Origin of the sequence: Nocardia lijiangensis NBRC 108240 (assembly GCF_001613045.1) — a bacterium.
Taxonomy (GTDB): Bacteria; Actinomycetota; Actinomycetes; order Mycobacteriales; family Mycobacteriaceae; genus Nocardia; species Nocardia lijiangensis.
The window spans coordinates 1-40,886 of the sequence record NZ_BDBP01000011.1 but is presented as its reverse complement, the minus strand read 5'-3'; the positions used below and the strand labels follow the sequence as shown (position 1 = coordinate 40,886).

Annotated in this window: 34 protein-coding genes and 2 pseudogenes; 17 read left to right on the top strand and 19 right to left on the bottom strand. The window is 67.4% G+C overall.

What is annotated here, in order from left to right:
* A pseudogene (locus tag NL1_RS04240) lies at positions 1-720 on the bottom strand (Fe-S oxidoreductase); the annotation flags it as partial.
* A gap of 319 nt (positions 721-1,039) precedes the next feature.
* On the opposite strand from NL1_RS04240, the gene NL1_RS04235 reads away from it, so the two are divergent.
* Positions 1,040-2,626, top strand: a complete 1,587-nt coding sequence (locus tag NL1_RS04235; RefSeq protein WP_067834496.1) for a serine/threonine-protein kinase — start codon at positions 1,040-1,042, stop codon at positions 2,624-2,626.
* On the opposite strand, the gene NL1_RS04230 is transcribed toward NL1_RS04235, so the two are convergent.
* From NL1_RS04230 to NL1_RS04220, 3 genes are all read right to left on the bottom strand, one after another.
* On the bottom strand, positions 2,623-2,973 hold the full coding sequence (locus NL1_RS04230; protein WP_067834494.1) for an NUDIX hydrolase: 351 nt from the start codon (positions 2,971-2,973) through the stop codon (positions 2,623-2,625). The two genes, NL1_RS04235 and NL1_RS04230, sit on opposite strands and share 4 nt — an antisense overlap.
* A 145-nt stretch (positions 2,974-3,118) precedes the next feature.
* Positions 3,119-4,954 (bottom strand): acyl-CoA dehydrogenase, encoded by a 1,836-nt coding sequence (locus NL1_RS04225; RefSeq protein WP_067834492.1) that lies wholly within the window; start codon positions 4,952-4,954, stop codon positions 3,119-3,121.
* A 267-nt stretch (positions 4,955-5,221) separates the two neighbouring features.
* Positions 5,222-5,887 (bottom strand): fasciclin domain-containing protein, encoded by a 666-nt coding sequence (locus tag NL1_RS04220; RefSeq protein ID WP_067834508.1) that lies wholly within the window; start codon positions 5,885-5,887, stop codon positions 5,222-5,224.
* Between the two features lie 185 nt (positions 5,888-6,072).
* On the opposite strand from NL1_RS04220, the gene NL1_RS04215 reads away from it, so the two are divergent.
* Both NL1_RS04215 and NL1_RS04210 read left to right on the top strand, forming a co-directional pair.
* Entirely contained in the window at positions 6,073-6,945 is an 873-nt protein-coding gene (locus tag NL1_RS04215; protein WP_067834491.1) for a MerR family transcriptional regulator, read from the top strand.
* A 187-nt stretch (positions 6,946-7,132) separates the two neighbouring features.
* Positions 7,133-8,083, top strand: coding sequence for a phytoene/squalene synthase family protein (locus NL1_RS04210; RefSeq protein ID WP_067834489.1), 951 nt, complete (start codon positions 7,133-7,135; stop codon positions 8,081-8,083).
* Here NL1_RS04210 and NL1_RS04205 read toward each other — a convergent pair.
* Positions 8,061-8,921, bottom strand: a complete 861-nt coding sequence (locus tag NL1_RS04205) for a universal stress protein (protein ID WP_067834487.1) — start codon at positions 8,919-8,921, stop codon at positions 8,061-8,063. The genes NL1_RS04210 and NL1_RS04205 overlap by 23 nt on opposite strands.
* A gap of 216 nt (positions 8,922-9,137) precedes the next feature.
* Between NL1_RS04205 and NL1_RS04200 the strand changes: the two genes are divergently transcribed.
* Positions 9,138-9,866, top strand: coding sequence for an SDR family oxidoreductase (locus NL1_RS04200; RefSeq protein ID WP_245673083.1), 729 nt, complete (start codon positions 9,138-9,140; stop codon positions 9,864-9,866).
* A gap of 63 nt (positions 9,867-9,929) precedes the next feature.
* A complete protein-coding gene (locus NL1_RS04195) occupies positions 9,930-10,388 on the top strand; it encodes an aminotransferase-like domain-containing protein (RefSeq protein WP_162272683.1) in 459 nt (152 codons plus the stop codon).
* A 78-nt stretch (positions 10,389-10,466) separates the two neighbouring features.
* Here the strand turns inward: NL1_RS04195 and NL1_RS04190 are convergent, their stop codons facing one another.
* Complete coding sequence (locus NL1_RS04190) at positions 10,467-11,132, bottom strand: ArsR/SmtB family transcription factor (protein ID WP_067834483.1); 666 nt, start codon at positions 11,130-11,132, stop codon at positions 10,467-10,469.
* 179 nt (positions 11,133-11,311) lie between these two features.
* Between NL1_RS04190 and NL1_RS04185 the strand changes: the two genes are divergently transcribed.
* Positions 11,312-12,601, top strand: a complete 1,290-nt coding sequence (locus tag NL1_RS04185) for an MFS transporter (RefSeq protein WP_067834481.1) — start codon at positions 11,312-11,314, stop codon at positions 12,599-12,601.
* Between the two features lie 99 nt (positions 12,602-12,700).
* Here NL1_RS04185 and NL1_RS04180 read toward each other — a convergent pair whose 3' ends face one another.
* Together NL1_RS04180 and NL1_RS04175 are read right to left on the bottom strand one after the other, a co-directional pair.
* Entirely contained in the window at positions 12,701-13,861 is a 1,161-nt protein-coding gene (locus NL1_RS04180; protein ID WP_067834479.1) for a hypothetical protein, read from the bottom strand.
* Positions 13,861-14,796 (bottom strand): metal-dependent hydrolase, encoded by a 936-nt coding sequence (locus NL1_RS04175; protein WP_067834477.1) that lies wholly within the window; start codon positions 14,794-14,796, stop codon positions 13,861-13,863. The genes NL1_RS04180 and NL1_RS04175 overlap by 1 nt, the downstream gene beginning before the upstream one ends.
* A gap of 248 nt (positions 14,797-15,044) precedes the next feature.
* Between NL1_RS04175 and NL1_RS04170 the strand changes: the two genes are divergently transcribed.
* Entirely contained in the window at positions 15,045-15,665 is a 621-nt protein-coding gene (locus NL1_RS04170) for a TetR/AcrR family transcriptional regulator (RefSeq protein ID WP_067834475.1), read from the top strand.
* An 83-nt stretch (positions 15,666-15,748) separates the two neighbouring features.
* On the opposite strand, the gene NL1_RS39245 is transcribed toward NL1_RS04170, so the two are convergent.
* Both NL1_RS39245 and NL1_RS40125 read right to left on the bottom strand, forming a co-directional pair.
* Complete coding sequence (locus NL1_RS39245; protein ID WP_245673084.1) at positions 15,749-16,282, bottom strand: alpha/beta hydrolase family protein; 534 nt, start codon at positions 16,280-16,282, stop codon at positions 15,749-15,751.
* Between the two features lie 115 nt (positions 16,283-16,397).
* Positions 16,398-16,619, bottom strand: a pseudogene (locus tag NL1_RS40125) (alpha/beta hydrolase); the annotation flags it as partial.
* A gap of 341 nt (positions 16,620-16,960) precedes the next feature.
* Here NL1_RS40125 and NL1_RS04160 point away from each other — a divergent pair.
* The 4 genes from NL1_RS04160 (at position 16,961) to NL1_RS04145 (ending at position 24,175) form a co-directional block, all read left to right on the top strand.
* A complete protein-coding gene (locus NL1_RS04160; RefSeq protein WP_067834472.1) occupies positions 16,961-17,437 on the top strand; it encodes a DUF1772 domain-containing protein in 477 nt (158 codons plus the stop codon).
* Positions 17,438-17,589: 152 nt separating this feature from the next.
* Positions 17,590-17,988 carry a PPOX class F420-dependent oxidoreductase gene (locus tag NL1_RS04155; protein ID WP_067834470.1) on the top strand — a complete coding sequence of 133 codons (399 nt, stop codon included), beginning with the start codon at positions 17,590-17,592 and terminating at the stop codon, positions 17,986-17,988.
* Between the two features lie 140 nt (positions 17,989-18,128).
* Positions 18,129-18,539, top strand: coding sequence for a DUF3291 domain-containing protein (locus NL1_RS04150; RefSeq protein WP_067834503.1), 411 nt, complete (start codon positions 18,129-18,131; stop codon positions 18,537-18,539).
* 125 nt (positions 18,540-18,664) lie between these two features.
* The gene (locus NL1_RS04145) at positions 18,665-24,175 is read left to right on the top strand and encodes an ATP-binding protein (protein WP_067834468.1); all 5,511 of its coding nucleotides are present in this window, start codon (positions 18,665-18,667) and stop codon (positions 24,173-24,175) included.
* 436 nt (positions 24,176-24,611) lie between these two features.
* Here NL1_RS04145 and NL1_RS04140 read toward each other — a convergent pair whose 3' ends face one another.
* Both NL1_RS04140 and NL1_RS40000 read right to left on the bottom strand, forming a co-directional pair.
* Positions 24,612-25,484 (bottom strand): universal stress protein, encoded by an 873-nt coding sequence (locus tag NL1_RS04140; protein ID WP_067834466.1) that lies wholly within the window; start codon positions 25,482-25,484, stop codon positions 24,612-24,614.
* A gap of 498 nt (positions 25,485-25,982) precedes the next feature.
* On the bottom strand, positions 25,983-26,303 hold the full coding sequence (locus NL1_RS40000; RefSeq protein WP_307621865.1) for a hypothetical protein: 321 nt from the start codon (positions 26,301-26,303) through the stop codon (positions 25,983-25,985).
* A 590-nt stretch (positions 26,304-26,893) separates the two neighbouring features.
* Here NL1_RS40000 and NL1_RS04130 point away from each other — a divergent pair.
* Positions 26,894-27,370 carry a PNPOx family protein gene (locus tag NL1_RS04130; RefSeq protein ID WP_067834464.1) on the top strand — a complete coding sequence of 159 codons (477 nt, stop codon included), beginning with the start codon at positions 26,894-26,896 and terminating at the stop codon, positions 27,368-27,370.
* 61 nt (positions 27,371-27,431) lie between these two features.
* Here the strand turns inward: NL1_RS04130 and NL1_RS04125 are convergent, their stop codons facing one another.
* Positions 27,432-28,178: an IclR family transcriptional regulator gene (locus NL1_RS04125; RefSeq protein WP_067834463.1), complete on the bottom strand. Its 747-nt coding sequence runs from the start codon at positions 28,176-28,178 to the stop codon at positions 27,432-27,434.
* Complete coding sequence (locus NL1_RS04120; protein WP_067834461.1) at positions 28,175-29,641, bottom strand: APC family permease; 1,467 nt, start codon at positions 29,639-29,641, stop codon at positions 28,175-28,177. The genes NL1_RS04125 and NL1_RS04120 overlap by 4 nt, the downstream gene beginning before the upstream one ends.
* A gap of 257 nt (positions 29,642-29,898) precedes the next feature.
* On the opposite strand from NL1_RS04120, the gene eat reads away from it, so the two are divergent.
* From eat to eutC, 3 genes are read left to right on the top strand one after another with little or no spacing between them, the layout of a single operon-like run.
* Positions 29,899-31,338, top strand: coding sequence for an ethanolamine permease (eat, locus tag NL1_RS04115; RefSeq protein WP_067834501.1), 1,440 nt, complete (start codon positions 29,899-29,901; stop codon positions 31,336-31,338).
* Positions 31,335-32,741, top strand: a complete 1,407-nt coding sequence (locus NL1_RS04110; RefSeq protein WP_067834459.1) for an ethanolamine ammonia-lyase subunit EutB — start codon at positions 31,335-31,337, stop codon at positions 32,739-32,741. The genes eat and NL1_RS04110 overlap by 4 nt, the downstream gene beginning before the upstream one ends.
* A gap of 14 nt (positions 32,742-32,755) precedes the next feature.
* The gene (eutC, locus tag NL1_RS04105) at positions 32,756-33,532 is read left to right on the top strand and encodes an ethanolamine ammonia-lyase subunit EutC (RefSeq protein ID WP_067834457.1); all 777 of its coding nucleotides are present in this window, start codon (positions 32,756-32,758) and stop codon (positions 33,530-33,532) included.
* A 127-nt stretch (positions 33,533-33,659) separates the two neighbouring features.
* Here the strand turns inward: eutC and NL1_RS04100 are convergent, their stop codons facing one another.
* Complete coding sequence (locus NL1_RS04100) at positions 33,660-35,144, bottom strand: alpha/beta hydrolase (protein WP_156094648.1); 1,485 nt, start codon at positions 35,142-35,144, stop codon at positions 33,660-33,662.
* Between the two features lie 393 nt (positions 35,145-35,537).
* On the bottom strand, positions 35,538-36,377 hold the full coding sequence (locus NL1_RS04095) for a dienelactone hydrolase family protein (protein ID WP_067834500.1): 840 nt from the start codon (positions 36,375-36,377) through the stop codon (positions 35,538-35,540).
* A gap of 74 nt (positions 36,378-36,451) precedes the next feature.
* On the opposite strand from NL1_RS04095, the gene NL1_RS04090 reads away from it, so the two are divergent.
* The gene (locus NL1_RS04090; RefSeq protein ID WP_067834452.1) at positions 36,452-37,438 is read left to right on the top strand and encodes a GlxA family transcriptional regulator; all 987 of its coding nucleotides are present in this window, start codon (positions 36,452-36,454) and stop codon (positions 37,436-37,438) included.
* Between the two features lie 421 nt (positions 37,439-37,859).
* On the opposite strand, the gene NL1_RS04085 is transcribed toward NL1_RS04090, so the two are convergent.
* Positions 37,860-38,372, bottom strand: coding sequence for a hypothetical protein (locus tag NL1_RS04085; protein WP_067834450.1), 513 nt, complete (start codon positions 38,370-38,372; stop codon positions 37,860-37,862).
* Positions 38,373-38,492: 120 nt separating this feature from the next.
* Here NL1_RS04085 and NL1_RS04080 point away from each other — a divergent pair, with 120 nt between their 5' ends.
* The gene (locus tag NL1_RS04080) at positions 38,493-38,843 is read left to right on the top strand and encodes a hypothetical protein (RefSeq protein WP_067834448.1); all 351 of its coding nucleotides are present in this window, start codon (positions 38,493-38,495) and stop codon (positions 38,841-38,843) included.
* A 49-nt stretch (positions 38,844-38,892) separates the two neighbouring features.
* On the opposite strand, the gene NL1_RS04075 is transcribed toward NL1_RS04080, so the two are convergent.
* Together NL1_RS04075 and NL1_RS04070 are read right to left on the bottom strand one after the other, a co-directional pair.
* Positions 38,893-40,086, bottom strand: coding sequence for a Dyp-type peroxidase (locus NL1_RS04075; RefSeq protein ID WP_245673082.1), 1,194 nt, complete (start codon positions 40,084-40,086; stop codon positions 38,893-38,895).
* Positions 40,079-40,648, bottom strand: coding sequence for a copper chaperone PCu(A)C (locus tag NL1_RS04070; RefSeq protein WP_067834446.1), 570 nt, complete (start codon positions 40,646-40,648; stop codon positions 40,079-40,081). Before NL1_RS04070 ends, NL1_RS04075 begins: the two co-directional genes overlap by 8 nt.
* Positions 40,649-40,886 lie beyond the last annotated feature (238 nt).

Genomic DNA, 40,886 nt, shown 5'->3' with positions numbered 1-40,886 from the left:
GAAGAAGGCCGAAATCCGGTGCCACGCCACGCCCCACGTGAGCTTGCGGCCGATGAGATACAGGAACGCCGCGCCCGCGAGCATCTTGACGAACGCGAAGACCGAGATCATCAGCGGGCTGGCCGGCAGCAATCGAGCGACCTGCATGGTGAACGGGTCGGTCGATACGTGCCCACCACCGTAGGTGGCGATCTTGCCGGCCTTGACCAGGACATCACCGAGACCGTGGGTGAGCACGATCATCTCGATGAGATACGCGGCAAGAAAATTGGACCCTCCGAACCGGGACAGACGCTCGGGACGCCGCGGGTGATTCAGCTGCCGGATGACAATCAGCACCACGATTCCGATGATGGTGGCGAGGCTGAGGACCTCCTCCAGCAAGTGGTAGGCGAAGGTATCGCCGACAACCGGCCAGCCGAACTCGGGATCGAAGGTCTGACCGTAGGACTCGAAGTAGAAGACCATGCCGAGCAGGAACCCGGCCATCACCAGCCAATGCGCCCAACCGACGGTCCGGAACTTGTTCATCCGTGTGTGCGCGACGACCTCGACGCCGACGGTCTTCACCCGCGGCAGGACAGGGCGTAGCCGTGACCGGTCGGGCTGGCCTGTGCGGAAGACGCGAATCATCCGGGATACCCCGGCAAAGAGCACTCCCCAGCAGAGCAAGGTGATGGTGGTGCCGATGATCCCGAGTGCGATCGTCGCAGTGCTCATGGTGCAGTCCCCCGTCCCGAGAAGTCACTGACCAGCAACAACAGGCATGTTACTGGTGGGTAACTTATGTATATGATGTCAAAGTATCATCGAATCGACAGGGGCGAAAGTCCCGCTCCGGGTCACCTTCTCGGGGAGAGCATTGGTCAGTTTTGTTGTGGCGGTTGATGCTTGGCGGACTTGCTGGAGGATTGCGGCTGGTTCACGGCGATCGATTGCCTCCGCGGTCGGTTCGGCCCCGCCCTTGGTCGGGGTGGGAACCCATCGCCTAGGCGCTCTGCCGCGGTCGTGCGTCGGTGTGTTCCGATATGGTCGGGGTATGTCCGGGCAGCGCGGCGGCAGCTCGTTCGGGAACTACCACCTCGAACGGTTGCTGGGGCGTGGCGGTATGGGCGAGGTGTGGTTGGCGCGCGACCGCGGCGGCGGCGCCGTGGCACTGAAAGTGTTGTCGACGACGTATTCGGCGGATCCGGCCTTTCAGCGTCGCTTCGAGCGAGAGGCACGGCTGGGAGTCGAGTTGCGCAACCCGCACATCGTGCCCATTCACAACTTCGGTGCGGTCGAGGGGCACCTGTTCCTGGAGATGGCCTATATCGAGGGCGTCGATCTGGCCACGCGGTTGCGGTCGGGCGCGCTGGCACCGGATCGGGCCGTCGAGGTCATCGCCCAGGCCGCCGAGGCACTGGATGCTGCGCACGCTGCCGGGCTCGTTCATCGGGATGTGAAGCCGGCCAACATCCTCGAGCACACCAGCGGTTTCGTGTACCTGATCGACTTCGGTATCGCCCGGGGCGCCGACGGCACCGCGATCACCGCCACCGGCCAGGTCGTTGGCACGTTGCAGTACATGGCGCCGGAACGGTTCGACGGTACGCTCGACGCCCGCTCCGATATTTATTCGCTGGCCTGCGTGCTCTACGAAACCCTCACCGGACGCCTGCCCTACGGTAACGGCGATCCGGCCCAGCAGATGCGCGCGCACATGATCTCCGCACCACCGCATGCCTCGCATGCCGCCGCTGGTGTTCCCGCCGCACTCGACGCCGTGATCGCCCGCGGTATGGCCAAGGATCCGCGCGACCGCTACGCCAGTGCGGGGGAATTCGCCGCCGCGGCGCGCGAGGCCCTCGGCCTGCCTGCGCCGGCGCGACCACCCTCACCGGTTCTGCACCAGGCCGCGTCGAATTCGCGCCCCGCGACTCGCGTCATGACAGCCGCAGGCCCGACAGCCATCGAGGAAGTGGCGACGACCGAGAAACGCGGGTCCCCGCCATTCCCGCCCGCATCACATCCCTATCGACGGCGAAGCCCTTCGATGAACAGGTGGATAGCCTTGGCCGCCGGGGCAGCCGCCGTCGTCGCGGTGGCACTGTGGCTGCTGGCAGGCGGCATCGACATCGGGTCCGGCCCGGGTCCGAATACGACGACCCCCGAAGCCGCCGCTCCGGCGACGACCGCTCCGCTTCCCTCTCCGGCCGAGGCACCGCCCCCCGACCCGGCAGGCACCGTGCGCGACGGGAATTTCGCGTTCACCGTGACCGACACGGTTTCCGGCGTGCCCATCACCGGCTCGGCGACCGCGGGCGGTCCGTACACCATCGTGACGCTGACGGTCACCAATGTGTCCGATTACCAGCAGGCTTTCACCGTCGCCGATCAGCGCCTGGTCACCGCCGGTGGCCGCTCGGTCGCACCCGAGGTCGCCGCCACCGCCGGACTCAACCCTTCCGGCGCCGAACCGATCGCGCTCGATCCCGGCCGCACCGGCACGGTCAAGCTGGCCTTCGACCTTCCGGGCAAAGACAAAAAGAACGACAAGAAGAACGACAAGAACCAGGACGTTCCGAGCCACCTGGAGCTGCACGGCGGTCCGACGACCTCCGGCGTGATCGTGCCCATCCGCTAGCCGAGGCCGTACCACGCCGAGCGCGCGCCTGTGGCGATGATGTCCTTGACTGCGCTCGGGCGCAGGTCTGCGGCTCGGAGCTGTTCTGTTGGGAGCCAATCGAACTCCAGATGCAGCTCCTGGCTGCGCGGCTCGCCGTCCATGTCGCTCGTACAGTCGCGCTCTTCGACAATGACGTCCCAATCACGTTGTTGCGGGCATTCGCCGAGTCGTGCGCCGCGGTCGGTTGGCACCGACTTCACGGCATCGGTGAAAACCGATGACACTTCCGCCGCGATGTATCGAACCGAATTCGAAACGGCCGCCCGATTGCCGCCGATCGTGCCCACACCGGCGCTGCAGTTCACCTTCGATCCCCAAGGTTGGCTGATCGCGGTGTTCGATTACGTTTCCGGTCGCCACCCCGGCTCGATGTGCGGACGTGAGTTGCGGCGGGCCGGTCGACGTAGGGGAGCCCGATGAGATCGGCCGGGCCCGCCGGGCGTGCGACGCCTAGAAGGCGGCTTCGTCGAGTTCCATGATCGAGGTGTCGATCTCGGACATGACAGCCCAATCGGCGCTCAGTCGCGGCAGCACGGTCTTGGCGAAGAACGAGGCGACCGCGATCTTGCCTTCGTAGAAGGCGCGGTCGGCGCCGCCATCGCTGGAATCCAGTACCGTGACGGCGATCTCGGCGGCGACCAGCAGACGCCATCCGACCAGCAGGTCGCCGACGGCGAGGAGGAAACGCACCGACTCCAGGCCGATCTTGTACAGCTCGGTGGGGTTCTCCTGCGCGTCGAGCAGGTGCTGGGTGAGCCGGCCCGCCATGTCCTGCACGTCCTCCAAGGCGGTGGCGAGCAGGATCTTCTCGGCCTTCAAGCGGTCGTTGCCTACGGTGGATTCGGCTGCTTCCCTGACCTTTCCGGCGACGTGGGCCAGTGCCACGCCGCGGTCGCGGGCGATCTTGCGGAAGAAGAAGTCCTGCGCCTGGATGGCGGTGGTGCCCTCGTACAGCGAGTCGATCTTGGCGTCGCGGATGTACTGCTCGACCGGGTAGTCCTGCAGGAAGCCCGAACCACCGAAGGTCTGCAGCGACTCGGTCAGGTACTGGTAGGCCCGCTCGGAACCGACACCCTTGACGATCGGCAGCAGCAGATCGTTGACCCGCGCGGCGAGTTCGGCGTCTGCACCGGAGACATGTTGGGCGACAACGGGATCCTGGTGTGCGGCGGTGTACAGGTAGATCGAGCGCAGGCCCTCGGCGTAGGCCTTCTGCATCATCAGTGAGCGCCGCACGTCGGGATGGTGGGTGATAGTCACCCGCGGGGCGGATTTGGTCGCGATCGTGGTGAGGTCGCTGCCCTGTACGCGCTGCTTGGCGTATTCCAGCGCATTGAGGTATCCGGTCGACAGGGTCGCGATGGCCTTGGTGCCGACCATCATCCGGGCTTGTTCGATGACGTCGAACATCTGCGCGATGCCGTTGTGCACCTCGCCGACCAGCCAGCCCTTCGCCGGGATGCCGTGACCGCCGAAGGTCAACTCGCAAGTGGCAGAAGCTTTCAGGCCCATCTTGTGCTCGACGTTGGTGACGAACACGCCGTTGCGTTCACCGGGTTCGCCTGTCCGGAAGTCGAAGAGGTACTTCGGCACGATGAACAGGCTCAGCCCCTTGGTGCCGGGATCGGCGCCTTCGGGCCGTGCCAGCACCTGGTGGAGGATGTTCTCGAATAGGTCGTCGGAGTCGGCGGAGGTGATGAAGCGCTTGACACCCTCGATGTGCCAGGATCCGTCCTCCTGCTTGACCGCCTTGGTGCGGCCCGCGCCCACATCGGAACCGGCGTCGGGTTCTGTCAGCACCATGGTGGCGCCCCATTGTCGTTGTACCGCCAGCGCGGCCCAATGGCGTTGCTCTTCGGTGCCGATGCCATTGATGATGTCGGCCATGCCAGGTCCGCCCGCGTACATGAACGCGGCCGGCTGCGCTCCGAGGACGAATTCGCTGATAGCCCAATCCAGCATCCGCGGTGCGGGAACGCCGCCGACCACCTCGGCTTTGCCGACGCGCCACCACTCGCCGTCGTACCATGCGCGCACCGACCGCTTGAACGCGTCGGGCAGTCGCACCGAATGCGTCGCCGGATCGAAGACCGGTGGATTGCGGTCGGTCTCGGCGAAAGAATCGGCGACCGGTCCCTCGGCCAGCCGCGCGGCTTCGGTCAGCATCGTCCGCGCGGTCTCGCCGTCCAGGTCGCCGAATGCTCCGGTTCGCAAGATCTCCTCGAGGCCGAGTACCTCGAACAGGTTGAACTCCAGGTCCCTGACATTGCTCTTGTAGTGCCCCATCGGCCCTGCCCTTCCGGCGATTCTCGGTCTGGTTGCCGAGATGTGTCGGGCGCATGTGATCACGCCCAGCCGAAATTCTGGCAGGCGGGAAGCCAGGAAGGCAGTCGTAAGTTACTGGCCATTATGGAGTATCTTTTGCATCCGATGCACGAACTAAAGGAGTACCTCCCGATATCGGGGAGGGAAAGTTAATGCTAAATTACAACCTGGGGTGGCGCTGTCGACGGTAATGGGTTCCGGCGCAGCCCGATCGCGTTCGGTGCGCGTTCAGCTCATCGGGGGCATCAGAACCGCGTCGATCAGATACACCGTCGCGTTCGTGGTCTGGACCCCGCCGCAGATCACTTCGGCGTCGGAGACCTGGATGTCGTCGCCGGATCGGGTCACGGTGACTTCGGAGCCCTGCACGGTCTTGTGGGTTCCGGCGATTTGGTCGGGGGAAAGCCGGCCAGGTACTGCGTGGTAGGTCAGCACGGTGGTCAGCGCCTGGGCGTCGGTCTTCAATGATTCGATCGCGGCCGGATCCACCGCGGCGAATGCCTCGTCGACGGGCGCGAAGATCGTGAACTCCCCGGAGTCGAGGGTGCCGACGAGGTTCACCTGCGGGTTCAACTGCCCGGATACAGCGGCCGTCAGTGTGGTCAGCAACGGATTGTTGGATGCCGCCACGGCGACCGGTTCTTGGGCCATGCCGGCGATGGAACCGGGCCCGGTCGGCACTTGGTCGGCGTAGGACTGGCAACCCGGTCCGACCAGTCCGGCGGCGGGATCGCCGCTCGGTGAGGTTGTGCCCGGCGCTGCCGTCGTCTGCATCGGCGTGGCGGCCGGCTGTGTGGTCGGTGCGGAATCCGTTTCCTCGTTCGTGCAGGCCGCGGCGGCGGCGAACGAGGCAGTCAGCAGAATTGTCGCCAGTACGGCTTTCGTGTCCTTCATGTCGTTCACCACTTCTCCTCGGGGCGGCCGGTCGCCGCATCTCCTGTCGTTTCCTTCTCCTCGCGTCTGCGCGCATGCGGCGATCAACCGACTTCGAGTCGAGTCACTGGGGCGCAACGCGCCTGGCCTTGTTCGCTTTCCCTACCGCCACGCTACCATGAAACGATGCATAAACGATTCAAGCCATGACCGCCGGTCCCGCGTCCGTTTCCGGCGCGGCCGGGTACACGGTGCGCGCGGTAGCCGATCGCCTCGGCATCCCGACCGCGACGCTGCGCAGTTGGAACCGCCGCTATGACATCGGCCCTACCCGCCAGCCCGGAAAGCATCGCCTCTACAGCGAGTCCGATATCGCGGTACTGGAGCAGATGCTCGTCCTGATCCGTTCGGGCGCCAGCCCGGCAGGTGCGGCGGCCGCGGTAACCGGGCGGCACGCCGCGCCCGCACGCGGCCATTGGGAGCCGCTGCTCACCGCCGCCTTCGTGCTCGACACTCGGGCGTTGTCGGCGCTGCTCACCGCGCATCTGCATGCGTACGGGGTCATCGACACGTGGGACCTGCTGTGCCGCCCCGCTTTTGCCGCGATCGTGTCACGGCAGCTGGCCGGCGAGGGCTGCGTCGACGTCGAGCATCTGCTGTCCTGGTCGGTCACCGTCGTCCTGCACCGCTACACTCCGCCGGCGGTGCCCGCGAACGCGCAGGCGGCGATACTGGCGTGCACGGGCGGCGAGACCCACGCGCTACCGCTGGAGACGCTGCGGGCCGCGCTCGCCGAACGCGGCGTCAGCGCCTGGATGCTCGGCGCCGACGTGCCCGCGGCTGCCATCGCCGATGCCCTCGCGCGCACCGATCGCCGTCCCGATGTGGTGCTGTGGTCCCAGCAGGAGTCCACGGCGCTGACCTCGGCGATATCCGCTTGCGCGGCTGCGGGCGCACGAGTGTTCGTCGGCGGGCCGGGCTGGGACTCGGTCATTCTGCCGGATGTGGCGAGTCCGGTGACCACGCTGGCCGACGCGGTCGATCGGATCGCCGGACCTCGCGACCGACCGCACCGTTAGCCGGGTAGCCGTGCGATCGATCGCGGAATGCGTTGTGTGGCTTCCGCCCTCGCCGTGATGTTGCCCTCTGGACGCGCTCGCGAAGCATGCTGTGGCCGTCCCCGCAGCTTCGAGACTACGTCATTGTGAATCGAATATGCATCGTTCGATGTATCCTGGGCGAGACAGCTCTGATCGGACACCCGAGATGACGCATACCGAACTCGATGCAGCAGGTATCACCGATCGATCGCTACGACGGTCGTATGAACACTGCCGGGCGCTCAACGCCCGGCACGGCAAGACCTTCTTTCTGGCCACGCGGTTGCTTGCTCCCGACCAGCGACCCGGCGTTCACGCGCTCTACGGATTCGCCCGTCGGGCGGACGACATTCTCGACGATCTCGATCCACAACTCGGAACCGCCGAGCGAGCGTCTCGATTGGACAGCCTGGCAGAGGAATTCACAGTGGGTGACACGGGTGGTGATCCGGTGCTGGCCGCGGTGCTGCACACCGCCGGCCGATACCGCATACCGGATGATCTCTTCGCCTCCTTTCTCGCGTCGATGCGAATGGATCTGTCGGTCACCGACTATCCCGATCGCGCAGCCCTGAATCGCTACATCTATGGATCGGCCGAAGTGATCGGTCTGCAGCTGTTACCGATTCTGGGCACGACGTCCTCCGAGCAAGACGCGGCGCCGTATGCGGCGGCGCTGGGCAGGGCGTTCCAGCTCACCAACTTCCTGCGCGATATCGATGAGGACCTGGCCCGCAACCGCCTCTATCTGCCCGCCGACGAACTGGCCGTTCACGGCGTGGATCGGGAGCTGCTCGTGTGGTGCCGCCGGTACGGCCGCGCGGATATTCGGGTGCGCCGCGCACTCGCCGCGCAGCACGAGATCACCAGGCAGACATATGACTTCGCGCGTGGAGGCATCGAACTGCTGGCACCGCGCTCGCGTCCCTGCGTGGCGACCGCGCTACTGCTGTACTCCGAAATTCTCGACCGCATCGAAGACGTCGGCTTCGAAGTGTTCGGCTACCGCGCCACCGTTGGCACCCGGCGGCGTGTTCGCGTCGGCGCCGAAGGCTTGCTGCGCGCGTGGTGGGCGCGCAGCAAGGGTCAATGGGTTATGCGGGGCGGACGACGATGACGGGGCATTCGGCGCGGTGCAGGACGGCGTTGGGGACCGAGCCGAGGGTCATGCCGGGGAATCCGCCGCGGCCGTGGCTGCCGAGCACGATCAGTTGCGCGCCGTCGGCGGCTTGCAGGAGGCGGCGGGCGGGGCGGTCTTCGGTGACGATGCGGGTGATCGGCACGTCAGGGTATTTGTCGCCGTATCCGGCGAGGCTTTCGGCCAGCAGCGCTTCGGCTTCGGTCTGCATTTCCGCGCGGGACTGGTAGCGGTAGAACTCCGACCAGGTATGTACGGCAATCAGTTCCGTGCCGCGCTGGCTGGCTTCCTCGAATGCCATCGCGACGGCTTGTGCACTGCACGGTGAGCCGTCGACTCCCACGACGACCTGCCCTTGCCAGATGTCGCGTTCGGTCTCGGGGATGACCGCGACCGGTCCGTTGGCGTGGCGGACCAGCGCGGTGCTGACCGAACCGATCAGGATGCGGCCGAACGCGCCGTGGCCGTGAGTGCCGACGACGAGCAGGCGCGCGTCGGCGGCGCGGTCGCGCAGCACCGGTACCGGCGCGGCGTCGGCCAGGACCGGGAAGACCTCGATCGGCGCGATCGGTGCGGCCGCGGTGCGGGCGGTGTCGATCGCGGTGGTGAGCAGGTTGTGTCCGGCGCGGCGCCAGGATTCGATGTCGAAGATCGGGCCTGCCATGCCGGGTCCGAAGTCGGTCGGGACGCCGAGTGCGTGGATCAGTTGCACAGGGGATCGGTGGTGGGCGGCGTATTCGGCTGCCCAGCGCACGGCGGTGAGCGACTGCTCGGAACCGTCGACGCCGACAACGACCGGCGGGTTGGTGGTGGACATCTGCGTGTGCCTTTCTGTCCCTCGCTGATGGGCCAGCTGTTCACAGGCTAGGCAGCGCGTGTCCCGGCGCGCGCTGGTCGTTGGTCACCGGCCGTCGGGACCAAGGACCGCATCGATGGACGGGGCGGCGGTACGGTGCCGAGGGCGCGGGAGGCGCGCACGACCGACTGTCGTCGATTACTAGGAGGCATTCCGGTGGGCCGAGGGACGATCATCGTGACCGGAGGAAGCAGAGGCATCGGCGCGGCCACCGCGCGCAGGCTCGCGCGGGAGGACTACACGATCCACCTGACCTACCGCGCCGACGCCGAATCCGCCGCCGAGGTGGTCGACGGGATCGTCGCCGCGGGTGGGCGTGCCAGCGCGACTCGCGCCGACCTGGGCAGCCCCGCCGATATCGACGCGCTCTTCGCCGCCGTCGACGCGGGCCGCGAGCCGCTCGCCGGGTTGGTGAACAATGCGGGGATGCTCGAAAACCAGTGCCGGGTAGCGGATCTCGATGCCGACCGGCTGCATCGGGTGATGGCGGCCAATGTCGTGGGCCCGATGCTGTGTGCCGCGGCGGCGGTTCGGCGGATGTCGCGCCGCCATGGCGGCGGGGGTGGGGTGATCGTGAACGTGTCCTCGGCCGCCGCACGCCTCGGTGCGCCCGGTGAATACGTCGACTATGCCGCGAGCAAGGGCGCGATCGACACCTTCACCCGCGGGCTGGCGGTCGAGGTCGCGGGAGAAGGCATCCGCGTCAACGCGGTCCGCCCCGGCTATATCCACACCGGCATCCACGCCCTGGGCGGTGACCCCGACCGCATTGACCGCCTCGCCCCGGCGTTGCCGATGGGCCGGGGCGGCCACCCCGAGGAGGTCGCCGAGGCGATCGCGTGGCTGATGTCGGAGGCCGCCTCCTACACGACGGGCAGCTTCCTCGATCTCGCGGGCGGCCGCTGACCTCGCACGTCGCGAAAGTAGCGGCACCCCAGTCAGATCCGAGCCGATACGGTCAGCCCTGACGTGATTGCTGGATGCGCGCCGGACGCGGCAGCGATGTTGCATCGACCACCCCAACCGCCGCACGACGCCGCTGGCCGCTGCCCCGGCCCGCCCGGGCTGGTCGCGGCGGTCGCTGTGGGGTGGCTGGCCGACGGCACAGCCGCCGCCCTGGAGGACGCCAGTCGCCGCACCGCCGAGGAGCACCAGCGGGTGCTGCGCGCTGAACTCGGCGACATGGGGCTCATCGCCCACCCGCGCTCGTACTTCGCGTGGCTGCCGGTGGATCCGCAGCAGCGGATGGATCGCGTTGCGGCGAATCTGTCGCGGCGCGGTGTGCGAATCTCGACCGCCGAAATGTTCGCGACCACAACGCATGTCCCGCACGGGCTGAGGATCGCGGTGGGGTCACCGGCGCTGAGCGCGTTGCCCGGCGCGCTCGCGGCCGTTCGCGCTGCCCTCGAATCCGTACCGCTGGGTTGACCGGCCATCCGGCGCTCGAGCATGCGGGCCGCAGCAGACACGGGGATCGGGGCCCGCTGGCGCGAAGGACGGGTGAGTTCAGTCGGTGGCTGATGCGACGGGCAGACCGGCTAGGCGCCATTCGAGTACGCCTTCGTCGAGGCGCTTGACCGATCGGCCTGCTTCGCCGGCGATGCGGATGGCTTCGGGCGCCATGACGCAGTAGGCGCCGCGGCAGTAGGCGACGATGTCGCGGTCGGCGGGAAGTTCGGCGAGCCGGTCGGCGAGTTCGGCGAGGGGGATGTTGATCGCGCCGGGAATGTGCCCGGCTACGTATTCGTCGTGGGGACGCACGTCGACCAGGATGATGTCGCCGGTGTCGCGGCGTCGGACCAGTTCGTCGCGGGTGATCACGTTGTCGGGCGAGCCGAGTGCCGCGGCGGCCGCGACGGCGACGTCGGCCAAGTGGGCTTCGGCAACGGTCTGCACGAGGGTGTAGAGCCGGGCGACGTCGTCTCCGGCGAGGCGGTAGTACTGGCGGGTGCCGTCGCGGCGCGCTTCGACCAGTCCGCCGCTCTTGAGGGTCTGCAGGTTGGCCGACGCGGTGGTGAGGTTCATGCCGGTCGCGGTCGCGATCGACTCGACGGTGCGCTCGCCCTGGGCGAGCAGGTCGAGGATCTGCAGGCGGCGGCCGTTGCCGAGGGCTTTGCCGACACGGGCGATCGCGTCGAAGAGGACGGCATTGCGACCAATCGGCTCACGCATCTTGCTTCTCCAATGTTTCATAGATTATTGTTCCAATAATCTTTGGAACAACGTCACATCGCGAGTGTATTCCCACCGGCCTCGCCGGTCCGTGTGGACGCGGCGGTGTGATCGGACCCTGGCCTGTCCGTCGATCGAACAACTGTCGGCGGGGTGGGTCGGCGAAGGGAAGAATCCCAGTGCCCAGCACCGACAGCATCACCCTGTCCAGCCCCGAGCTACCCGCGGAACTCCAGCGCCGCATAGTGCGTGTGCTCGTCGCCGCGCAGGTTCTCAGCGGCGCCGGACTGGCCGCAGGCGTCACCGTGGGCACCCTGCTGGCCCAAGACATGCTCGACTCCACGAGCCTGGCGGGCCTGCCCAGCGCCCTGATCACCGCCGGTTCGGCACTTGCCGCTGTCGCCGTCGGGCGCATCTCGCAAGCCCGTGGCCGCCGTCCCGGTCTGGCGGCCGGATACCTGACCGGCGCGATCGGCAGCCTCGGCGTCTTGGTGGCGGCCGCCGCCGACGATCCGATCCTGTTGTTCGTTGCCCTCTTCGTCTACGGCGCGGGCACCGCCACCAACCTCCAGGCACGCTACGCGGGAGCCGACCTGGCCGATGTCTCGCACCGCGGCCGGGCCGTAGCAACCGTGCTGGTCGCCACCACTCTCGGCGGGGTCGTCGGCCCCAATCTCGCCGCCCCCACCGGCGCCCTCGCGGAAGCGCTCGGCATCCCGCACCTGGCCGGACCGTTCCTGCTCGCCGCGGCCGCCTACGCCCTGGCTGCCCTCGTGTTGACCGTGTGGCTACGGCCCGATCCGCTGCTGCTGGCCCGGAGTCTGCCCGCCGACGGCGACTCGGCCGACGCTGCGGATGGGACGGTCGCTCGGTCCACGCCCACCCGCTCGACCGGCGGGGTCGCGGTGGGTGCCCTGGTCATGGCAGTGACGCAGCTGGTGATGGTGGCGATCATGACGATGACACCGGTGCACATTCACGACCACGGACACGGCATCGCCGCCTCCGGGTTGGTCATCGCCATCCACGTCGGAGCCATGTACCTGCCTTCACCGCTGACCGGCTGGCTCATCGACCGCTACGGACGCCTGCCCGTCGCCGCGGCCGCGGGGCTGACTCTGCTCGCGGCCGGACTGATCGCGGCGACCGCGCCCGGAGATTCCGTCGCGCTGCTCGCACTGGCCCTCGCGCTGCTCGGAGTCGGCTGGAACTTCGGCCTGCTCTCGGGCACCGCGATCGTCGCCGACGCCGTCCCGCTCGCCACTCGCGCGAAAACGCAAGGTCTGGTAGATGTTTCGATTGCCATCGCCGGTGCCGCTGGGGGCTTGGGCTCCGGTCTCGTGGTCGCGGCGGCCAGTTATCCCGCCCTCGCGTTGACCGGCGGCCTCCTGGCGGTGGCCGTCGTGCCTGTCGTCGGATACGTCAGTCGCGGCGGCGACCGGCGCGAGCTCGGCCTAGCAGACCATTGATCGTCAGACGTTCGGGTGAGCGTCGCGTGCAGGCGCGGGTGGCCCGATGTGAGGGTGGGAGTGACGGGATCGGGCCGGGTACCGCCGGGGACTGGTCAGCTATACCGTGTGAGTCACCGCATCTTCTCCGGCGGAAGGAATGTTGCTCTCTTCGGCTTTTCTGTGCGGCACTGTGAATGTGGCTACCACACAGAGTATTGCGACGGTGAAGCACGCGAGTGTGTACCAGAGATTCCCCACGGGGTCTCCCTCGCTTGTCGAACCATCGACGGCGTCGAAGAAGTCGGGCAGCGCGGTCACCCAGAGTAACGCCATAACGCACAGATACACCACACTGTAGGTTCGGACGAAGTCGTTCGTGTAGCGAGGTGTTTCCGAGTGGTCTCGCCGTAGCCGGAGCCACTGGCGGGTGAGGATCAGGACAGCGACAATGGTGACGATGACCAGTTCGGCCGCATAGAGGAATCCCCGCAATGTGGTGTTCCCGACGCCGAAAAGCGTTGCAGGGATCGGTAACACGGCTGTCCCCAGAGACCCGAGTATGCCGATGACCACCGTGCGCCAGACCAATTGCAGGCCGGTGAAGGTACGGCCCTGGTCGACGTGGCGACCGACGAACAACTGGACGAAGAACGCGAGGGACATCGGCCACAGCGCGGCGAATACCACCACGCTCGGTAGCGGTACCGAATCGAACATCGGTTGATTGAGCGAGTTTTCGATCGACCACTCCCACCAGCGCAGCTGCGGTCCGAGATGGTCGAAGATCTCATAGAAGGCGTGGTGGACGAAGCCCACGCAGACCGCACCGACGAGAACCCCGTACCGACGAAAAACTCCCAGCATTCTGACGATTTCGAAGGCCAAGGTGGCCATCAACGGGTAGATCGCGACGATGTACAGCGGGAGTCGACCCCACAGGAAGTCCACAGTGAAGACGTTGTGGGCGAACATCGTGTCGACGTGTTCGTCGATACCGAACGCTGCGGGAAAGTACAGGGGCGGTTCGATAATGAACAGGTACGCGGTCGCGCCGAACCAGAGCACGAGATTGGTTGGATCGCCTTGCCGACGCAACCGCACGATCGCGTATATCAGCGCGAGCACCGCGCCCAGCACGATGGTGAACTCGAGGACCGGCAGCGTCCAGTTTTCCAACGCAAAAGGGTTTCGCAACTCGACGAGTCCACCGGCCTCCCGGCACGAGAAGCCGAGCTCCGTCGCAAGCTGGTCGAAGGTAGGCGCGCAATGATCAGCCATCACTCCGCCTCCCGCGCTGCGACCGTGTCGGCGGTGTACCAGTGCGAGACGTCGTAGCCGGCCGCGTAGCGTTCGAACCACACGTCGGCGAGTGCGGGCAGTGTCTCGTGGTCCGGATTGTGCTTGGGCAACTGACTGCGGATGACGCCCACCAGCGCGATGAGTTGTTCGCCGAGTGGTAGATCGTCGAAGGCGCGCGCCATCGGGCCGTTGTCCTCCGTGCGCAGCCGCAACCACTTGCGCAACTTCTGCTTACCTCGGTACGACACGAACATCGACAGCGCGTCGCTCTGCCGATCTTCCAGTGGGACATGCTTGTTGAAGCCTTCGCAGGCCAGCCTGATGACCTTCATCACGTGCCGGAAGATCGACGGAGCCATACGCATCCGGTAAATGTCGCTTCCGACAAGGGAATCGAAAATGATCAATGCGGAACTTCGATGTTCGACTTCCTCGACGAAGTGCCAGATGAAAAGCGATGCGACACGGTCGTCTCCCGGCTGGAAGAGGGTCGAATCGTTGTCGAGCATCAGTTTGAACACCGGGGTGAAGGTCGCCTCCAGGTCGGCAGTGTAGGCGAGCCGGTAGTTGAGGGGAGTGTTCACGGTGAGGTGGTCGAATTCCCCGATGACCTCGTTGAGGGTCTCCTGTAGCCCCGGGTACCGCCTGATCAGGCCGTTGGCATGCTGGCGATGAGCGGTCGAGTGTTGCCCCTCCTGACGCACGAACGCGTCGGCTTCCTCCGCAACCGCGGGATCGGCTATCAGCGGCATGGCCTCGCGAATCATGTTGACGATCATCTTCTCGAAGCCGATCGCCAGGAAAGACACCGCATTGGCCATGGACGAGAAGGCCGGGTTCTCTTCGTTCCACAGGAACGGCACGTCGTAGTCAGCGAACGCGAAACGCATCTGTCGGACTTGCAGATCGGTCACTTGGCTGTACCTCATCTTTCGGGAGCGGTTCGGCCGCCGCGCTCGGATGCGCCGAACCCATGATGGCGCTGATCATACACAGAGCGAAGGAAGTGTATGATCACAATTGTGGATGTTGTCTCGAAGCGCGGGACGAGCGACCCGACGGCCCTGTGGTAGCGTCGAGCCCCTGATCCCGACGGTCGGCGGGGTTCCCACGCGGACGGTTTCGCACGCGACGGACATGGTTCGAGCGGAGGAAGCGAGCAGTGGCAGGAAGGCGCGGGTGGGGCGGAAGTCCACCGAGTAACGACGAAGAAGCGTCCCGTCGAATTGTCTCCGCCGCAGTCGATCTGATCGGACAAACGGGTTCGGAGATCAGCATTGCCGACGTCGCGGAGTCATTGGGTGTCATCCGGCAGACGGTGTACCGATACTTCCCCAGTGCGGATGCTCTGATGAAGGCTGCGGCGATCGCGTCGGTCGATGGCTTTCTCGATCGGCTGACGCAGCATGTCAGCGGTATCGAAGACCCGGTCGAAGCGATGACCGACGGTGTGGTTTACACGCTGACCGAGGTACGCCGAACGCCCCATCTGGGCATTCTGCTGTCGAGCACGTATTCGAACGTCCACCCCGAGAGTCTCACCTCCGACGAGGCGCAAACCTTCGGAATGACGATGATCAGACGCTTCGACGTCGATTGGGAGCACTACGGATACGACGATGCATCGCTTCACGAGCTCGTCGAATACGTGCTGCGAACGATGCAGTCGTTCTTCGTTTCCCCGGGCAATCCACCACGGAGCGAAGATGATCTGCGGCGATATCTACGACGCTGGATGGGAGCCGCGATCGTCGCCCAAAGGAAGCCGGCTACGAGCATTTAGGTCACCGCACCGTCAACGCCGGCCACGGTGCCTGAAGTCTCCGACTACCAGTTCGCGTAACGGCTCGAAGTCGGCGAACGTCGTCACAAGGTCCGTCCGAAGTGGGCGGCGACCGTGTCGACCGCGAGGGTGACCTGAGGCTCCTGGTCGTAGAAGTCGAACTGGCCGCCTTCGGTCCAGAAGATGTCCTTGGGTCCGGCCAGCCCGGCGTGGAAACGCCGTGCGCCGTCGGGGATCGCGGCCTGCTCGCTGTGCACGAGCAGGGTGGGCTGGGAGATCTTCGGCGCCAGCGCGATGGAGTCGAAGGTGAGCCAGTCGACCCAGGACATGACGGCGAACCGGTTGGGCCAAGCGGGAATTCCACCGCGAGCGGGGTTGAGGTAGAAGTCGATGTCGTAGGGCATGGCCGCGCGTTCGTCGGTGGCGCTGACCACCGGCACGTAGTCGATCTCGCCGGTCTCCTCGAACCGTGATCGCGCTCGCTGCCCCCTCTCGATCTTGGCGGCCACCACCTCGGCCCCGCCGTAGGCCTGTTCGCAGATGGCCGCGTCGTGCAGCCATGGCGCCACCAGCGCGAGCGATTTCACCCGTGAGTCGTGAGCTGCGTTGTCGGACATGTACATTGCCGCGGCGCAGATCCCCAGCGCCGAGTCGCGCGGCGTCGACAGCGGAATGTCCGGCCAGGAAGCCCACCGCGTTGTGGATATCTCGCACCTTCCGCGGCGGGGATTCGACATCGCGCGGTTCGCCCGCCGATTCGCCGAAACCGGTGAAATCGAACGACAGCGCCGCGTAGCCGTGCGCGGCCAACCGCTCGGCGTACCGGTCGGCCATCATTTCCTTCACGCTGGTCCACGTCCCGGCCACCACCACGCCCGGCGCCGGGTCCTGTCCCTGCGGCAGGTGCAGGTTGCCGACGAGTTCTACTCCGTCGCTGTCGAATTCGACTTTCATGGCCTGAATCTCCCCTCGTAGTCCATCGGCTCGCGCCACACACCGGCCACGGCAAGGGGCGTCACGGAAGTCGGTTGCCGTCCCCAGAGCGCCGTCATCACCTCCCTGATGATCCGCCAGGCGCGGGCGGATCGCAGGAGGTCCGAACGATTGGTACCGACCGGCGTCCACCGCGACGCGCCATACGCCCGCCGCATGGCCGTCCGTGCCCTGTTCGCCAGCGCCCTGCCGCTCGTAGCCGACGAGGGGGAAATCTAGCAACGCTAGACAGGCTAGCGGATGAATGTTACCGTTGCTCCAGTTTCTAGCGCTGCTAGACTTCAGGAAGAGGAAAGCCGAAAATGCTCATTGTCACCGGCCAGATCATCGCCGCCGTAGCCGTTCTCGCCAACGCCGTCGTCTATGGCACCGACGTCTGCGGGGCCGTGATCACCCGGTCCGTGTACCGCAAGCTCGATGACGAGACCGTGACCATGAGTGCGGGATGGGGTCACTACTACGGCGACAAGCGCATGCCGGTTGTCGGTGTGAGCGGTGTGGTCACCGCGGTGTTCACACTGCTGATCGCGCTGCTGGCCGGGCAGATCGGCGCCGCTGTCGCGGCGGGGATCACGGTGGCGGCGCTGCTGACCTGGCTCGCCTTCTACGTCCGCATCGCCAAGCCGATCAATTCGCAGCAGACGGCCGCTGCGCAAAGCGGCATCATTCCGGCCAACGCCCGTGCGCTGCAGGACAAGTGGGACAGCATTCTGAAGTACCGGGTCACCCTGCAGTTCATTGCCATTGCCGGACTGTGCGCCGCGCTGATTCTGTTCTGATCTCAGAGCACGGAATAGGCGGTGTCCGGCTGAACCGCCGACGCAAGACGCGCGGGACGCGGCAGGCAACAGCTTGCGCTTCCCGCACCCAACAACTTCCGGCTGATCGCCGGGGGCACACCTGATATCGAATTCACCGAGGAGTAACCGACATGACCTTCACCATCAACGAACAGCAATTCCTCGCGGAGGCCGGGATCGGTCGGCTGGCCACGGTGTCGCCCGACGGCGTTGTGCAGAACAACCCGACCAACTATCGGGTGAACGCCGACGGCACGATCGACATCGGGGGCATGCGGATGCGTGCCAGTCGAAAGTACCGCAACGTCGAGGCGGGCAGCCGGGTGTCGTTCGTCATCGACCAACAGGTTTCCTTGGAGCCCTACGTGATTCGCGGCATCGAGGTGCGCGGCACGGCCGAGACGCTCGATGACGAGGAGCCACCGTTCCAGCACCAGGAACGCGCGGTCATCCGAATTCACCCCGAACGCGTCATCTCCTGGGGCATCGACGGCGGATCCTTCGACTTCACCAGTCGCGGCGCCGAGTAGTCAGGCATCGTGGGCGATCCCACACGACCCGACTACTCGAGTATTGATCTTGTCAGGACAAGTCGGCGTGAGTGTGGGAAGTTGGCCGCACGGCACCGAGCGGTGCGACGGCTACGACCATGCTGGAAGGCCTCGATCCCATGCCGACTCTTCCCTGGCTCACGGTGAATTCCACACCGACCTCCCCGGCGCAGGTGATGGCCTCGCGGTTGGAGGTGAAGTCGCTGCGCCATGTGCCCGGCTTCTTCATGGCGTCGCTGACGCTGTGGCGGCAGGCGCGTCGCTCGCCCGGCGTGCTCGGGCTTTCCCTGAAGGCGGAACTGCTGAAGCGGACGTTCTGGACATTGTCGGCATGGACCGGCAAAGACGCCATCGACGCCTACGCGTCGTCCGACCCGCACCGGGCGACGGTGGTTCCCAAGCGTGCGGTGATGCAGGAGTCGACGTTCGTCTTCTGGGAGGTTCCCGCCGACAGCCTCCCGATCACCTGGGCGGAAGCGCGGCGCCGCCTCGACGAGGAGCGCCGGTCACGTAACCCCGCGACGGAATAGCGAAGTACCTACTACCGCTACTTATTTCGAGCTCTCGATTCGACGGCGGGTGCAGCTGCCGCCACAGTTGTATGTGCAGTGGGGCCGACGATCAGTCGGGCAGGCGTGCACGAGAGGGCTGAGAGATGTTCACCCGGATTGCAATTGTCAACCGCGGCGAGGCCGCCCGCAGGCTCATCCACACGGCCAGGGAATTGGGTGTCGAAACCGTCGCGCTATATACCGACGGCGAACGTCATGCCACCTTCGTGCGGGAAGCGGACCTGCGGTATTGCCTGGGACCGGCGAGCGCGCGCCCCTACCTGAATCTGCCGTTGCTCGAACGCGCCCTCCGCGAGACGGGTGCGGACGCGGCCTGGGTCGGCTGGGGATTCGTGGCCGAGGATCCGGCATTCGCCGAACTGTGCGCGCGCGTGGGTGTCACCTTCATCGGTCCGAGCGCCGAAGCGATGCGCAGGCTCGGCGACAAGATCGGCGCGAAGCTGCTGGCCGAGCAGGCGGGTGTGCCGGTCGCGCCGTGGAGCGGCGGTGCGGTCGAAACACTCGACGCCGCAATCGAATCCGCGCAGCGGATCGGCTACCCGCTGATGTTGAAGGCGACCGCGGGCGGTGGTGGGCGCGGGATCCGAGTCGTCACCTCCGAGGCCGATCTGCGCGGGGCCTACCGGCGCACGAGCGAGGAAGCCGAGCGCGCCTTCGGCAGCGGTGTGGTGTTCCTGGAACGTCTGGTGACGGGTGCACGGCATGTCGAGGTGCAGGTGATCGCCGACGGGCAGGGCGGCGCCTGGGCGCTGGGCGTGCGCGATTGTTCGGTCCAGCGGCGCAACCAGAAGATCATCGAGGAGTCCGCCTCACCGGTGCTCACCACCGAGCAGGCACTGGAGCTGAAGGAATCCGCACGGCGGCTGGCCCTGTCCGTCGGCTACTGCGGGGCCTGCACCGTCGAATTCCTTTACCACCCGGGCGAACAATTTTTCGCGTTCCTCGAGGTGAATACCCGGCTACAGGTCGAACACCCGATCACCGAGGCCACCACCGGCGTCGACTTGGTGAAAGCCCAGTTGCGGGTGGCGGCCGGAATTCCACTGAGCGGTCCGGTGCCCGTCGAACGAGGGCACGCGGTGGAGGCCAGGCTGAACGCCGAGGATCCGGACCGTGACTTCGCCCCGTCACCCGGCCGAATCGCGTTGCTGCGGTTGCCGACCGGGCCGGGCATCCGGGTGGACACCGGTGTCGGTGAGGGCGACGAAATCCCCGCGGACTTCGATTCCATGATCGCCAAGATCATCGCCTACGGCCAGGATCGGACCGAGGCGCTGCAGCGGCTGCGCCGGGCAGTGGCCGACACCACGGTGGTGATCGAGGGCGGCGCTACCAACAAGAGCTTCCTGCTGGCGCTGCTCGACACGCCGGAGGTGATCGACGGTACCGCCGACACGCGTTGGGTGGACCGCGTGTCGGCCGAGGGCGATCTGACCGTCCAGCGCCACCTCGGCGTGGCCTTGGCGGCTGCCGCGATCGACGGCTACGAGGACACCGAGCGCGGCGCTCGCGAGCGGCTCTGGGAGAGCGGGCGCGGGCGGCGTCCGCACGTACAGCACGAGGTCGGCCGCGCGGTCGAATTGCGAGTCGGTGAGATCGGGTACCGGGTTACGGTGGCCAAGGACGGATTCGGGCGATTCAGCGTCGCGATCGAGGACGGGATCGCGGATCGCGTCGAATTCGATGTGGCTGTCGAACGGATCGACGTGCACTCGGCCGCGCTCACCGTGGCCGGTCAGCGCTACCGTTCGGTGTCGGCGACGCACGGCACGGTCCATTCGGTCGAGATCGACGGCGTCGCGCACCGGATGAGCCGGGACGAAGGTGGTGTGCTGCGCGCTCCCGCACCCGCCTTGGTGGTGGCCACTCCGGTCGAGGTCGGTGGCGAAGTGCACAGCGGCGCACCGGTTCTGGTGCTGGAGAGCATGAAGCTGGAAACCGTGCTGCCCGCGCCCTGCCATGGCCGGCTCCGGGAACTGCTGGTCGCCGTCGGCAGTCAGGTCGCGGCGGGTGAGCTCCTGGCGAGGGTGGAACCGGCGGGTGGCGCCACGCAGGCGGCGCCGTCGACATCGATCGATCTGATGATCCCGTTACCCGCGCAGCCGCCGAGGCCGGCGGATCGGGGGCGCCGCGCGCGTGCGGACCTGCGCGCCGAACTGCTCGGCTTCGACGCCGCATCCGGCGACGCTTGGGCCCGCTACCTGCTGGACCGGGACGCGCTGGCGTTCGCGGACGATGGTTGGCTCGCCGGTGAGGTCGAACTGGCCGAAATCTTCGTGGATATCGCGGAGTTGGCGTCCCCCGAGGCATCGGGCCGTGGCGCCGACAGCCCGCGCGAACAACTGCATATCTACCTGCAGAGCCTCGATGCCGAGCGGGGCGCGATCCCGGCAGCGTTCCGCACCGGACTCGGCCGCGCATCGGCGCACTACGGGGTCACGGAACTGGAGCGGACCCCCGAACTGGAAGCGGCCGTCTTCCGAATCTTCCTGGGCACCACTCGGATTCCCGCACATGTCACCGTGGTAACCGAACTGCTGAAGCTGTGGATCGGTGCGAACCCGCCGCCCGCGGCGCAGCAACCGCACACCCGCGAGATCTTGGACCGGGTGATTCGGATGTCCCGCTCGCGATTCCCCGCGGTCGCCGACCTGGCCCGCAGCGTCGTCTTCGCCTGGTTCATGCGCCCCGCGACCGATGCCGCCAGAGCCGCGATGCTGGCCGGGGTGTCCGAGGATCTGGCCGCACTGGCGGCGGCGCCGGATTCGCCGGAGCGGGCGCGTCGGATCGCCGCGCTGGTCGACATTCCCGAACCGCTGTACGAATTCCTTGCCGAGCGTCTGCTCGCGGGTCCGGACGGCCGATTCGCGCCGCGCGAACCCATGTTGGAGGTGCTCGCCCGCTGGCACTACGGCGAACAGCACCTGCACACACTGCGCGCCTTCGACATCGCGGGTCGCCCGTTCGTGGTCTGTGACTATCGGCTGGAACTGCATCCGGCCCACGCCGTGCCGACGACCGCTGTCGCCACCGTCGGCGCCTTCGCCGAGCTACCGGAATACGCCGATCAGCCGGACACCGCACTGGTGGCCGCATTGCGCGCCGAATTGCTCGCGGTCCCGGTCGGTCAGGTGGCCGTGGCCGATCTGCATCTGGTCTGGCCGGACGCACCCGCCACGCCCGACGAACGCGCCGAGGCGCTGTGCCGCGGTCTGATCGCTGCCCGGCTCTCCGAGCAGGCGCGGCGGATCGTGGTGGCCGTGGCCGGACCGGTCGTCGAGTTCTACACCTTCCGGCGGGCCGAGTCGGATCTGGCCGAGGACCGGCTGGTGCGCGGGGTGCACCCGCTGGTGGGGCGGCGGCTGTCGCTGTGGCGGCTGCGGCACTTCCACCTGTCGCGGATCCATACTCCTGAACCGATTCTGCTGTATCACTGTGTGGCCAAGGACAACCCGGACGATCAGCGGCTGGTGGCGCTCGCCCAGGTCCGCCGCTTCGAGTTGACCCGCGACGAGCAGGGGGCGATCGCGGCGATCGGTGATGTCGACACGGTGCTCTCGGCATGTGTCGAGGCGATCGGGCGGGCTCGCCACCGTCTCGACCCGGCGGGGGCCTGGCTGGATATGAACCACATCTGGCTGGATATCCGGCCGGGTATCGAGGTCGATCTGGCGGAGTTCGCGGCCTGGCAGCGTTCCGTCGCACCGGAATTCATCGAGGCAGGTGTGCAGGAAGTGCTGGTCCAAGCGCGCCTTGCCACCCGGGAGGGGACTGCCAGGGAAGCGGTCACCCGGTTGCGCTACGAGCCCGGTTCCAGCGCGCAGGTCACCATCGGCGGACCGCCGCAGGTCGCGCTCGAACCGCTCGACGACTACGACCAGAAGGTGGTGCGGGCGCGGCGGCGCGGCACCGTGTATCCGTACGAACTCATCCCGCTGCTCACCGGTACGGCAGGCACCTTCACCGAATACGATCTCGACTCCGAGTCCACCTCGTCGCGGCTGGTCCCGGTGGACCGGCCCCGCGGGCGCAATACATCGGGCATCGTGGTGGGTGTGGTGTCGACGCCGACGTCGCTGCACCCGGAGGGCGTGTGCCGGGTGACTCTGTTCGGAGACCCCACCAAGGCCCTCGGCGCGGTATCGGAGGCCGAGTGCGCCCGGATCATCGCGGCGCTGGATCTCGCGAAGCGGCTGGCGGTTCCGGTGGAGTGGTTCGCACTCTCGGCGGGCGCGCGTATCTCGCTGGATTCCGGCACCGAGAACATGGACTGGGTGGCCCGCGTCTTGCGCCGTATCGTCAGGTTCACCCAGGACGGCGGCGAGATCAACGTGGTGGTCGCCGGGATCAATGTCGGCGCCCAACCGTATTGGAACGCCGAGGCCACCATGTTGATGCACACCAAGGGCATCCTGGTGATGATCCCGGACGGCGCGATGGTGCTGACCGGTAAACAGTCGCTGGACTTCTCCGGCGGGGTGTCGGCCGAGGACAACTTCGGCATCGGCGGCTACGCGCGGGTGATGGGCCCGAACGGGCAGGCGCAGTACTGGGCCGCGAACCTGGCGCAGGCCCGCGATGTGCTGCTGGCACACTACGCGCACAGCTACCGCGGTCCGGGGGAGCCGGTGCCGCGCCGGGCCGTCAGCACCGACCCGGTGGGCCGCGACATCACCGTTTTCCCGCACCCGGGTCCGGATTTCCGCACGGTGGGTGAAATCTTCTCCGCCGCCGTCAATCCCGATCGCAAGAAGCCCTTCGACATCCGCACCGTGCTGCGCGCGGTCACCGACCAGGACCATCAGCTGCTGGAGCGCTGGGCGGATATGGCCGACGCGGACACTGCGGTGATCGCCGACGCCCGGATCGGCGGCTGGCCGGTCTGCCTGATCGGAATCGAATCGAAGCCCGTTGCCCGGCACGGTTTTCCGCCTGCCGACGGTCCGGACACCTACACCGCGGGAACGCTGTTCCCGCGTTCGTCGAAGAAGGTGGCGCGGGCGATCAATGCGGCCAGCGGCAATCGGCCGTTGGTCGTGCTCGCCAATCTTTCCGGATTCGACGGATCGCCGGAGTCGATGCGCACGCTGCAGTTGGAGTACGGCGCCGAGATCGGCCGGGCGGTGGTGAACTTCGACGGCAAGATCGTCTTCTGCGTGATTTCCCGCTACCACGGCGGCGCTTTCGTGGTCTTCTCGAAGGCACTGAATCCGACGATGACGGTGCTCGCGGTCGAGGGGTCTTTCGCCTCGGTGATCGGCGGGGCTCCGGCCGCGGCGGTGGTGTTCGCGCGCACCGTGGACGCGCGCACCGTCGCCGACGACCGCGTCCGCGACCTGGAACACCGACTGGCTCGGGCCGGCGTGTCCGAACAACCCAAGCTGGCCGCCGAATTGGTCGATCAGCGCACGGCGGTGCGCGCCGAGCATCTGGCAGCGCTCGCTGCCGAATTCGACGCGGTACACAGTATCGAGCGGGCGGTACGCGTCGGGTCGGTGGATTCCGTCGTCGCCGCGAGTGAGCTGCGCTTTCGGATCGCGACCGCGATCGACGGATGGATGCGGGACGGGCGTTTATCGGCGGAGCGGGAATGAGCTCGGGTGCAACCAGTTCCAGTGGAGGTAGAGGCCGTGGTTGCCGCTCGACAACTGATCAATTGACCTAATTGAAAATTGGGATATTTACCTCATTTGACACGTTTGCAGTTATTTTGCGGTAGGAAAGTGTCGCGGTTGCCGACGTTGTTCGTCGCGCACCGTCACCGCGCTGATCAGCTTCACGTTCAACGTCTCTGCGGCGTAGTTCGGCTCGTCCGATGTCGCGGGGGCCGGTGTCACTCTCGGCCCGGCAACATCGAGGCCGGGCGCTGCGGTGCCGCACCGATACTCGTCATCACCGCGATAGCCGCGGCAGGGCTCGCAGCCGGATCGCCGGGTTCCGCCGCCGCGACACCGAATACTGGCCATCGGGCTCCGCGTCGGATCGGCGCGGAGCCTGGTCGGGCTGAGCAGCACAGCTACGGTAGCGCGGTCAACGGTCGGTGGCGGGCCGCACGACGATAAGCGGGCATTCCGCCCCGTGCAGAACCGCTTGACTGACCGAACCCAGCGTCATACCGGCGAAACCGCCACGGCCGTGGCTGCCGACGATCAGCAGCTGGGCGGTTTGCGCGGTGTGCAGCAGGAGGCGAGCAGGTCGGTCCTCCCTCGCAACGCGCTCGACTCGAACGCTGGGGTATTTCTCGATGTAGCCCGCGAGGTTTTCCGACAGGAGCGCTTCGGCTTCGACTTGCATTTCGGCGCGCGACTGGTACTGCTCGAATTCGGACCAGGCGTGCACTGCTACCAAACCGACACCGCGTAGCGAAGCTTCCTCGAACGCCATGTCGATCGCCGCGACACTGCATGGTGAGTCGTCCACGCCCACCACGATCGGTCCTGGCGAGATCGGCTCTGCTTCTTCGGGAATCACTGCGACGGGGCTGTCGGCATGCCTGACCAGTGCCGTGCTGACCGAACCGAGCAGAGTGCGGCGGAAGGCGCCGAGCCCTCTGCTGCCGACCACGATCAGCCGCGCGCTCTCGGAGCGGTCTCGCAACGCCGGTACCGGCGCGGCGTTCATCACGGCGGTGGACACCTCGATGGCTCCGAACGAGGCGGCCGCCGCGCTCGCGATCCGGGTCGCAGCGGCGACTATCTCTGCGCCTGCCTGACGAAACGCTTCGTAGTCGACCACCGGCCCGGCCAGACCGGGGCCGTAGTCCACCGGTACTCCGATCGCGTGAACCAGGTGCAGTGGCGCGCGGTGACGCGCCGCGTACACCGCCGCCCAGCGCACGGCGGTGCGCGACTGTTCGGAGCCGTCGACTCCGACCACGACCGGTGGGTTCGTCTTGGCGGACATATGCGTGCCCTTCCTCCGAAGAGTTTCCGCAACGGGATAGCCGTATGTTAGGCCGCGATATGGGGACGCCGCGCCGGTCTTTGGTCACCGATGATCGGGTCCAAAGACGACCGTGGGGGCGCCCGCTGTCCATGTCGTCGTGGAGTGTGCCCGCAGTCCCTATGTCCGGGGGTCGTCGTGCCGCATGTTCGGCTCCTTCGGCCGTGGCTGTCCACCCTCGCAAATGTCGCGGCAGGGGATGTCGGCAGGGTGGTCGCCGCTGTGCACGACGTCGGACACGCGGCCGGTTTACGCGTGACATCCGGCAGGCGCGTCACCGAATTGCGAAGGCTCTGCGCAACGAGTCGTACGCGGTTGAGGGCACCCAGGGCCAGGCTGCGGCGGATTATTGCTGTGGGTAACCGCGTGTCGTGGCCGAGGCGGCCCACGCGTGTGCGCTCATCGTTGGGCGAAGGTGCTCGTGGCGAATTGGACTTCGGGGCGTGTCGGGAGTCGCGGTCAGTGGGAGCCGACGCGGGTGTAGATGTCCGTTAGTGGTCGGCGGAGAGTGGGTGGAATCATGTCGCCGTCGTCGGGCGCGGTCCCGATACGGATCACCACCTGGGGCGTTGCCGGGTGGGGGATCAGGCTGGTGAGCAGTTTCCGGCCTGTCGGGAGTTCGGTGATATGGGTCAGCGCGCAGGTCGCCAACCCCGCTGCGGTGCATTCCAGCAGCACGGCCGACAGGGCCTCGCCGGTATGCAGCCAGCGCGTGACCGAGTCGCCGTCGGTGCTGAGCACCACCAACCGCGCGTGGTCCTCGAGCTGCGCACGGCGCATCGAATGCGGGGCGGAGGGAAAGACGCGTCCGACACCGACCCGGGCGAATGTCGGTGTGCCAGCCTCTGTCGGCGAAGACGGTCCGCACGTGGTGCAGCATGGCGCCGCAGCTGATCACCAGCTGGCGGCCGAGGGGATCGGTTGAGGACAGCAGCCGATCGGCATCGGTGTACAGGTGCAGGCGCGTGCCGTCGAACACCCAGCGCCACGGCTGGGTGTTGTGCACCGACGGCGCGCGGGCGGCCAGCCGCAGCGCCGCCAGCATTGTCGGGTGATCAGGTACCGAAACGGCAGATGCATCGTTGTGCGCGGTCATATTTCGAGTCTTCTCGGTGCGGGAACCGGCGGATACGGGCCTTCCGCCCGCCGGGCAGGGCCCTTGGTCCCGCGGATGGAAGTGCGGCTCCGCCCGTACCGAGTGCGATCGGGATAGCGGAGGTCTGGTCGTTGCGACAGTCCTCGATTGTGCGGTGACCTTCGGCCTTCATTCGGGACGTCGGACCCTGTCGCGCCGCACGGCGCCCGGGGCACCGTCGTAGCTACAGCACTGAATCCTGCAATTACCACCCACCGCGTCCGAGGAGTACATCATGCGGGGATACGACAACTACCTACGCTGGCTGTATCGCCACGGTCGGCCGAATCTGTTCGCTCGGATTCAGAATCGGTTTTCGGCATGGCTTTTCGCGGCGGGTATCGCGCCTCGGTGGGTCGCGGCGCTGGGCGTCCGCGGGCGGCGCAGCGGGCGAGTGATCTGGTTCCCGGTGGTGCTCGCGGAATTCGACGGCGGACGGTATGTGGTGTCCATGCTGGGGAGGGATGCGAACTGGGTGCGCAACGTGGCCGCCGCCGACGGCCATGCCGTGCTGTGTCACGGCGGCAGGGAGACGGTCCACCTGGCGGAGGTCGAGCCTGGTCGACGGGCCCCTATTCTGCGGCAGTACCTGCGCGTGGCACCCGGAGCCCGCCCGCACATCCCGGCCGGCCCGAATGCTCCACTCGCCGACTACGAGCGGATCGCCTCGGATTACCCGGTGTTCCAGATCGAAGCCGAGCCGGTGGACTGATCGTGGCTCGCGCGAGCGTGCCCGCAGCCTCTACAAGCAGTCGGCACGATCGCGTCAGCGGTCAGTACAGCAGCGGCCCAAGCGCTTTCGCGCACAGTGCAGCCGCATCCACATGCGCCAGGATCGCTGGGGTGCGGTTGGACGGCCCCGCCAGGCACAGAGCGCCGCGCACCACACCCTCCGCATCGCTGATCGGCAGTGCGACGCAGCTCAGTTCGGCCTGGAGCTCGTCGGTCTGGGTGGCGACACCATCGCGGCGCACCACCTCCAACTGGACGTGGAGGGCCGGGTGGCTGACCACGGTTGCGGGCGTGAGGCGGGGGAGCCGGGCGGGCAGCGCTTCGAGCGCGCCGGGGTTGTGGGCGAGAAGCAGTTTGCCTGCCGCGGAGGCGTGCGGGTGCCGGACGAGTTCACGCTCGGCCCGCACCGGATGGTCGGGGTCGGCGTCGATGATATGCAGGGTGGTCCCGCGGAACCCGATCACATGCACGCCGAAACGCACGGTCGCGCGGAGCGCTTCGATTGCCGAGCGGGCCGCGAACGGCATGCTCGGGCAGGCGGCGGCGGTGATCAGTCCGTCGAGCCGCGCGCCGAGGCCGAAGCCGCGCAGATCGGACGTGCGCACCAGGTACTCCTCGGCCACCAGGGCGTTGAGCAGCCGGTAGGCGGTGGCCGCGGGCATGTGCAGGGCGGCGGCGATCTCCTTGGCCGTCACGCCGAGTCCGAGGGTGGCGACCGTTTCGAGGATGAGCAGCGAGTTGGAGACGGTGCTCGGGTGGTGCCGGGTGGGGTCACGCAAGGGGCTCATCGGAACGCGGCCACCTGCGCCAGATCGGAGCGCTGCGTCTCGTCGTAGATGCCGACCGCGGCCAGCCGCCGGGGTCGGAGGACCGCCAGGTAGCCGGTGTAGAGGGCCGCCGCCGCCATGATGAGGCCGTACACCAGGATCACCCTGTTGCCGTCGCGCACCGTCGAGATCGCCGCATTGCCGGCGAGGAACAGCAGCAGCGCCGAGGTGAGCGCGCCGAGCACCCATATTCGCGCGCTGCCTTCCCCGATGCGCCGCAACAAGACCGGCGCCGATACGCACACGGCGAAATAGCTGCCGAGATACCCGCACGCGCTGAGGGTGAGGAACGCGCGTAGCCCGTCCTCCGGCGTCGCCCCCACGGCCAGCACCACCACAGGCACCACCGCCACCACCGCGAGCGCGGCGAGCGCCGCGTGCGAGGGTGTGCGGAAGCGTGGGTGCACGTGACCGAAGGTGCGCGGTGCGACCCCTTCGCGGCCCATGCAGAACAGCACCCGCACCAGCGCGTTCATCGAGGCAAGCGTGCAGGCGAAGAAGGATGCGGCGATGCCGAGATCCAGGAACGCGGCCAGCACGCGGGAGCCGTCGGAGACGAGCAGTTCGACCAGCGGCGTGGAGCTGTCGCGTACCGACGGCGGCGCGTGCCGTAGCGCGATCGCCAGGATCGGCACAGCGGTGAGGTAGATCGCTGCCGACAGCCTCGGCGTCGAGGTGACCGCGCGGGGGATCGAGCGAAATGGTTGCTGTGCTTCCCCGCTGAGCGTCGTGGAGCTTTCGAAACCGACGAACGCGCTCACCGCGACGACCACGCCGACGGCCAGGAGTTGCAGGTCGCCGTCGAAGGTGAACGCCGAAGTCGCCGGGGCGTCGGTGCGATGGGTCGTCATCAGTACCAGCAGCACCGCGGCGATGATCACGATCGACACGCACTCCACCCCGAGGGTCGTCCACGCCGACATCCGGATGCCCCGGATGAGGACCAGGCCCACGGCCAGCGCCGCCACCACCGCGACCGCACCCACCGTCACGGCGGATACCTCGCGAGCGAGGCCCACGCTTGCCGCCACATGCGCGAGGTAGGCGCCGACGGCGATGAGCCCGGCGATGGACACCGCCCCGTAGCCGACGATCGCCGACCATCCCGTTGGCACCGCAGCTTTCGGCCCGAGCCCCCGCGCGACGTAGGTATAGAGCCCGCCCACCGACGCCATCCGCTGCGCCATCGGCCGGATGCATGCCGAGACGAGCACCGTGAGGACCGCGGCGCACACGAACGCGATCAGCGCTCCGCCGCCTCCTGCCGTCGCGAGCACGAGCGCAGGCGTCACTCCCGCGGTACCGGCGGGCGCGACGGCGGCCACCGACTGAGCCAGCACGGGCGCGAAAGGCAACCGTCGCCGGTCCAGACCGCGGACCGGTGACTGCTCGGTGATCAGCTGCCGCTGCTGCGCGTCGGGCATAGTGCTCCGTTCTCTTCGGACGACGCCGCCGGTCGCGCCGCATCGACGATTATCACAAGCGCACTCGATAGTTGTTTCCGGCGTGTTACGCCAGGTGGGAATTTCCGGCGCTCGATTTCTCGCGAGAGATTAGACAAGCGTTCGCAGCCCGTCATATCCGCTCAGTACCTTTTGCCGACGTGAGCAACCCATTTCCCGGGTCGAATCCCGCGGTCCCTGCTCACGGCCGAATTTCCGATGTCCGTATGGAGCCGCAGATGTCCGTTCTCGACGCCGACAAATCCCGGAATCAAGGGAGTAATCCTCACGAGGAAACCAGCGACTACCTGGCTAGACGCCAGCTGAAGCGTGGCAGTGCCGGCTGGATGCTGCTGGCCGGGCTCGGCGTGAGTTATGTGATCTCCGGCGACTATTCCGGCTGGAACTTCGGGCTGGAACAAGGCGGCTTCGGCGGCCTGGCCATCGCCACGGTGATCATCGCCGCCATGTATCTGGCGATGGTGCTCGGCATGGCCGAAATGAGCTCGGCGCTGCCCGCCGCCGGCGGCGGGTACACCTTCGCGCGGCGCGCACTCGGCCCGTGGGGCGGATTCGCCACCGGCAGCGCCATTCTCATCGAATACGCCATCGCGCCCGCCGCGATCGCCACGTTCATCGGCGCCTATGTGGAGTCGCTCGGGCTGTTCGGCATCCAGGACGGCTGGTGGGTGTATCTGGTGGTCTACACGGTGTTCATCGGCATCCACCTCAGCGGTGTCGGTGAGGCGTTGAAGGTGATGTTCGTGATCACGGCGGTCGCGCTGGTCGGCCTGGTCGTGTTCGTCGTCGCCGCGATCGGCAAGTTCGATCTGGCCAACCTGACGAACATCCCGGTCTCCGACGCCGCGGGCGCCTCGAGCGTGCTTCCGCATGGCTACCTCGGCATTTGGGCGGCGATCCCGTTCGCGATCTGGTTCTTCCTCGCGGTGGAGGGCGTGCCGCTGGCGGCGGAGGAAACGAAGGATCCCGAACGCAATGTCCCGCGCGGCATCGTCGCGGCGATGGGCGTGCTGCTCGTGGCCTGCGCGCTCGTGCTGGTGCTCACGACCGGCGCGGGCGGGGCCGAGGCCATGCAGTCCTCGGGCAACCCGCTGGTCGAGGCCCTCGGCGACAGCGGGGCGGCCACCATGGTCAACTACATCGGCCTGGCCGGTCTGATCGCCAGCTTCTTCTCCATCATCTACGCCTACTCCCGCCAGCTGTTCGCACTCTCGCGGGCCGGATACCTGCCGACGTCGCTGTCGGTCACCAACTCTCGTAAGGCTCCGGTTCTCGCGCTGATCGTGCCCGGCGTGATCGGTTTCGGGCTCACCTTCACCGGCCGCGGCGCCATGCTGCTGAACATGGCCGTGTTCGGCGCTGCGCTCAGCTATGTGTTGATGATGGCCAGCCATATCGTGCTGCGCCGCCGCGAGCCGGAGATGCCGCGGCCCTACCGCACCCCGGGCGGCATCGTCACCACCGGTTTCGCCCTGGTCGTCGCCGCGTTCGCGGTGGTCGCCACCTTCCTGGTCGACACCACGGCCGCACTGTGCTGCCTGGCGGTGTTCGCCGCCTTCCTGGCCTACTTCGGTCTCTTCAGCCGCCACCGGCTGGTCGCCAACTCGCCCGACGAGGAGTTCGCGGTGCTGGCCCGCGCCGAGGAGGAACTCGAATGACCTACCACCAGAGCGTCTCCGGCCGGAACTACAGTTTCGGGTCGCTCGTGGAGGTGATGGCCAAGGCGACACCGCTGCGCTCCGGCGACCAGCTCGCCGGCTGCGCGGCAGAGTCCGACGCCGAACGCGCCGCCGCCTCCTGGGTGCTGGCCGACCTGTCGCTGAGCGTGTTTCTCGACGAACAGGTGGTGCCGTACGAGACCGACGCGGTGACCCGGCTGATCGTCGACGGCCACGACCGGGCGGCCTTCGCACCGATCGCGCATCTCACCGTCGGCGGCTTGCGCGACTGGCTACTGGCCACCGCGGCGGCCCCCGACGCCGCGGCCACCCTCTCGGGAATCGCCGCGGGTCTGACGCCGGAGATGGTGGCGGCCGTCTCGAAGATCATGCGCAACCAGGATCTGATCGCGGTCGCCAGGGCGACGACGGTGACCTCGGCGTTCCGCACGACCATCGGCCTGCCCGGCCGCATAGCCACCCGCCTGCAACCCAACCATCCCACCGACGACCCGCGCGGCATCGCCGCCGCGACCCTCGACGGGCTGCTCATGGGCTGCGGCGACGCGGTCATCGGCATCAATCCCGCCACCGATTCGCCAAGGGCGACAGCGGATCTGCTGTATCTGCTCGACGACATCCGCACCCGCTTCGACATCCCGATGCAGTCCTGCGTGCTCTCGCACGTGACGACGACGATGGAATTGATCGACAAGAACGTCCCGGTCGATCTGATGTTCCAGTCGATCGCCGGCACCGAGGGGGCCAACGCGAGCTTCGGTGTCACCCTGCCGATGCTGGCCGAGGCGAACGAGGCGGCCAGGTCGCTGGGCCGGGGCACGGTCGGTGACAACGTGATGTATCTGGAAACCGGTCAAGGGTCGGCGCTGTCGGCCGGTGCCCACCTGGGCACCGGCGGGCTGCCGGTGGATCAGCAGACGCTGGAGGCGCGGGCCTACGCGGTGGCCCGCGCGCTCGACCCGCTGCTGGTGAATACCGTCGTCGGGTTCATCGGCCCTGAGTACCTCTACGACGGCAAGCAGATCATCCGGGCCGGGCTCGAGGACCACTTCTGTGGAAAGTTGCTCGGCCTGCCGATGGGTGTGGATGTCTGCTACACCAATCACGCTGAGGCCGATCAGGACGATATGGACACTCTGCTCACCCTGTTGGGCACGGCGGGGTGTGCGTTCGTCATCGCGGTTCCCGGCGCCGACGACGTCATGCTCGGCTACCAGAGCTTGTCCTTCCATGACGCGCTGTACGTGCGCCAGGTGCTGGGGCTGCGGGCCGCGCCCGAGTTCGAGACCTGGTTGCACGGGCTCGGGATGGCCGACGACTCGGGCCGCATTCTGCCGGTCGATGCGGCCGCCTCGCCGCTACTCGCCCTCACCGCTCGCTGACCAGGAGGTTTCCATTGGAGATCGACAAAGCCGCCGACTCCCCCCGGGACGTGTGGGCTCCGTTGCATCGCACCACCCAGGCCAGGATCGGGCTGGGTCGCACCGGTAACGCCTTGCCCACCGAGCGGGTGCTGGAGTTCAGCGCCGCGCACGCTGCCGCCCGCGACGCCGTGCACCTGCCGTTCGACGTCGCCTCGTTCGCCGAGCGAATCACCGGACTCGGACTCGGCGCCCCCGCCGTCGTGCGCAGCAACGCGAGCGACCGCGGCGAATATCTGCGCCGACCCGATCTGGGCCGCACCCCGGCCGACCTGTCATCGCTGTCCCGTAGCGGCGCCGATGTCGGCATCGTCATGGCCGATGGCCTTTCCCCGCGCGCACTCGACGAACACGGCCAAGGCCTGCTGCAGGCCCTGGCCGAGGAATTGCGGCCGCACTACAGCCTCGCCCCCCCGGTGCTGGCCGTGCAGGCACGGGTCGCGCTGGGCGACCACATCGGCGCGGCCCTCGGCGTGCGCACCCTGATCATGCTGATCGGCGAGCGGCCCGGCCTCTCGGTCGCCGACAGCCTCGGCATCTACCTCACCCACCTGCCGCGGCCGGGCCGCACCGATGCCGACCGCAACTGCATCTCCAACATCCACCCGCCCGAAGGACTCGGTTACCGCCGGGCTGCGGCCATCACGGCCGCGCTGGTGGCGGGGGCACGCAAGCTCGGCCGCTCCGGCGTCGCACTCAAGGACACCTCGAGCGACGAACTGGCGGGGACGGAATTCCTCGAGCTGCTGTGACGCTAGAGCCGTCGACGACAAGCCGACTCTCGCAGCCGAGCGGGCACAGCGACAGTCGCTGACAACAACCACCCGGGTGTGGTGCGCGGCACCGCCGCGCACCACCACACTTCTTGGAATCAGTCATCTAGGGGGCGGGCTGATTCGCGGAGCAGGTGATATCGGTGGCCGGGAGCGTTCCCGCACCGAAGTAGATGTTGATCGCACTGTTCACACAGTCGCTCAGTTCCGGCCGGAATGTCATGTGGATACGGACGTCTTGCAGCGTGACCATCCGCGACTCGGACAAATACTGATGCAGCCGGACGCCGTGGGCGTAGGGGGTCCGTGGATCTCCGGTCGCCTGCACGATGAGCGCGGGAACCGAGTTTCGGACCACCGTCGGAGGTTCGACCGGCCGCGGCCAGAAGGCGCACGGCTGGATATTGCCCGCCAGCGCGCCGAACACCGGCTGCGTAGCGCGGGTCTCTTCGATGTTGCGCCAGTACCAGGTCGGATCGACCGGTGCGCCGACATCGCCACAGGCGATCTGTGCCAGCGCCGAGTTCTCCTCATCGCGCAGCGCCTGCACGATCGCGCGCAGCCGGGGTGAGCGCGACGTCGTCGGCGGACCGCCCGCCGCGTCGGCGATCTCCCGCACAGTGGTGGCCATCGCTTCGTTGAGCCGGAAGTTCGTCAGCAGGGAGTGCAGGATGAACGGCAACCAGTGATCGTTGATCGCGAATCCATCGATGACGATCGGCTGACGTGCGACGATCCGTACGAGTTCCTCGATTTTGGCTCGCACCTGCTGCGGAGTCGCACCGAGCCGGAACTCGCCATCCCGTAGGGCAGCCCACGCGGCCCAGTCGTCCAGCGCAATCTCGTCCGCCGGACCCCAATCCTGGACCAATCCCGTCCAATACCGATCCGGATCGATCGCGCTGTCGAGCACCATCCGATCAGTGCGCTCGGGGAACATCTGGGTGAACACGGCGCCGAGGTAGGTGCCGTAGGACAAGCCGTAGAAATTGATCGTGTGCTCGCCGAGGGCCGCTCGCACGATATCGATGTCCCGCGCGGTATTGCGCGTGGTGAACTGCCGCAGCGTGATCGGATCACGAATCAGGCAGGTAGCGGCCATTACCCCGGACTGAACGGTGTCGTGGGCGAAACCGAGCAGATCCAGCCCCGCGGACCGAACCATCTCGCCGACCGGCCATCCGCACCGCGGACTCCGCCCGGACTCGCCGACTCCGCGTGGATCCATGCCGATCAGGTCGTAGCTCGCCGACACCTCTGGTGACAGCACGTCACCGAGCAGATCCACACTGTCCAGGCCCTGTCCACCAGGGCCGCCCGGATTGGACAGCAGAATGCCGCGCCGACGCGCCGGGTCCCCGGCCTGCACCCGCGAAATCGCCACGGTCATCGTGCGGTCGGTGGGTTTGCTGTAGTCGAGCGGCACCAGGACATCCGCGCACTCGCCACCTGCCTTGTCCAGATTCTCGACACCGCAGGGCTTCCACTCGAGCCGCTGGCGATAGAACCGGTCCAATTCGATGGGGTGTGTTTCGTCAACCGGCTCGGCCTGGCTGTAGGCGGGCACAGCCACCAGCACGGACACCGCCACTACCGATATGGAACGCCAGAGCAGCTTCGCTGACAACAGACTTCGCCTCTCGACGGGAGCGAACACGAGGGTTGTTGCGCAGTGAACCGTATCGGATCGGGGCAGCGGCGGTGGCAACCCATTCCCACTCGGGCAGAGTCGGGCGTGGCGGTCAGGTGTCGCGGCGCGCCTCCAGCCCGTCGAGCACGTGGTCCAATCCGTAGCGGAACTTCCGCTCGCGCAGTTGTTCCGGGTCCTGGTCCCAATCCTCCTGGACTCGCGGGAACTCCCGAGCAGCCTCTTCAGCGGCGGGCCGCGCGTCTTGGCCCGGGAATCCTGAAGCTGGCCCCAGCCCCAAAGTAGCTTCGCGCTCAGGGTGATTCGTCTACTGTTGCCGGGCCAGTGGACGCTATGTCATTGCAACGGGACGTCCGCAGTCAGCCGGTCCACGAGAAAGGCGAGGATCTCGTCGCGGGCCGCGGCGGTCGGCTCCCCCGCCGTATCGATCAGATGCGCGGTGACCACACTGTGCGGGCAGCCGACGATCTGCGAGAAAAACGGCGGCGGAGAGGGATTCGCCGCGTCGGCGGGCAGCACTCGCGGCTCGAAACGCGGACCCAGCGCTGCGGCGTAGGCGGCGAAGCGCTGCGCGGTGCAGAAGCGGTCGCCCTCGAAGCGATAGGCGCGCACCACGAGATCATCGCGATCGAGTCGCTCCCGCACGGCCGCGAGCTCACCGGGCGAAATCTCGAGTCCGCCAGGCTCATCCAGTGGCAGCGACGGCTGGCACAGCACCGGCGCCAGCATCGCGGGCTCGAGCATCATGGTGAGCGCGAAATTCCCGGTGAAGCACATTCCCAGCGCGCCGACGCCGAGACCGCCGCATTCGCGATGGGCCAGGGCTGCCAGCGCACGCAGCCACACCGCGACCGGGCTGGACTTGCCCGCGCCGAAGGCCCGGAATTCCGCGCTGACACAGGTTCGTTTGAAGACTTCCACGCCGGCCTCTGCCTCTGGATAGGCGCCGTCGCGGCCGAACAGTGACGGCAGGTAGACGGTGAGCCCGGCGTTGCGCACCCAGCGGGCGAAGCGAGCCACATCGGGACTGATGCCGGGCATTTCCGCCATGACGATGACCGCCGGTCCGTTGCCGCTGACGTACACCGTGCGGGCTATTCCGTCGAGCGTGATCGACCGGGGTGCGAAATCGGCGAGGTCGTCGTCGAGAGAATTCTGCGGGAGAGATTGCTGCACACCCAAAACCCTGCCGCAGCAGGTCAGCACACCACCATCGGCAAGATCGCCACTCTTCGGTCTAGTCTCGCCACATGATTACCCACCTCGCGCTGGATGGTGTGCTCGAAGGTGCACTCGGCCTCGGTATCGACATCGTCGACACGGCAGCCGGGATCGCCGGTGACACGACGGGCGGGCGGCTGCGGCAGCGCGTCGCATCACTCGATGGGCTGCCGGTCCGATCCAGCGGTGGGCGGCTGATCAGCGTCGATACCGAAACCCCGCTCGGCGCGGCGGAGTTCGAACCCGGCGATATTCTGGTGCTGCCGGGGCCGTCCGCGTCCAGCGAAGCGCGTGTCGAGGAACTGCTGACCCGACCCCAGACCATGCAGGCCGTCGAAATCATCCGGCGTGCCGCTGATTCCGGCGCTACGGTAGCTGCCTCCTGCTCGGCTGTCTTCGTGCTCGCGGCCTCGGGGCTGCTGTCGGGCCGGGCCGCCACTACTACTTGGTGGCTGGCGCCGCTGTTGGCCCGCCGCTTCCCCGACGTCACCGTGCACTCCGATCGCATGGTGGTCGACAGCGGCGCAATACTCACCGCCGGTGCGGCTTTCGCCCACACAGATCTGCTGCTGGCGCTGGTCGCCCGCCTCGGCGGCGGTGCACTGGCCGAGCAGGTGGCTCACTACCTGGTGCTCGATGCCCGCATGTCGCAGTCGCGCTACATGGTGCTCGAGCATCTACGGGCCACCGACCCGGTGCTGCGCGCCGTGCAACAGCACGTGCACGCCAATCTGCACCGACAACTATCGCTGGACGAATTGGCCAGTGTCGCAGCGGTTTCTCCGCGCACTCTGACCCGCCGCATCCGCGACCGCGTCGGCGTCTCACCCACCCAGTACGTTCATCGCCTCCGGGTCGGGCAGGCGGCCACCCTACTCACGACCACGCGCGAACCCGTCGACGTGATCGCGGGCGCGGTGGGTTACGCCGATCCGGCGGCCTTCCGGCGCATCTACCGTAGGCACACCGGCGAGACACCGAGCGCCACCCGCACCCGCGCGGCCGAATCGACCTAATAGGAGTGCCGTTAACGGTCGTGTCACCCGGTACATGAAGCCCTGTTCAGCCAGGTAGCCGCCGCGATCGCTGTTCTTGTTCGGTCGCCGGCGTGAGGTAGCGGTGCAGCGATGTCTTCGGGATGCCGGTCTTGCTCGTGATTTCACCGAAGCTGTTCCCGTGTTCGCGGAGCAGTCGGGCGTAGTCGGAAGCGGAACAGATAGCCAACCCGGCTACCGCCCAGGACAAACGGACCTGGATGGCTTCAGGCGGCCCTACTTTGGGGCTGGGGCCAGCTTCAGGATTCCGGGGCCGCTACAGATGGTCCCATGGTGAAGCCATTCACGACTCCAGAACGGTTGCGCCCTAAGGTCAGCCACAGCGAGGCATTCGCGGCGGCACGATGGTGCGAGGCTGCGCCGTGCCGACTGTTGTCCCGGCTCAAATGAGATGTCGAAAAATCGATCGGTTTACGGACGTGGCGCCGCGTTCGGTGGCGTGGCGTAGCAGCAGGACATCCAGTCCGGGGTCATGGCCGGTCGTGGCCGCGAATTTGTTGATCGCCTCGAGGATCGGTTTGGGGATTGCGTGTCGGCGCGAGGGATGCTGGCGTGGCCTGTCCAAGGTGCGGGCGATGTTGCGGCTGGGATCGAGCAGTTCGGCGTCGACGGCGTATCGGTAGAGGCGGCGTAGTGCGCTGATCATGTGCTCGGCCACGGACTGGCCGCCGCGGTCGCTTCCGCGGATCTGTCGGTGAGCTCGGGTGTGTTCGATCAGTCGCTCGAAGTCGGCTTTGGTCGGTTCGTCGATTCGTCGGTCGGCCCAGCCCTCGGTTTTGAGGAGCTTGTTCCAGTAGAGGCGATACAGCTGGCGGGTTTGGGTGTCGGGCATTCTGCCGGTGGACCGGTCCGAGGCCTCGAGCGAAACCACCGGAGGCAACGCGGCATCGGACATGGTGCCGCCTCCCGTGCAGGCGTGGGTGGCCCGATGTGGGGGTGGGAGGTCCGGCGACACGGCCGCTAATTCACGACACTGTGTAGTAGACGGCAGCGGGATGAACTAGCGTGTGGCTTTATGGATTTCGTTTACGACATCGTGGTCGTCACCCACCTGCTCGGTATGGCCGCGGTGATCGGCGGGTATGCGGCCGGGCAGCCCAAGGTCAACGAAGTGATGGTGTGGGGTGCGCGGGCCCAGATCATCACCGGGATCGTGCTGGTCGGTATGGCCGAAGCGATCGATTCGCTGGGCAAAGACCTGAACATGACGAAAATCGGTGTCAAGCTGGTGATCTCCGTGCTGGTCGCCGCGTTCGCCGAAATGGGGCGCGCCGACGCCAAGCGGGGCAAGGACGTGCCCTGGATGACGCACGCGGCGGGCGGTCTCGGCATTGTGAACGTCCTCGTGGCCGTGCTCTGGAGCTGATCGGCTCGGGCGTGCCCGGGGCCCGCGGAACGGCGGGCCCCGGGTCGCCTTACGACTCGAACAGCGTCTGTCCGAGGTATCCGCCGGGTTCCGGTACCCCGGGCGGGATCACGAACACCGACGACCCGATCGGCGTGGTCCAGACGTTCAGCGCGTCGAAATCGGCCAGCCGCTGCTGCACCGGCAGGTACTGGGCGTCCACGTCGCGCTGGTACGCGGCGAACAACAGCCCCGAGTTGGAGGTCTGTCCCGGCGCGGGGGCGTCGTCGTAGTTGTAGCCGCGGCGCAGGAATCGCTCGCCGTCGTGGGTGTGGCGGGCGCGAGCGATATGCGAGGAGGGCGGGATCACCGGAATGCCGTGCGCGTCGACGGCCGCGAAGTCGGGTTCGTCGAATTCCCGGCTTCCGGTGAGCGGGGCACCGTTGCCGAGCTTGCGCCCGACGGTGAGTTCCCTTCCCTCCGCGTCGATTTCGTCCCAGGTGTCCAACGCCATGGCGATGCGGCGCAGCACCAGCGAGGTGCCGCCCGCGAGCCAGGGCTGGGCGGCGCCGTCGTCCCAGACCAGTCGGTCGAGGTCGGGCGCCGCGATGTTGACCGTGCCGTCGACCTGTCCCATCAGATTGCGCGGGGTCTGACCGGGCGCCGCGTCGCGGAACCCGCGCTGCACCCAGCGCACCGTGATCAGCGAGGTCACGCTCCGGCACAGCACCCGCACCGCGTGCGCGACCGCGGTGGCCTCCTCGGCGCAGATCTGCAGCAGCAGATCGCCGTCGCTCCAGCCCGGCTCCAACCGGTCGATGGTGAACGGCGGCAGCGGCCGCAGCCAGGCCGGTCTGCGCTGCTCCAGACCCGCGGCCGTGAACACCGCGGGACCCAATCCGACCGTCACCGTGAGCCGGGACGGGCGCGCCGCCAGCTCCGGTTCGGTGTCGGCCAGCGCGGGGGTGCCCTGGGTGAGGCGGGCGGCGTCGCCGGTCCAGATCTTCAGGACGCCGGCGATGTCGTCGCGGTCCAGCCCGGGACGCAGATCGAAGCCGACGAACGCGACGTGTGTCGGCGGTGCGGTCGCGATGCCCGCCTGGTGCGGTCCGTAGAACGGTTCGGTCGCCGGTGCGGCCCGGTGTGTGTCGTGACCGGTGAGTGCGATCGCCCCCGCCCCGAGGCCGACGGCGCCCGCCGCGGCGGCGCCTCCACCGAGGAGGCGCCTGCGGGTGAAGCCTCGGGGTCCGATCGGTTCAGGCACCGGGCGCGAGGGCCGGGGCGGGCGCGCCCGCCTGGTGGTCGCCGTCGGGCACGTAGTTCTCCTGGTTACCGGGGAAGTCGCGCACCTGCGCGGTGAACGTCATGGTCGAACCGTCGTCGAAGGACAGCGTCACCGGCGTTTCGGAACCGGTGCGCAGCGGGCCGTTCAACCCCATGAACATGATGTGATCGGCGCCGGGCGCCAGCGCGTGCGACCCGCGTGGCGGAATGACGAAACCGCCCTTCTTCGGACGCATCGTCTTGGTGCCGCTCGCGTCGGCGACCACCTCGTGCAATTCCACCCGCGCGGAGGCGGGACTGGTCGCGGACACTACGGTCAGCGTCTTGTCGCCGGTGTTGGTCAGTTCGCCGAATGCCGCGGACATGTCGCTGTGCGCGGCTTTGATCCACTGGTTCTGGATGGTGACCGCGTCGGCGGCGCGGGCCGGGGCGGGTGTGCTGTCGGTGGAGGAGCAGGCGACCAGCAGAAGGGGAGCGGCGGCGAGTGCCGCGGCGCCGCGCAGGAAGTTGGCTGCGGGGCGGGTTCGGTTGATGGGGAACATGGAGAAGCTCCGATCGGATTTCGGGATGTGTGGGGACCGCCACCATTCCTGGGTTGCGTTCGCACGCGCCGGCTGTGCCCGGCGTTTCGCTTTGGCGCGCAAGGATTTGCGGATCGGTTGCGAGCAGACTCGTCCGGGACATGCGCGCATCACGGTGCCGCTCGGCGGCAGAACGCGATCGCGAACGGTCGGACGGCGGACCCGTGTACCGGATCAACCAGCTCTGCTGGAACTACCG

Excerpts from the sequence above, each read along its gene's own strand:
- NL1_RS04205 (WP_067834487.1), bottom strand. The coding sequence starts at position 8,921 with ATGTCCACCACCAACCCGCCGGTCGTTGTCGGCGTCGACGGTTCCGAG.
- NL1_RS04090 (WP_067834452.1), top strand. The coding sequence starts at position 36,452 with ATGATTACCCACCTCGCGCTGGATGGTGTGCTCGAAGGTGCACTCGGC.
- NL1_RS04140 (WP_067834466.1), bottom strand. The coding sequence starts at position 25,484 with ATGTCCGCCAAGACGAACCCACCGGTCGTGGTCGGAGTCGACGGCTCC.
- NL1_RS04215 (WP_067834491.1), top strand. The coding sequence starts at position 6,073 with ATGACCGCCGGTCCCGCGTCCGTTTCCGGCGCGGCCGGGTACACGGTG.
- NL1_RS04145 (WP_067834468.1), top strand. The coding sequence starts at position 18,665 with ATGTTCACCCGGATTGCAATTGTCAACCGCGGCGAGGCCGCCCGCAGG.
- NL1_RS04120 (WP_067834461.1), bottom strand. The coding sequence starts at position 29,641 with ATGCCCGACGCGCAGCAGCGGCAGCTGATCACCGAGCAGTCACCGGTC.
- NL1_RS40000 (WP_307621865.1), bottom strand. The coding sequence starts at position 26,303 with ATGCGCCGTGCGCAGCTCGAGGACCACGCGCGGTTGGTGGTGCTCAGC.
- NL1_RS04180 (WP_067834479.1), bottom strand. The coding sequence starts at position 13,861 with ATGGCTGATCATTGCGCGCCTACCTTCGACCAGCTTGCGACGGAGCTC.
- NL1_RS04130 (WP_067834464.1), top strand. The coding sequence starts at position 26,894 with ATGCGGGGATACGACAACTACCTACGCTGGCTGTATCGCCACGGTCGG.
- NL1_RS04085 (WP_067834450.1), bottom strand. The coding sequence starts at position 38,372 with ATGTCCGATGCCGCGTTGCCTCCGGTGGTTTCGCTCGAGGCCTCGGAC.
- NL1_RS04160 (WP_067834472.1), top strand. The coding sequence starts at position 16,961 with ATGCTCATTGTCACCGGCCAGATCATCGCCGCCGTAGCCGTTCTCGCC.
- NL1_RS04155 (WP_067834470.1), top strand. The coding sequence starts at position 17,590 with ATGACCTTCACCATCAACGAACAGCAATTCCTCGCGGAGGCCGGGATC.
- NL1_RS04225 (WP_067834492.1), bottom strand. The coding sequence starts at position 4,954 with ATGGGGCACTACAAGAGCAATGTCAGGGACCTGGAGTTCAACCTGTTC.
- NL1_RS04210 (WP_067834489.1), top strand. The coding sequence starts at position 7,133 with ATGACGCATACCGAACTCGATGCAGCAGGTATCACCGATCGATCGCTA.
- NL1_RS04235 (WP_067834496.1), top strand. The coding sequence starts at position 1,040 with ATGTCCGGGCAGCGCGGCGGCAGCTCGTTCGGGAACTACCACCTCGAA.
- NL1_RS04150 (WP_067834503.1), top strand. The coding sequence starts at position 18,129 with ATGCCGACTCTTCCCTGGCTCACGGTGAATTCCACACCGACCTCCCCG.
- NL1_RS04070 (WP_067834446.1), bottom strand. The coding sequence starts at position 40,648 with ATGTTCCCCATCAACCGAACCCGCCCCGCAGCCAACTTCCTGCGCGGC.
- NL1_RS04110 (WP_067834459.1), top strand. The coding sequence starts at position 31,335 with ATGACCTACCACCAGAGCGTCTCCGGCCGGAACTACAGTTTCGGGTCG.
- eat (WP_067834501.1), top strand. The coding sequence starts at position 29,899 with ATGTCCGTTCTCGACGCCGACAAATCCCGGAATCAAGGGAGTAATCCT.
- NL1_RS04220 (WP_067834508.1), bottom strand. The coding sequence starts at position 5,887 with ATGAAGGACACGAAAGCCGTACTGGCGACAATTCTGCTGACTGCCTCG.
- NL1_RS04080 (WP_067834448.1), top strand. The coding sequence starts at position 38,493 with ATGGATTTCGTTTACGACATCGTGGTCGTCACCCACCTGCTCGGTATG.
- NL1_RS04190 (WP_067834483.1), bottom strand. The coding sequence starts at position 11,132 with ATGCGTGAGCCGATTGGTCGCAATGCCGTCCTCTTCGACGCGATCGCC.
- NL1_RS04125 (WP_067834463.1), bottom strand. The coding sequence starts at position 28,178 with ATGAGCCCCTTGCGTGACCCCACCCGGCACCACCCGAGCACCGTCTCC.
- NL1_RS39245 (WP_245673084.1), bottom strand. The coding sequence starts at position 16,282 with ATGTCCGACAACGCAGCTCACGACTCACGGGTGAAATCGCTCGCGCTG.